Raw genomic sequence first — 55,346 nt, 5'->3', positions numbered from 1 at the left:
AGCAACTTCGGCACCGGAAAGGTTTTTCTTAGCGGATGCTTTTTGCGCTGCAAAGTACAACAGACCGCCAGTCATACGAGGAACGCCTGCGCCACCTTGTACGCGACGACCGTAGATCAACCAGTCATTGAACTCACGCGCCATTTCTTTCAGGCGAAGCTGTACTTGGTAGTCAAGCTCGTTACCTACATTGTAAGTACGGACTGCTTGTTGAGTACCGGAAACTTGCGCGTAACGCTCGATGATTTGCGTGTAGTTGTACTCAACTTGTCTGTCGTGACCTTCGTCAACACCTACGCCCGCGCCCTCGAGTTGTGGACGCGCTACGATACGGATTTCTGCGCCGTTAGCGATGGCTGCCGCAGTTGTGCCGTCAAATCCACGCGATACTGTGATAACGTCGCCGGCTACCGCTGTTACTTTCAGGTACTCTTCACCGATTACGATAAGGGCGTTAACGCGGAATTTAATTCCGTCGCCTGTCGCTACAGTAACGGAAGTATCACTAACCAATTTCGCGCCGTTGACGGTGGAACGGTTGGAGTTAAGGTTATCGCTCATCCATTCGTATTTCGTCTGCGTTAGCGCTTCGCCATTAATACCTACTAGGCCGAGAAGCGTTGGAGCATCGTTAATAATTAGGTCAATACCTGCGGATAGGTCGCGGATTTGATCTTGAAAGTCATAAGTTTTTAACATGAGAGAAATTCCTCCTTAGATTTTGGTGTAAATTAAAAAACCGCCCCTGCCAATTTAGGCGGAACGGTTAATTACGTAATAGGGCTTTGATTTTGTTGGATAATTCGATTACCTTACTGAAATCGCGTTTCTGCTTCGCTTCCTCCAACTGCTGCTCAAGCGTCTTAATCTCGTTAGGCTGCGGTGGATTCGAAGGATTGCCGATCGATTTCGCTTCTTTCTTCGCTTGCTCCGCTAGATACGGTTTATCCTTAACAAGCGCCTCAATTACGTCTTTTACGCCGACCACGTTTCCATCATCGTCTACACTTACCGCGGATAAGTCAGCGAGTTTGTGAGCGTCATCTAGCGCGTCAGGACGGATACCGAGCTCGCGCGCCAAAGCACGGAACTCCGATTTAATGAGGCGTTGATTAGCGGCTGTCGTCGCTTTCTCACGCGCTTCCTTTTCGGTTTGCGCAAGTTCCAGCGCTTCTTTTTTCTCCGCTTCCAGGCGTTCCTTTTCGGACATGGCCGCCAGTCTGCGTTCCTCTTCCGCTTTTTCATGATCGGAGAGCTTCGTTTTGATATCGTCGTAGTCTGCAAATTTCTTGCGTTCGCGTGCGAGACGATCCGCGATCTTTGCGTCGAATTCCTCCTGCGTCATCTCCAACTTTTTCGGAGGAGCTGGCGGATCCTGCGGTGGATCAGCGGGTGGTTCTTCTGCGAACCATTGTATATCGAGACTTAGCGGAAATTTGCGTTTGATATCGTTGTTCATTCGTATACCTCCGTTTAAAGCCCGTCGGCTATCGTTTAGTCGGACCGTTTCAGTTTAACGTCGTGAACGTTCGGACAACGGGAAAAAGCTCCGAGCCGATCGGAGCTTGCATTACTTTTTTACATACTGTTTAGGCAATCCTGCTGCTTGTGGTCTTTTCTGTTGCAAGTCTTTTAACATTTCTCGTTTGAGTTAGTGTTCTACCTAACTTAATCGACGGTTTCTCTATAAAATAATACATCAGACTTGCAACAATAAAAGATACAATCAACGAGCCAGTTAGGATAATGCCGATTGGAATGCCCTGACCCTGCAATAAGTGAACCATCATAAGAATAACCACAACATGAATAAGGTACAAACTATAAGAAATTTTTCCTAAGTAGTTCAAAAAACGAATTGTTAGCAGGCGCGACAATGAAACCGAATTTATTGCAAAAATGATAAGAATCGAAGCACCTGTTGCAACAAACCATGAGTCAATAACTGTCCTATAGAAAGGAGAAAACCCATGAAAAAGAATACTAAGCACATATGACGGGTGAACTAACAGATATGTGAATAGCCCAACTGCTAGTGTGAGGATTTTAATTCTTTTGCTTAGTGAACTAAACTTAAGGGAAATCTGACTTCTGTACTTGGCGAGTAATGCTCCTATAATGAACATAGCAGTATAATTCAGTGTAGCCACGTATTCTATACCTGTATTCGAAGTTTTGAAAACATGACTAATTACAATGGATAATACACTTGCCACTAGACCAAGACCTATACCTGTTTTCCAATTTGTTTTAACTACTAGGAACATTACTAATGGAAAAATAATCGATATCCTCATTTCATGCACAAGCGACCAAATGACAGGATTTAGATTACTCATAAATGTTCCTAGCATAAACAAATGATCCTTAATTGCCTGCCAGGTAATCGGAGATGTCCAAGCTAAGGTTACCCAACTAATATTTCCTTGCAATTTTCCGTTGTACAGCACTTCTTTGCATCCAACCGCAAAAACAAACGCGAATAAGTATGGTAAGTAAATGCGGCAAATTCGCTTGAGAATAAATGAGGAATAACTCGGCTGCTTATTGTTCAGATAAAGGAGGGCCAAAACAAACCCACTCAAAACAAAAAACAAGATTACAGATTCTCCACCCGAAATAAACAGCCGAAGAGGACTATACTCGAATATTATCTTGGATATTTTATTTGTTGGAATCACTTGATACACATGATAAAACACAACAAATAAAGCCGCTAGCCCCCGCAAAGAGTCTAGTTCTTCATATCGTTTATGCATAGAAGCCCTCCAATTATTCAATATTGAGAACATTTTTGTTCTTATTAAAGAATATATTAAATTAAGAGGGCTTACAAGAACGAATTAATACTATGTCCAAGTAGTGTCTTTCGGAATTCGTATCCAGCTATTAGCGGCGTAACATACGTAAACATAACTGGCATTTGCTGAAAAGTCTCCAGGTTCCCCTGCGGCTGTAGAGACGGCAGGTACTGCTCTAAATATGCCAAGTTTATCTGTTAGGCTAGTGGTTTTCCACGATTCATCCGTTTTATTTTCCCTGAAATAGACCCCACCCTTATTGTATGCCTTGAAAAGTTGGAATTGTTGTGCTGGGTTCTTCCCGAAGTTGAAATTATACAATGTTCCCTGCCCTGCTAAGTTCGTGTAATCGTCAATAGACCCATAAGGGATAATAGACAATCCTATATCAAAATCTTTAGCAAGCGTATTACCATTTAAATTCGCCGTGCCCTTTTTCGGCCTTTTATACCTTACCACGGAAGTATTAGAAATCACTTCGCCATCTTTCTGTACAACGAAGTGTGGTGAAGATGCTGCGTTAGAATTAGGCCCGTTACCATCAATGCGTACTGTAAGGTCATTACCAAGCTGTATACTGCTATCGTAGTATTCGATGACTGCCCCATAAGTCTCATATGCCTCGCTTGCAGTTACAACGGGGATGCCTTTTGTCTGAATATAAGCTAACAACTGATCCATGTACGGCCCCTGCGTTGACCAATGCATACTAAATTCCAGCATTCCCGTACCCCTAGAGACTAAAGCATCAATTTTAGCCTTTACCGTCGCAAGTGCTGCTTCGCTTGTTAAATCATCGATAAAGTTAGAGGGAATTAGTTTGAAATAGTCCACAGGATTACCCACATTAGCAACTCCAGTATTCCCCCCACCTCTAGCCCATTTAAATCTGTTGAAGTATTGGTGAAAAATAATCTGCTCATCATACAGTCCGTTAGGTCCGACGTATCCGTTAATCTTTAGACCTTCCGGTAAGACTAGGGCCAGATATTGCTCAATGTCATCTGCTAGTACCGCAGCCGTGAAATTGTGCTTATTACCATGATAAGCAAATTCGAATCCCTCTGCCTGCATTTCCCGCGCCATAGCATAAGTAAACTGGAAACCTGCGCCTACCCAATCTGATCTAAATGCAACCGTGTAATTATAACCTCGGCTCTTGAACATGCCACGATTGTCGTACAGCAGTTTATAATCATCAGGATCGTCGAAGATAAAAACGACCATAGGCTGTTTTTTACGGTCATTCGCGGAAATCGCCCCGCCATTACCTGCAGGTCCTTGGGGCCCTTGTGGGCCCTGTGGTCCAGTATCTCCCTTATCTCCTTTCTGTCCTTCTGGTCCTTGGGGTCCTATCGGGCCCTGACCACCAGATTTTATAATCATCTATTACACGCCTCCTTACTTTCTAGTTCCAAGTACCGCCAGTAATTGTGCAAGTATTCCCGTTGCCTGTTAAATCTGTAACCGTTGCTCCTGTTGATTGATTTGTGAAATCAAAGTGCGCTTTTAATACACCGTTTTTATATGCTTTGATCGAGTAAACCTTCCCTTCCAAAGCCTCCAGTCCATCGTTTTTACACAGTATGTTGGTATCATCGGCAAATGCAAATTTCGTCGTCACAGATACTTTTGATCTCGTATTTGTAAGTAACGATGTCGCCCAACTTGCTCCAGTAACAGTAGTTCCGTTTATTTTCATTTCGGATATACTTGTGCCTAATGCGACGGTAGTCGTAGCGAACGATTGTGCATTCCCTATTCTGCCGTCGTAAACATATCCACTGTTAGCCCCGCCAGCTGTTTTTGTCGCGGGCACAGCGATATCAAGTACAAACTGATCCGCTAAGAAACTGTTCAGCTGGATGCCACCCGTTACCGTCGAGTAATGGCTTCCCTGCGCAATGATGTCAATATAGCGCGTCTCTACAGCGCTGATTTCAAACGCAGATGTAACCGCGAAAAAACGCAAGGTGGACGTAGTGGTTATTGTGAAAGGCGCTGTATATTTCGGGCTGCTCCAATTCGGGAAAGTACCGTCTGTTGTGTAGTAAATGTCAGCCGCTACATCAGTAGAAAGCGTAACGCTTTTTGCAGTAGCATAAGTACCCTCAGCTACAGAACAAGTAACTACAGGCGGGTTAGTCGTAGCTGCTGACTTCCAAGTTCCACCTGAGCCGCCTACCGTTGCGTGTTTGGTTCCGCTTATGTCGGTAATTAATCCCCCAGTGTAAGAAGGATTAGTGAAGTCATATTGCGCAACTACTGTCCCCGCATTCAGCAGTTTAATGCTATACACATCAACCGATAATCCTGTCGTTCCATTTTGGTCGGAGAATATGTTAAGATCATCCGTTATAGCGGTGCTAAACATATACCGTAACGTGTTCTTCACACCCTTCGGAATATTAGCGAAGTGAGCAGTTTTGTCAGTATCTTGCACTCCGTTAATGTATGTTGTAGCAACTTGCGCGCCGACAGTTGCACCCGTCATATAGGCTGTGGGGCCGCCTACGCGTCCATCAAACATGTAACCTGTTGCGCCATTCTGTATTTTCGCGATAATAATTAGTTCGTTAAAAGTAATGCTAGGAATCCTGATGAAATCAAGTGCCGCACTATTTAAACTGAGATAACTGGGGCCATTCACGCCGGTTACATCGATTCCGGATGAGGCTGTTTTTGCCGTAATCGTCGGGTTACCTGTAGATCGGTTATTTGATGCATCTAATGCCGCTACTTTAATTGTGTATGTCGTGCTAACGTTTAGTCCGGTGATCGTGAAGGATGTCCCTTTAACGTTCGCATTTGCTACAGTGTAGCTCGTTCCGTCTGTGCTGTAAGAAACTTCGTAATGATCCGCGTTAGCAGTCCACGTTAATTGTACTGAGCTGCTCGTAATTGTGCCGACCGTTAGCCCCGTAACAGGATTCGGAAGAGCTACCGCCAAAGTTGTAACCGTAGCACTCGTTCCAGAGGACACGTTCCCCGCCGCATCCCGAGCTTTAACCGTGAATGTATATTGCGTGGATGCTGTAAGTCCCGTTACGTTATATGTCAGCGCATTGACCGTCGTGATAAATGTAGCCCCGTTGTAGATGTCATATCCGGTTACCGCTACGTTGTCTGTCGCCGCCCCCCAATTGAGTGTTACGCCCGTTTGCGTTAATCCACTTGTGGTTAAGTTAGTAACATTGGTCGGCGCAGTCGTATCCGCCGGTGCCGCCGTCGTTACGTTAATCTGCGTGCCGGACGCTTCGTTGTTCGCTGTGTCGCGCGCCTTAACCGTAAATGTGTACGATGTACTTGCGGTCAGCCCCGTTACGTTATACGTTACACCAGTTACCGTTGCGATTAGCGTCGAACCGTTATACACGTTGTAATCTTTAATATCGGACGAAACCGAAGCTGTCCACGATAAGGTTACGCCAGTCGACGTAAGATTACTCGAAGTGAGACCGGTTACATTCGCCGGTGGTGTTGTATCCGCAGGCTGTGCCGCTGTCGTTGCGGTTACCGACGCGCCAGATGCGATATTGTTTGCGGCATCCTTCGCTTTAACTGTAAACGTGTATTGCGTTGCTTGCGTCAATCCGGTTACGTTATAGACCGTTCCTGTTACGGTGCCGAGTAGCGTCAATCCGCGATAGATGTCGTAGCCCACGCAGTCGCTCGATGCGGACGCGGTCCAGGTTAACGTTAAGCTATTTTGCGTAATGTTTGAGCTCACGAGATTCGTTACGTTATCGGGCGCGGTCGTGTCCGGATCCGGCGTAGGTGGTGTGATTACTATTCCGCCGACCGTCATTTTACCGTAAGCCCTAAATGCGACTGTACTAGTAATTGTAACCGTCGTAAATGGCGCGAATTCCTCTTCGAATACTTCGCCAGCCTTCACCGTGTATGTATCGCCGCCGATCGTGAACGTAATGTCCGCGTTTCCGTCGTTGCTGATCACGAAGCCGCTCATCTTACTAGCGAATTCTTTCGCTAAGTTTGCGGAACCGCTGAACGGTTCTTTCGCCAATTTAACCGGTGCTGACGTATTATAGGATCCGCCGGAGCCCTGAACGACTTCCCAGTCTTCGATTTCATCGTTCCAATATTGTGGTACAGGTAAGTTTCCGGCTTTTTTTAATGGTTTAGTGCTGTCAAACGCCACTGTCTCGCCTCCTTTATGACAAATCTGCTTCGATAGTTATCGCGATATAGCCTGAGTTCGGGAATGTTTCGATGGCGCCGTCCGGATAAGTAACTTCGAATTCGGCTTTCATCGTTCCAGTTTCCGTAACCTCTTCCGGTAAAAATATGAACGCGACCGTGCCGTTGACTGCGTCCAGGACGTCTGCCTCACGGTTAGCTAGCGCTCTTCCATACTTTGTCATTGTGAATTTCACAGTCGCGCCAGTTAAGTCGACCGCGTTTCCGGACGGCATCTTTAACGTTGCTTTAATTGCGGTGCGCGTGTCATGCCGCTTTATATTGAGTGACGCCATTCAGCCCACCTCTTTTCGTTCTGCCACGACTTGGACCGGCGATATAAACGCAATTATGGATTCGACTTTGATTAGCGACGCAGAGACACTATTTTTCGTTGGCTCGATAACGATGCTCTTATCCACGGTTTATCACCCTTTCCGGATTCCTTATCGGACTTACTACATGCTTACAATTTGGATGAAATATTGCGCCTGACGCTTTCAAATCGCCAATGTACGGATAATCCCCGGGCGCATCCGGCGTTAGCTTTACGACCTTGCCTTCGTACTTAGCGCAGGCATCTTTAGCCCCATGTCGCGATATAACTCCGTATTGAACGTCACGCGCTAGCGCTTCGTTAATTGTTGCGTCAATTTGCGTATTCATCGTCTTAGTGCGCGTAACCATGTCGACGTAAACTTCCGGCTTCCATCGGCGTCCTGCAGCGTCAATAATCGCCGTGTCCGCCGATGATCCGAGCGATTTCCGTATCCTCGCAAGCGTGTCGCGATTAAGCGTTTTACGCCCGTTAATGCCGGCACTAATGTTTGCGCGCATAGAATCCGCGACTGCCCGCCGCACGGCCGCCTTCGTACGCCGATCGATATTCTGCGTTACGGCGAGAAGATCCGCCTGCATATCGGATGTTGCGGCCGCAACGAAAGCATCCTGTGTTTTCGATGGCTCCGGCTTACTTGGAACGCCGATACTTTCACGCGCCTTGCTAACGCCCTCTGCCGCTGCCCGCCCGAATAAGCGCGCAACCATTTCGGATACTTTCGCAAACAAGTCGCGCAGTATTTCGCCGATACGTTTAAGCACCGGTCGGGCACCGCTATTTGTCAGCGCGCTAACGTCGAGGCTCGCCATCTCCGCGTTAATTCCCTCCGCAGCCTTGCGAAACTCGCCAACGATTTCCGCGATGTCATCCTCGTACATTAGGCGCCACCACCGTTAAATATCGTAGAGTCGACCGTTCCGTTAACGCGCGTTGTGTCGTCTTCTATCCGCGTCATAATTTCGTCAGCCTGCGAGTCGTCAATTCCGTCCATGCGTTTAATCGCGGTCTTAACGTCGATCGTAGCGTGGCCGCCCGTTCTAATCTGCATCGTTTCGGCTTCCGCCTTCTCATCGCGTGGGATTCCGTCTTTCCACATGATCTTCGGATAGACCGATTCGTACTCGCTGAACCCGTCAACGCCGTCATTCGCGAAGTTTTCGAGTAGCTGTGCGTTGTAGATTGCGTCTCTAATCGCGCGATCTACATGCGAACGAATCCGTTTAACCTTCGTCAACACCGGCATAAATCGCGCCTTGATCGCGCCTCCGTCCGAGTGTGACGTGCCCGTTCCGCCGTCTGATCCTCCGGAAATCTGCGTTCCGAATAGCCATTGCGGCGTTTCACTCATCTGGAACACGAGTCCGATAAGGAGATCGAGCTCCTTAAAGATTCCGTCAAGTTGCTGCGATGATAGGAACGCCATATAGCCGGGCGTGACGTCTGTTTTTTCGACCGGAATATATTTGCCGCCAATCCTTACGTCAGTGCCGTCAAGAGCCGGACCGTACGCGGTAGGATCGGAGTGTTTGTGTAAAATGTAATCGAGCTGCACGAGCGCATCGTTAATCGCCGCTAAAATTGACTCGATTTTTTCGATTCCGCTGATTCCGGACCAATAATCATCAACCGACTTGTACGGAATGTGCTGGACTAGCAATCGCGGAACGCCAGTTTCTTCTACGTTATTATCGCGTCCTGTTGCGACCCTATCGCCGACCATAAACGTTAGAATGGGCGCACCAAAAGAATTGTCTACGCCTTGACCCGAAAGTTTATAGCGTTCGTAAATAATAAAGCCGGGAACGTGCCGCTCAACGTTTAGGAACGGAACCTCACCGTCGGATTGCGAAACCACCCATTCAACCGTCGCAATATTAATCGCTTTGAACTTCTTCGCGGAATGATGCGATAGTTCCGGAAACACATACGCCGGGTTGACCGCTTCGATAATCGGCTCTTTCGCGATTCCTTCCGGAACGCCTCCGGGAACTTCCGAAAAGTCCTGCCGGTAACCGTAATACTCCTTTATAAACGAATCGCCCCGAATGCCGGCGCCAACCGTTAGCTCGTGAATTAACTGGTTAAGATCGTTTTCCTCTACGATGCTATTTACGGCATCCTGCTCCGTGCTATCCGGACCCTTGCCGGAATCATAAGTTGGCGGTTCCCCTACGAGCATATCGGCCGGCTTCGTTAGCAGTACGTCCATAATATTTACGGCCATGTATAGCTTATCGAGTTGCTTCGCGTGTGGCGTATCCTTAAGGAGGTCGCTCATGCGCTGCACGATTTCGTATTGCTTACCGTCGAATATCTTGCGTCCGCGATAGTATTTTGATAACCGTTCAATCTCGTTCGGTGGCGGAAACATACCGCCTGTGTAAAAGAGCCCGCCGCTCTGGAAGACCTCTGTTACGCTGCCTGACGTTTCGACCGAGTAATCTTTACGCTGAAACCATTTGATTCTGACCGCCTCCTTTCGTCATAGCCACGCGGGCTTATTCGTTACTTGTTTGCGTCCATTTTTCGCGGCATCTATAGCCATGTGCGTCCCGTCCGGCCCGTCATCATGATTATGATTCGGGTACAGTTCGAACATTTCGAGGAGCAACCGGTGCTGCTTCCTAAACCGAATGCGACCCGCTTGAACGTCCGGCAGCATCGATTCGATCCGCAATGCCTTACGCATACGTTGCTTAATCTCCTTAACGCGAGTAGTCGCTGGATAACCATGCGCCTTCAACGCGTCTTTTAGCTTGTGCGCGAACCATTCTTGCGCCTGCTGCGCTTCGACCGCGATTCCTGTATATTGATAGCGCATCGTAAGTTCGATCGCCTTTTCGAGCAACACATCCGGATGCACACGTTCGAGAAACGCGTCCACAACGTAAAAAACACCGTTAGGCGATTTGCCTACGGTGATAATTGCGGAGTAATCCCCTTTTTCTTTACCCATAGCGAAGTCAATTCCGCAGTAATACTCGAGTTTCATATCGGCGATGTCGCTATCGGTAAAAAACGTAAATTCTTCCGGCTTAAATATCTGCGATTCTTCATCGACTGGATTACCGAGATACTCCTGATTGAACGCCCGCGCGCCCATCGATTCGCGCTTTTCCATGAAGTACTTATACGTATATATCGGCCACAAAACGCGAGTTCCGCGTAATAGCTCCGTTTCATTTTCCGCGTAGAAAGCATCCGCCTTCTCAACGGCATCCTCAACGTCAGCGTTGTATAGCTTACGCCACTCTTCCCATAAGTCCTCACGTTCGGACCACGAAAGGATGGCGGGGAACTTGCGCGATATGAAGTCTTTACGCTGTGTCAAAACGTGATTAAGAAGTGAGTCGTAATGTACAATCGTTCCCATGTAGATGCAGACACCGCCGAAACCGAGCGCTTCCAACATTTCGGACCGGAACCAGTGAAGGTTCTTCTTCCGCATTTCAGGTGTATTTGTATTATCACCGGACTCCAAATCATCGAGGATAAAGAGACCAGGACGGTCGGATAAATGGCGAAGCCCGCGCATTTGTGTCCCGATACCCTTCGCTTCTACCTTCGTACCAGTCGACGTGATGAATTCGTATTTATTGTCGACTTCATTCATCGATGGCTTATGATGCAAAAGAGGTCCGTAGTCCTCGCGTAGCTTTTCGTTAAACTTGAGCTGATTAACCGTCCACTTGATAAAGTCTCCGGCCACATCCGTAGTCTCCGAAACTTCGATAATATATTTTTGATGTCGGTTCGCGACCTGGTGGCATAAAAACGAGTTACTTAAGTACGCCGTCTTCGCGTGTCGTCGTCCTACCGACCACCCTACGTTACCTTCCTGAGCGCCCGTAATTACATCGTTAAGTAGCGAGCATAACGTTCTATGGAATTCTGCCGCGTTTTTTAACGTTTGTCCGGCAGGAATCAGGTTCGACTCATTCGCGGGATTGCGATCGTGCGAGAAGTATTCGTACGTGAAGTAGAGGAGATCGTGCTCGGCACGGTGAACCCGCTTGAGCTTCGCTAGTTCCGCGTCAACAACTTCCCATTGATCAATATCGTACGCGGTTAAGTCACCGGCCTTCGCTAAGCGATCATATTCCGCGATTAAAGCGATGCGGCTATCGATCTCCTGCTGCCGGTCGTCGCGCGGAAGCCATGTACCGTTAAGATACGCCATTACTCGTCGCCTTCCGTTTCCTCCGTAGCGTTAGCGCGCTTCTGCAAGAGAGCCAAACGCTCGTCGATCGATTGGCCAGCGTTAACATCCTCCGTCTTGACTTCCGTCTTATCAACGAGTAAGCCTCCGAATTTATAGAAGAGTTCGATACCCTTCATCGAGCCCTGCCCTTTTAGCGTCATATCGAGATGCTTCTCCATAATGTCCGGCAAATGCGAAAGGAACGCGTTAGACGCCAAATGGCCGACATATTTGACGAAGTTTTCGTCGTAATGACGCCAATTATAGAGCTGGCGGACCGTGATGCCGGATTTCTCCGCAATCTCATCGTACGTGTAGCGGCCTTGCTCGCCTTCTTGCGGATTTTTCGGTAAAAACTGATTGACCGCCATTAGTTGAGCGGCCGTAATTTGTTCGCGTGTTAAGCGTGCTTCGAGCTTTTTACTGTCGCGCATGATTTGCGCCTCCTTTCAGCGTGAAATTAGCGCGTTTCGAGCTGCGCTAGTGTATTCGTATGATTTACGTTATATCGCGCTAATTAGGCGCTAAAAACACGTAGGTCTGTCCGAGTAGCACCCGAATTTCTTCGCATGATAACGTGAAGTCGTGTAAAATGTAAGATGCGGGTTCCTCTCGCGGTATGAGCGGAGTCGCTCCGCATCATGACTAGCGCTTTTAGACAACGTAAGACCCCCGTTATTAAAAATTTGGCGGAAAGATTCGCGGACCTGACCGAAGCGATTTGAGCCATACGCCTTGGGGGTAACGTTCATATAATTATCCGCGTGTCAAGCGATTTATTTACGTTTACTTTCGTGAATCATACGTCAGTTCGTTTGTCAAGCGTTTATTTTTCGTGCATAGTATACCGGATCATAACTCGTCACATATGTCAACACTTATTTTTTATGCAACGTTTATGCAATTCCGACCGTTTTACATGTGTTTAAAACACGGCTTTTATGAAGATGTCTTAACCCGCGCCAGCCCTACGAAATGCCGTATTTACGGGCTTTTAACGCACATATGCCGCCCATTCTTTTATGCATTCGTTATGCATACGTATAAATATACGTGAATAACCGCATAAATGTTCGTAAGCACATTTCGATCCGCGTGTCAACGATTATTTTTATGCAGCGTTTATGCATACGTTCAGTCGATCGCTAGATCACGTAGACCATACGTTGTCAAGCATTATTTTTACGCCGTTAAAACGGGGTTGATGTTTTCGAAGGGCCTGCGTCGTGAGCGGCCTGCCCGTTATTACTTGCGTACGCCTAACGTAATGTCACCGCTCTAACGGAACCCTTCGGTACGCCACGTAACCCCTACGCAATAACTTTCGCTTCATTATATACGCGGTAAATTGACGCGTCTTACGTCAACATAACGGTTACTTCCGACTGTGTTATTACGTAGAGCTCACGCTGGCTTTGTAAAGCCGTCGGTGAGCATAAAAGAATGACGGGGAACTACACCCCGTCCACTTCGGCGCGAGCGCCTTGTGACTATTTAATTATCCGCGATAAAGGTTATGAAATAACCCAATTCCGCGTTCCATTCGTTATACTTTACCGCGCAATCTTTTCCCGTTAAAATACGTTCTAGGGATAAGAAGGAGAAAACCCCGCAAACCGCGCCACTATGCGGTTTTACCCGTTTTCAATGGTACGCTAGCATTCCATTAATGGTACGCTGGCATTCCATTAGAAAAGCGCTTTCTATTCGTCATCCTCCGCAGCCTGCTCGAATAAACGTACAGCCGCCGCCAGTGAAGCCGTATCGCCACGATAAATAAACGTAGGATTCAGCATATAATACTTCGCTCGACCGATCGTAGTCGTACCGACGAGACGTTTGCTGCGTAAACTTTCGAGTACACGGCCGCAGCGATGACGCGACCATCCCATGAGCTCGGCGGCACGGTTAACGTTGAAAAAGAACGCGTCTTCGTCCTTAACGTATTGATCGTAGTCTAAGTAGATGAGCAGCGAAAATAGGACCGCCTTCTCATCGTCAGCGAGCGCCTTTGATCGTACTAACTCGCGTGTACTTCCGTGGAACACCATCGTAAAGTCGTGCGTCTTACTAAACTTGCGCGCCTTAAACGGTTTAACCGTCTCGCCCGGCTTAATTTCGAGTGCTACCGTTATCGGCTGGTCCGTTCCATTGCGGAAGGAACCGGAGGTTACTTCGTCTATTATTTCGCCTGTTTGCGTATTAATTACGTTTGACATTGCGCGCTCCTTCGTGCGAAATGAGGGCGCTAAGTGATCGGAGTATGCCCGATTCGTGCGTTGAATAGCGCGGATGTTGCGATTCATAGTGCGTATAGTTACTAAGTCTACGTAAGTAAAGCGGTTTGCGTTAATTCGTCAATCCACCGCCGTCCTAATCCGACTCTTTGCGTAAATTCAGGCGCAAACTCACCGCCAGTATCGCGCAGATTGTACGAAACCAATTCACCAGGCGATGTATCACGCTTATATCGCGCACTCCTTTCGCGGTTCTTAGCCATCGCCATTTTATCGACGAATCGCGTCTCCTTTGCGATCCTGTGGCGCCGAGCTGGTACGTTATAGTTAGCGCCGTCTGTACCGTGATTTTCCGCTAAGTCAAGCGAGTACTCACGCTCATGGCGAATATCGAGCTGCCAAGTTGACATAAACGGATATTCATTGCGCGTAATCTTATCCGGATGACGGTCCGTTAATTCTTCGCGTAAAACGTAATCAGACAGTCGCTCTAATTGCGTAGGATCCATGTCCGTTCTATCGTAGCTGTCCGTTAGCTCATTAATTGCCGTGATGCGTTCGTTTCTGTCCGCGATGTTTCGCTCAATCAGCGCAGTTACGTCTGCTGCGAACGTTAGTTTATTCTTCGTCATCTTGCGCCTCCTGTTCGTTAACTTCTACCGTAACCTCGCCGTAATTCCACCGTTGGAACACGGTCGCAATCTTCTCCGATGCGATGCTGACCGCGTCCTTTACCGCTTGTTTCGTAACGCCCATTATTTCGCCGGCGGATTCAAGCGTAAGATCGCGCGCATAAACCCACGCAACCGATTCCGCCTGGCGCTCGGTCAGGCCGGCCGTTTCAATCGCGCTATGGAGATCGATGATAATATCGCTCGCTGCCGTATCGCCACGGAAACGGCGCTCAGAAATGCGGTGGCGATCGCGTAGTAAGGCGGCGACTCCCTTTGCGGTGTTGAGTGCGTATGATTGCGTGTATTTGCGCGACTTCGCTTCAATATCGATTGATCCCGTTCCCATTCAATCCGCTCCTTTTTACGTTGATTTTGCGTCAGATTACGCATATAATAGTCGTACAAGTACGTTTACGAAACTTTCCCTTAACGGTCAATATAAGGAGGTTTATCCCGCATGTCTACTAATAAAATCGTTATCGACGTATGGGCTAATTCGGGCGCACACGGTGGCTCCGCCTACTTAACGTCGGACAAATTCGGACGCGTCCGCATGTCGGCGGGCCTCGTCGAAATGCTATCGTGTAAGGGCGCGCCGATTAAGCTATACGTTGGCTATGACGCTGCCAATAAGCGGATCGCGCTCGGCAAGCCCGACGTTGTTAAGCCGAGCGACGCCAATCCGGTCAGCTTCGATCGCGGACGCCATTACGGGATGATCCGCACGTTTATGAAAAAGCACGTGCTGCCGTTTGAAGCGATAAAGTACGTTTATGACGGTAAGTACGACGGCTGGCTGCTGTTTAAGCGTGAGGACTACGCGGCGCCGGACGGCCGGGGGACGGAGTGAAACGATTGGAACTACCGTTGCCTATTCGGTAGTTCTTTTTCTTCATTATCCCACGGATCACCGTACGTTACCGCACCGTTCCCCTCACGTTCAACAGGCGTTCGCGCATCGTAATCCTCACCATTCATCTGCGCCAATCTTCCGCGGAAATAGCCTGCGTAATAGCCGGCGCGATAAGCGTCATATGCGGAAAGGGGTGCGTCACTCATCGGCCGCCTCCGGTGACACAAAACATCCGCAGCCTCCGATGTCCTCACGATCGATTTGCGTTCTCCTTGCGGTGTCCTCGTATAATCCACGTAGCTGGCGCAATGTCAGTCGGTACGTCTTCTTCCCGCGAACTCGCTTCAGAATTGATACGTTCTTTCCAAGAAAGGTACGAATGTCCTCCTCTTTATTTTCATGATACGCGTACTGCTCCGGGAACTCTGTTAGAAGATTGAGGAAATGACCTTGACCTGCCCGGACGCAAAATCCACCGCAATTGTTGTGAGCAAACCCCTTTCCATATAATCGAGGACGCGAGATCTGAGCAGCATCGAGTAACTCTAACATATCGTATTTATACAATAATGGCTCATCGCACATCGGGAACTCGATACGATATGGCGCCCAATTCTTAATCGGCGCTTCCCTTCGGTGAGCCTCCGTCCAGTCGATGCCGAGATATAACACGCACTCGTCTGGACCGTAGTTATCACGTATCCACTTATCCGCAGTTGCTTGCTTTAATACGTGAGAACATTGAGCTATTCGCGAATTTCCGAGATACCTAACCGCGAAGAAAACTTCCCACGGCGTGCGGCCTTCCGCAATCCAAATGAGATTCGGCATCAAGCGCATGGCTTCCGTTGAAATTTCCGCAAGAAGCTCCTTACGCCTAGTGACCGCTTCTTCCGAAGTAATGTCCGGAATATCAGCGCACTTTTCGAGTAACGCTACAGGACGTTCAATTCCGTAAAACTCCGCGTTAGTTTCGATGAGGAAACGATATAGATCGCGATCTTCGATCAGAGTATCGGTGAATAGATTGATAACGTTATCGGCGCCGTGCTCCGCAATAATCCGCTTTCCGGCCGAATACGATCCGATGCCGCCAGAGTTAAAGTTAATATGAATCAATCGCGACGCCCCTTCCACTTTGTTTTCGCGTTATAATAGCCCCATGCGTAACTTAGTCCGATGATTGTGAGTAAGGGAAATAATCGTCCTATCGGGTATAAAATTGATTCGATCCCCACTCACCCCACCTTCGTCATAATTGCGTCAATTTGCGCATACAACTCCGCCAATGTGCCGTCGTTATCTATCTCGTAGTCGACCGCAAATGTATCGACGTGCGCTTCCGTATCGTGGCGCAGGTCCGCCAGGTTAAACGTATCTGCCGATTCGATCGCGCGATTGATGCGGACGTCTTCCGGCGCCTTAACGCGGATAATGACGTAACCTTCGACGCGGCAGCGCTCGTATTCGTTCGGCTGGCGGAGGTCTGTGATGACGGCGTGGAACGGCACCGATAAATTCGGACGTTTACTATAACGCTTAAGGCTGCTGTTGAGTGCCGCGTTATCACTGCGCCTAAAATCAATCGACGCGAAACACTTCCGCACCCATACGTCAGGATCACGCTGCCGCATCGCTTGGCCGAACCATTGATAACCTTCGCGTGGCTTCGTGCCCATTTCGCCGAATAATTCGTGATAGTATCGCTTAAGCTCGTCACCGAACGCGAATCGCGTGTATCCGTACTTTTCGCAGAGGTACGCAGCGACCGAATCCTTTCCGCTGCGCAGGCGACCTGTTAGCGCGATATTCACGCGCCCACCTCCTCGCGTGAGTCGTCGGTGATAACGTACTTTGCGTTGAAGTCGTCGTACGTCCAATCACCGCTGTCATTTCCGAAAAGGAACGAGTACAGTCCGTACTTATTTCCGGATATCCTCGTGATGCGATAAATGCTGTCGCTATTGCGCCACCTAACGACATCCCCTACGCGCACACTTTCCGGCTGTGGCGCTTCGTAATACTCCGCTGGCACCGTCAGCCCTAACGCACGGCGCAACGCGATTGCGCGACCAATGTGGGCGTTGAAGCAATCGTCGGGAGCGCAACGGGATTTGCCTACGTAGATAACGTGCTTGTCGTCCAGGTAGCGAATAAGCGCTACGACAGTGCGTTTTTCTCGGTTAACTACGAACTCCACGTAATGCACTGGAAAAAGTCCGTCCTTTTCGCATTCTTTTGGCCAAAAACTGCGTCTGGACGGGGTTTCTGAGGAAGACTGGTATTTCGTGGACAGTTTCACCACGTCCTTCTTCGCCTGCTCAACGATCTCATCGCGCGTTTTCGGCTTCGGCTTAATCGGTTTGTACGTCGCGATAGGACGTAGGATTTCCGTTACCTGACGATCAAGCTCCGTCACCCTTAACGTAAGGTTGGCGAAGGACTGCGTGAGGCCGTCGATTAGGGCGCGGAGATCATCGGTGACTTCGATCGGTTCGAGGACGACGTATTCGTAATCTGCAATAAATTTACAGATGTTTACGCGGTCAACGTACGGATAAACACGGACTCCGTTAGGTTCGATATGTTCCACAGTCATAACCGTACCGTTAACGTAATCTCCAAAAGTCAAGGAAGCTTGCACGATCTTAATCCGTTCCCCAACGTTAGCCTTCCGACTTACCTCGCGATATTGCTTACCATCTACAACCGTTAACTTTTCGCTCATTCATACCGCTCCTTTTCCGCTCTCCGGCGGGATTATTTTTACGCGCATCGTCTGCCTTCCGAATTGCCTAGCGCGATTCTCTGACGCCATGTAAACGTCGATGTGGCCCGCCGTGATTGCGCCGCCTCTGTCCTGACACGTATAAGTCCGCCCAAGTTCCGGTATCTCAACGCGAGTGCCGAACGCCAAGTCCGGACCACACGCTGCCGTAACGCCTTCCTCCGTCTTCTTGCCGCTCGCTGTGATGCCGTAACCGCGATCGCCGGGTCGTTTTCCGGTGGATTCGTAACCCGCAGTATACGCTGTGATTTCATACGTTGCGTGAGATTGCGCATACTCTTCGCTGCCTGTCGTCATGAGTGCGAACATTAATGCGACGAGTAGCGCTATGCCTGCACTCCGAAGTAAGGCGTAATCCACGCGTCAACCTTTTCGATTTCGCCGCGGATGCTTTCGGCAAGTTCCGCGATCTCCCATTGAGCGTGCGTACTGGCGTTGCGCTTCGAGTAGAATTCGAGGATGGCGCGCAGGTTGGCGGTCATGACGATGTTACAGGCGGCGGCATTCGGTAGGACGAAACGGGCATCTTCGGCGGGAACTCCAACGCGGCGTAACTCGTTATAATACGCTTGGGCAATTCCCATAAAATCTTCGTATACCTCGTCCGCCGTCGCTCCACCGTTAGCCGTCGAATACTTTCCACCCAACGACTTAGGAGTAACGTAATCAAATCCGCCTGCTTTATCGCCGCTACCGAATTTAACGTAACGCTGCGATTGGACGCTAAACGAAAATTGACGGTGGCGCGTAAGTTGCGCGAGAAGGGCGCGAGACACGCCTTCGATCGCGAATGTGTACGTAAGGTGTTCGAGTGTACTCGCGTGTCCCGACCGTACGATGTGGCGGAATAGGCGGTCGGCCTCCGTGCCAGCTTCGCCATCTGACGCGGATTGACCGAAGTACTTGGCGCCTTCTAGCGTGAGGATCTCGGACGGTGCGTTCGGTGAGTAGCACGTTCGAATTGCGGTGAGGGCGACGGCTTGGCGATCGTTTGCGTCGCGGAATTCTCCGTAAAGATCGAATGGCAATCGTGAAAGGAAATCGATGGAAAGCGCTGTGTGTGCGATTAGCTTAACGTTCAATTGGCGGCCTCCTCCGTTATAATTACGATCACAGGAACAACGGACCAACGCTCCTTGTCGTTAACCCACCCTCGCGCCGACTTTGCGCCACCTTGCGTGTAACGAGCCGCGTCATAAATGTCTTTTACTGTGTTGGCGCGTCCACGAAATTGACCGGCCGTATAAACGCCATCATCACGTTTGAGTACGTACTTTCTAACACCTGACCACAGATCACTCATACTGCGTATCCCTCCTTCGCGCTCGTCCCGTCCTGCCTTGCGTGATTTTCCGCGTTCTTCTCGACGTAGATGCGGTGGATATCATCCGCGCTCAATCCGACTACTCGCGATAGACTCAGCAGGAAATGCCACATGTCTATAACTTCGCCCTGCAGCGCCGCCTTATCGATCGGCTTCGGATTCTTCCACCATTTCCAGTTAACTTCGCGCCGGATCTCGTCAATTTCCGATTCCATTGCGAGAGTGATTCCGATAACCCACTCGTCGAGCGACTTTTCGATGCCACGATCAGTAACGATGCGTTCGTCGAGCGATTGCTGCATTTCGTAAATTTGCGTTAATTTGTCGTTCATTTGCGTCACCCTCCTTGGTAAGCGCACCAACAGCGCAAACACATATCGTTATCTTCGGCATACGTTCCAACTTCTACCTCGACCTCTTGGTCGCACTCTACGCACTCAAAACGCCTACACTCTTCGTTTGCTTGCGTTGTCATTTAACGTTCCCCCTCGCTTCTAACGTTTCAAATTCCGGTGCCACTTCATTACTACGCAATATCCGCTCGACCAACGCGACAGCAGGATGACGCTCAACTTCCGTCAGATTAACGTGATCGAAGTATGGCGCAGCTTCCTCGCCGGCTTCGTAAAGCCCTTTAAGCAATCGGTAGAACCCGTTACTCTTTGGCGTCCGCAGTTTATCGTTATCAATCTGCGCGAAGTTGCCGCAGAATACGAATTTCGTACCGGTACCGAGCCGCGTTCCGACGCCTAGCTGCGTATGCGTATCGAGGTTTTGCGTTTCATCGACGATAACGAACGCGTTATGGAAAGTTCCGCCCCGCAACGTTTGGATCGGATCGAAGAAGACTTTGCGCCTATCCTCGTCACCTTTCGTGTATTGTTCAAGGAGCGAGCGTTTCTGCGTCGTCATGATATCGAGGTTATCGAGGAATGGGCGGACGAACGGGTACGTCTTCTCATCGATCGTGCCCGGCAACGCACCGACATCAGCGCCAAGCTGCGTTTGTAACCGCGTGTATACTAGCTTGCGGAAGTCATGGTCCTCTACGCGAGAAAGGCCGACGGCTTGCGTGATCAGCGTTTTACCAGTGCCGGCCGGACCCGTTAAGAAAAGGAACGGCTTGTCATTCGTCAGCGCTCTAATGGCCGCCGTCTGTCCTGCGTTACGCGCCGATATGCCCCAATGTGCCAACGCAACCACCTCCGTTAATTTGTCTTGCGCGCTTTCACTTACTACGACTCCGCACGGGAGATTTCCGTACACTATAGATCGTCGAATCCGTTCGAATCCGAAACCTTTACGTAAGAAGTCACGCGACTCTCGAAAAAGTCCGTCTTACCTGCGTCATTATCCTCGTACGCTTTAATCCATCGCATAGGGTTACGGCGGTGTCCGTCAAATGGGCGATCGATGCCGAGTTCGTGGACGCGCTTGTTCGCGATGAATTTAATGTACGCGGAGAGTTCCGCCATTGTAATTCCGTCGAATTTGTTTCCGATAATGTACTCGCCCCATGCGATCTCTAATTCGGCAGCCTGGCGGAATGTTTCGCGGACGAATTCACGGTTAGCTTCCGTATCGAGTTCGGGATACTCCGCCAATAGCTCGCGGAAGATTTGCGTGAACAGGCGGACGTGAATCTCCTCATCGCGGTTGATAAAGCGTATCATCGTATTGGTCGCGAGCATTTTCTGATTTCGCGCAAGGTTGTAGAAGAACGAAAATCCACAGTAGAAGAACAAACCTTCGAGGACGATATCGTAGACGATCGACTCGAAGAACGTTTGCGGAGACGGCTCGTCAATAAAGCGCTGATACCCTTTCGCGATAAAGTCATTACGCTCGCGGAGGACGGCGTCCATCTTCCAATATTCGAAGATGGCGTCTTGCTCCGCTTTAGGCACGAGCGAAGATAGCACGTAGGAATATGATTGGTTATGGACGACTTCCTGGAACGATAGGACGGACATTAACGCCGACAGCGACGAGTCCGTTAAGAACTGCGCTGCTTTGGCGGAATAGTCCGTCTGAATCGAATCTAAGAATGCGAGGAGTCCGATAGTCTTACGGAACGTCGCGCGTTCGTTTTCGGATAGCTGCGGCCACTGTTTGACGTCGCCGGTCATGTTAATCTCGTCTGGAATCCAGAAGTTACGCAGCATATTCTTGTACATCGGCGGTGCCCACGGGAATCGAACGTCGTCCCAGTTAAGGACGTTCGACGATTCTCCGTTGATAATGCCGGTTGATCTGTTCGGTGCTGTTACGTCATACAATTTACGCTGCTTCATTCCGTCACCCTTTCGATTATGATGCGCACGCGTCGCAAGTTTCCGTTTTGAGATCGATTGATCTCGTGTAGTACGTAGATTTCAAACCGCTTTCCCACGCGAGTATATGAAGATCGAGCAGATCCTTCGCTTTAATATCGCTGCGAACGTATAAATTGAACGAAATCGCCTGGTCTACGTGACGCTGGCGTGCCGCATTCTGGCGGATGGACCACGTTTGATCAATGTCGTACGCGGATTTATAGAACCAGAACGTTTCCGGCGATAGGTCCGGCGCGGTTACCGGGATTTTGTACGATTTCTTTTCTTCGGAGTATTCGCGTTTGAATATCGGATCGATTCCGTCCGTACTGCCGCCGATCTTAGCGGTAGACATATTCGGCGCGACCGCCATTAAGTAGCCGTTACGGATACCGGTCTCGGAAATCAATCCGGCAAGAACGGTCCACATCGGAGTCGTGTGCGTGTAGTGTCCGGTTTCACCGAAATAGCGCTGACGGAAATATTCCCCCGTTTGCCAATCGCTACCCTCGAACGCTGGATACGCGCCTTTCTCTAAAGCTAACGCAGCACTAGCTTTAATCGCCAGGAACGCGATTCGCTCGTAAAGCCCATCGCAGTACTTGACAGCATCCTCCGATTCCCACTTGATCTGTTTCTTCGCGAGTAAATGAGCCCATCCGAACGTACCGAGCCCGATCGCGCGATACTTTTTATTCGTAATCTGCGCCTGCAGAACGTCAATCGTATTCAAGTCGATTACATTATCAAGCATGCGGACCTGAATCGGAATCAAGCGCTCCAAGACGTCAGCTTCAACGGTACGCGGCAAGTTAACGGAAGATAGGTTGCAGACGACGAAATCGCCGGCCTTCTTGTACGTTATGATGACGTCACCATTCGCGATCTCATTCGTTACGACCGTCGCCGACTGGTTTTGCGTAATTTCGGTCTTTTATATTCCGCAACGGACGCTACTCCCTTACGCGTTCTCTTATGAACTGCTGTACGTCACCGTACAGAATAGACTATATCACGGTCCACTTGGGACCCTCCGCGTTTCCACCGCCCATCGCTTGCGGCGTACTCCCTTTCGGGATAGTCGTTAGGCATTCTTACGCTCCACGCGTTGGTAATTCGGGAACCTCTCGCTATTTATGCGATAAAGTACCGTTGTTGGCCCGACCCCAATTAATCTTGCGTATTCCGATGTACTGTCATAAACTATTCCGTCTACTACTATCGGCTTGGAGTTAGCTTCTTTGATCCGTGCGATAGTTTTTTCCGACTTCGGCTTTCCGTACATAGGGTTATTTATTCCGGCATTTCGTTCGTGCTTTAGGTGGCGTATCTCTTCCTTTCGTGGGTTACGTGTAAATGTGTCGCCGCCATCAATCGCATCGCCTACGTTATATTTCTCGATAGACTGGTCGTCAATATATTGCTGCTCACGTTCGGTTGCTTCCTGTAGGTTATTGAATGTATGTAGAACCTCAAATACGAAGTTATCTTCTCCGTACTGATTGAATGCTTCTTGCATACGGACATTTGCATGCTTATTTGTCCGCAACATGTTTAAGTGTGCGCGTCGTCTCTTCGGGTATTCCTGACTTCTTCCGAAATATTTGATGCCGTTGTGGAGCGTTGTAATTGAATAAACTACGTATTCCATATAGTCTCCTCCTTTCTAGGGGTCGTAGTGGAGCGTAAGCTTAGCACGGGATTGTCTCGTTCGAGAGTTCCCCCGTTTAGCGGAGTTTTCGACTGCCATTGCTGACAGAAGGTGCTATCAATTAACACAAGTTAGAGCAGTATACGATGCCGGCATGCTTATTCGCGTTCATCCGGTTAACCGTGTCGCGATAGAACATGTACGGCGTTCCCGTCTCAAGCTGCGCCTTTAAAATCCGCTTAAAGATATCGATTGCCGGTACGCGAACCTTCGTTAAATTCGGATTATCGACGCACTCCTGATAACGCGTGCGGAACGTTCCTTTACCGCGCTCCTCATCGTAAAAGTCCTCGATAGAATAACCGGTCACTTTGCGAATCTCATGCGGATCAAACAGGTACCAGTCGTCGCGGTCACGTACGGCCTCCATAAAGGCGTCCGGAATACATACGCCAGTAAATACGTCATGCGCCCGCATACGGTCATCCCCGTTGTTTAAGCGAAGGTCCAGGAACGCTTCGATGTCGCGATGCCATACGTCCAAATAAACAGCGATCGCACCGGATCTTACGCCGAGTTGATCTACACTGACCGCCGTATTATTGAACTGCTTAATCCACGGAACGATTCCGCTTGATACGCCCTTAAACCCTTTTATATCGGAGCCCCTGGCGCGAATCTTACCGATGTAAACGCCTATGCCACCGCCTGACTTCGACAGCGTAGCGACGTCCGTATTCGAGTCGTAGATGGCGCGCAGATCGTCCGCAACCGTATCTATAAAGCATGACGATAGTTGTCCGTAAGACTTTCCGGCATTGGCGAGCGTCGGCGTTGCGACCGTCATGTATAGGTTGCTCATCGCCCAATACGCTTCCTTAACGAGGTCAATCCGTATATCGCGCGGCTCCTGCGACATTAACGTCATCGCGATTACGAGGAATCGCTCCTGCGGAAGTTCGTACGTATCGCCAGCGTGTGATTTCGCTAGATAGCGCTCAGCCAGCGTAACGAGTCCGATGTAATTGAACAATTTATCGCGTTCGGGATCGATGATTTCCGCGAGTTCGGCGATTTCTTCCTTCGTGTAATCACGTAGAATAAGCGGCGAATAAATCCCCTGCGTCGTCAATTCCTTAAGCAACGCGTAAAACGATCCGTATTTCTCCGATGAGTCGTATACGCGATTCTTTGACGCAGATTTATAAAGCGATCGAAGGTAAACGTAAGCTGCCACGTAAGACCAGTCCGGATGCTTGCCGGCTTCCTCGTCCGGAATGCCGACGCGTTCTAGCGCTTTGAGTACGAGTAGGTTCGTTAGGGCGTCCGCAGTGTATTCGTCCTTGGCTAGAATTGCGCGAATAATGTCCTCGGTAAATTCCGCCGTATCGAGATGCTTATAGTTACGTGTTGCGGAATAGATGAACGCGATTAGCCGCGGTTCATCGTACGGCAACTTGCGCTGACCTTCATTTTTAGTAATGTACGTTGTAATTTCGCATCTCTCCTTAGATATCGATTAAATTTTCCGCGATAAGGTACGCCAGGCACACGGCTGCAGCGTCCGATTCATCATCCGTCGCGAACGCATAGTCCGCAGGCAGTCCGCACGATCTCCGCACGGCGGCCGCTAGCTCCGTCTTCTCCGCCTTACCGCTGCCGGCTACCGCCTTCTTTACGGATGTCGGAGCAATGTTCGCGACCACCGAGAGGCCGACGCGACTTAATGCGCGATCGACGGCGGACCAGGCTCCGTGAATCTTATCGTTCTGCTCGAAATTGCGGGATGGCGGCCATATCTCACGAATGACGGCGGCGACGGGCGGAACGGAACGTCCGCTAGGCTTGCGCGAGTTATCACGCAGCCAAACGAGCGCGAACGATTCGATTAACTCGTAGCGGAGCGTCTGGGCGTCGGCGGATTCCGTTTTATAGTGCGTATGGGCGATCAGCGTTGGTTTGCGTGATTTTACGTCAATGATTGCGAATCCTGGTGACGTAATACTAAGGTCGAGACCGATGTAGCGGAGTGTTTCCATTTTATTCGGTGGCAGACGCGGTCACCTCCGCTAAGTACTTAATAACGTTCCTGTGCTCCGCTTTGCCCGCCATCTGAGACGTAGCCATCGCGGAATCAATACGTTGCAACTTCGCCAAGTTATCCGCGGTTAAAGTCTTGCGGCAGTGGTCCGTAAAGGCGCAGAAGCCGCACTTACCGGTACTTTCCGCGGTAACTTCCGGCAAATCTCCGCCAGCGCGCTGTTCGTAAACTAACGCTGCCTGACGCGCTAAATCAGATAGGAGCGCCGCCTTCATTTCGTCCGTGATCTTAACGTAACAAGCGCGCAGATCCGGCCGTGGCTGACCGTCCTCCCACGTTTTCTGCCCTTTCGTGACCGACGTTGACTGCGCGTCATCAAACCATGCGGGCTTCTGCGTCGACTCGTATACAATGAGCGCTTCGTCAATTCCGAACACGAGCGCCTCTGCAGTTACTTGGCGGATGTGATCGTCTTGCGCGCCCTTAAAGTCGATCTTACCGTTCATAGCGCGAAGACCGCTTGCCTTCGTTTTATATTCGAAGATAACGCGCGATCCATCCGGAGCATAGTGGAACTTTCCGTCGGGCTTAGCGGTAATTGCGAAACTAACGAACTCGCCCGTTTCTGGGTTCGGGTATTCGAATATAACACGTTGTTGCGCCGCGTCCTCGAAATCCCATTCACTGTTATCGCGTACAGCCATCGTAAACTTAGCGTCCGCGCCGAGTCTCTTCCGCATATGAACGAGATCGAGCTGAACGTAATCAACGATCGCCGTACCCTGGCGCCGTTGCCGTCCGCGGAACGGTAAGTCATCGGATTTCTCCGGTTTAACGCCTTGTGCGTTCTTTAACACGAGCTGCCGATCGCACATCGCTGTGCCGGACGCGCCAAATGTGACGAGACCATCGTTTGGATACGGTTCAAAACGTAGATAGCGTAGTTTCTGCTCGTAGAATCTTCGGCTGATTGCGTTATCGTAAAAGGATGACGATGGAGACGCGTAGTATGCGTCCATTTGCGCGAGAAATTCGCGTTCAAGCGTTGCTCCGCGTGCATATTTCGCGTCCTCTATCTGGAGTTCTGCGCCTACCCTGCTGAATAAACTAATTTAAACCGCCTCCTCGTCGTCAATCACGTTCAACTTAGCGAAATCTCCGAACAACTCCACCGCTTTTAAGTTATAGACACGAGCGGCTTCTTTCGAATTGTCAAAGAGTCCGAGGTAAATAGGGTTATTATTAAATCTGATCGTTACTTGATATTTCCCGCGATCAGCCTTCCAGTACACGCCTTTATACCCGCTTTTATTACTCTTCCGTCGAGCTACGTTGCGGTTATTCTCCGCTCGTGTGCAAACTCTGAGGTTATTTCTGCAATTGTTTAACTTGTTCCCGTCAATGTGGTCAGTGATTAGGTTCGGCGGGGTACTTAGAATTAATCTGTGCATCAATAGTGTTTTAGATTTACCAGATTCTACTATTTTGTTCACCGCATATCCCGTTGAATAACACCACTTGCGCCGAGATATCCACTCGTAATCCTCGTCATCAACTATCGCTACTTTACCTTGCGTTAACGGTATCTCTTTAGCGATCGTCCTCCGCCTCCTCTTCGTTAGCTTCTTCCGCGAAGCATCCGTTTGGACAATCAAAATCGCCGACCTCATCCGCAAGCACACGGAATTGGCGCCGGCACTTACTGCAGCGCAACGTGGCACTTTCGTGTTCGCGCATTCTTACCGCCTCCTTTACGTCACACTTATTACGACGCCGTGCGGTGGGATTCCGTACAGTTATGCGTACTTATTCGCAAACTCCGCTTTCGGACGGCAATTTGCGAAATCCCACTGAGACGGCGCGTACTCCTGCATCCATCGCGGTTCGATTACGATATCCGTAACTAGCGGAACACTTAACGTCGCCGTCTGCGTCATAATGTCGTTGATAAGCGCGATCGTATCCTCCGTCAATTGCTCGTTCGGAATCGAGTCTTTAATTTCGTCATGGATGGACGCGTTAAATTCCCAGCCGCGCGCCTTACATTCGCGGGCGTTGCGGTTACCGATCATCTTAAGAATGTCAGCGCCGGTCCCTTGGATCACCGCGTTAAAGGCTGCGCGTTCCCAGTATCCGATAAGTCCGCGTTTCTCGGCGAGAACGTCGATTTCATCCTGGACCGCAGCTAAACGCTGCATATCACGCTGGTTTGGCGTCTCCTTATTGCGTAGCTGCTTCCGTTCGGTATATAGCCGAATCAGACGCTGCTCATTCTTTGCGGAGGCAGCCGCAACCGAAGCGTAATCTGGAAAGCGCCGCTTACGTCCGTACAGCGTCTCGACGTATCCGTTGATCCGCATGCCTTCGCGGATATCCTCCACCATCGTTTTAAACGACGGGAATGTACGGTCAAAGTTTTCGAAGAACATTTCCGCAATTTCCTCGGCCACGTTCATCTTCTTCGCGAACGATTTCTTTGATTGATCGTAGGAAACCGCAAGTTGGCCCGTCTTCATCATGGCGCGTGGCTTAAACTTGCCGGTCGGATCGTACGCCTTATCCACGCAATACTCTTGCGGCAGGTTAAACGTCATCATCGCCATTGTCGTATAGAGATCGACGCCATCAAGGAAAATCTGCCGCATCGAGTTGTCACCGTAACGTTCCCACATGATGTGCGCCATGATGCGCGGCTCAATCTGGCCCAAGTCGGCGCCGACAAACGTATGGCCGCGCTTGGGAACGAAGCAGTTACGGACGCGAGTGCCTGCGCCTTTTGACGGCATATTTTGGAGATTCGTACCCTTCGGAATCTTACGCTCATCAGCGACGAGTTTGCGTACAATCGCGTAATAGTTGTCGTCTGTAGCTATGAGGCTCATCGAACTACTCCTCGCTAATATAATAGCGCGGATCGAAACCGCTCCACGTTCGGCCTAGAACCGCTGCTACCTTAAGGACTGTTTCCACGTCGAGGTCTACTTTACTAAAATATTCTTCTTTCAACGTACCGTAAACCTCACTATGCTTACCTAAAACCTCGCCGAACCACGCGGATTTTCCGGCTAGTTCACTTACCTCAGCCTCAGTCGCAACGAACAATCCTTCTAGGTCACCGCTACGACCACAATCCCAATGGAAAGACCATAAAAATTTATCCATACGATCACTCTCCCGTTTCAAATTCGCTTAATATATCGATCGGCCGTCCGCTGTATCCCGCCGAACTATAACGCCCCGTCGCGGTCCCGCCCGCCCTCATATCGCTGTGTAAACGCCCATCACCTTCGAGAGCTTGTGGAATCTTCATCACATACGTATTCAGCAACTTCTCGTAAGCCGCCACGATCGCCAGCGGTTTCAGCGCGTCCTCTTCTTCGTAATAAACGTCAAGCACGTCCGCAGCCGTCGATCGCGTCTTCCCACGCTTAAACCGCCCTGTCACGTCCTCAATTGCGAGCACATCGTAGATGAGATACGCGAGGTGATTGCCGTTCGTAATCGTAAATTCCGTTATCGTAAGTGGTGCGTTCGCCTCCGTCGGTTCCGCCAATACTTCCGCCTCTAATTGCGTAAGCTTAGCGACTGCCTCCGTATAACGCTTCAGCTTCGTTTTACCAGTCGCCTCACATTCCGCAATAATCCCACGTTGTTTGGCGATAGCTTCCGTATGCTTAGCGAGCTTCCTATGCTGCTTATCGATCCATTCCGCGACTGCTTTCGCGTTAATGTGGCGGTCCATCTTCCGGACAAATTCGTCATTAATTCCGTAAGACTCAACAACGTCAGCGCGCGCTTTCTCCAATAACGGAGTAAACTCGTCTTCTAACGCTTTGAGCCCGTCAATATCAATTTCGAACCCGCAACGCGCCATGAATACGTCAGTTTCCGGCAGCTTCGAGTCAATCTGCGCGTAGCAATCAAGAAGGCGGCCTGGCGCGTTTTTCATCGCTTCGAACTGCCACTCGAATAACTTCCATCCGTAGAGTACGTCCTTAATCGCGTAGATGCCGACGAGTTCAACGTTATATGGCGCCGGCGAACCGTTACCGAATAGGTCTTCGAATGTGTAAATCGGACCAGGCACACCGAACATCGGACCGTACTTAGCTACTAGCGGTTTCAAACCGTATGCGGCCTCGTGTTCGTTGAGGTGACGCATGGCATCGAGCGTATCCCAGACGCAGCCAGCGATCTCGTATCCGTCTTTAATCGCGACGTGAAGGTCGTAGCGCGCCGAGCCCATATGAAACGTCTTACCGTGATTCGGACGCGTCAGGTACGGCGATATGGCCGCGATTACCTCAGAGCGCGTTAACTGCGGATCGCCCTCTTTAAACGCGTTCGGAACGTCGAATCCGCTAACGTGTCCGTACGGTAAGTAGTAACCTTCGTTAAGTAACGGCAGCCATACGCTAAATCCGATCGATAAGTCGATATACGTATCTACACCGGTTCCCTCAAAGTCGCCCGCCGTCATCGTGTCAACGCCGAGAATGCGGAAGCGATCGCGCCATTCCGCCATTTGGCGGCGGCACTCTTCGCGTAAACGTTCGACGAACGCTGGAAGTTCGGAATCGTCCGTCAGAATAAAGTAATTCGTAGGCTTACTCGCTAAGACTTCGCGAATACGTTCCTCGCGGAGCCCATCCGCCTGTTGGCGCAAGAGGAGGGAACCCGCTGAGATAACGTCGCCTTTCGTCCATTTTCCGCTCTCGATCCGGACATTGCCTAGTTGCCCGGAGAAATAAGCGGTCTTTGCTGCGTTAAACTGTGCGCGTTCTTTATCCGTTAGAGACATCGCACCTATGCGATCGAACGCTTCGGCGGCCGTTTCAGGTTCTGCGGCAGCCTTCCGCTTAACCGCGTCCTTAACCGCGTCCGGCTGCTTCGCTGCTAACGTCAGCTTCGGCGTCTGCATTGTCTACGCCTCTTGGCGGCTGAATAGCGATTCGACTGGCGCTAGAAGTACGCAGTCCTTTTTCCATGGCCCGCGGTATTTTCCGTTAAACTCGCGGATGCCAAGTAGATCATCGCCGATATCTTCGACTCTTCCTGTTACACCGTTATACCTATCGTTGGAATTAACGGTCACGATATCGCCCGCCTTAAACTCGTTCACCTTACGGCCGATCTTCGCCCATTTCGCTTCCTCTGCGGCCTTTGCGGCTGCTTCCGCTTGTTCCTTGCGTGCTTGTTCCGCTTCGGCTGGCGTTAGCTTGATGATCTTATCTGGAGTAGCGTAGCCAGAACCGCGACCCTCAGTCTTCTTAATCTCTATCTCGTTCGCGTTACGACCTCTAGGACTCACGTTAACGATTTCGTACAGTTTCCCGTCTTCAAATCCTAACAACGGCCATTTTCCGCCACCGCTTACGAGTTTAACAGTGTCGCCTACGCTAAATTGCGCTTTGGCGGCTTTACGCTTTGCCTCCGCAACCTCGGCGTCAGTGGCGCGGACCAACTCGTGAATAGCGATCCAGTTCGAAGTTTTCCCGTCGCTCACGCGTTTTGCCTTATAAGGAAAATGCTTACCTCCGTCATCGTACGTAATTTCTACGATGTCATTCGGTGCCATCGCGTTACCGACGTTGTTTCTGATAACCTTCGCATACTCGCCGACTTTAAGGCGCGGTTCCGGCTCCGCCGACTTTGTTTCCGCCTTCTTCGCGTCAGGCGCTACCGGCTCGAGGACGACGTACTCACCGCAACTGTAGTAGAACAAAGACTCGATTTTGCGCTCCTTCACGTACCAAACGTCGCCGTCACGGTCAACGGATTCAACCGTAAACTCATCGCCTACATTAACGTATTTATCTGGGAACGCGTGGTTACCGCAGTTATACGATACAATCCGAATGCGCTCGCCTACGTTGGCCTTACGTTTAACCTCGCGATATTTAGGTTGCGCGGCTGCGGCCACTTTCGGAGCGAGTACGATATAGCGTGACGGTAGCATACGCTCGTTTAGCGGTGTTTTCACGTCCCCATCGCCGTATACCATTTCTACATCCGCGATTTGTCCCGATTTACCGTAAGTGAAATGTGTTACTACAAGAACACGATCACCCTTCGCCGCCTTACGCTTCTCCAACGTATACTCCACGCCGTCGATCGTTACGGTGTCGGTCGGGACGAGTACGTTATATTCGCTGTTTGACGCACTAGGTCCGATGAATTTCTCGTTACCACTCGTAAACTTAACGTGAATATCTGCGTCTACCCATCCGCGTCTTCCAGTTACCGTTCCGATATCGCCAAGCGAGAAGCTTCGGAGGCTATCACGTTCGACTTTTGTTACAATTACCGTATCCCCTTTCGTAGCCTTCCGCGCTTCCTTCACGTAAACCTTACCGTCGTGGATGACGTATTGGTCCGTCAACGTTGGCGCGGGTGATTCCGGTGGGGTCGGCGCCACTGCGGCTTCTACGCGTTTGAATACGGTGAAATCATTGCCGCAAAGATCGAATTCATCCCCGTCATCGTCGGTAACTTGCGGGTCATCGAATGAATCAATCCGCGTCACCTCGTAGAAGCCGCCTGTAGTTACGCAACTGGACGAGTCGTCGAATCGGATGATATCGCCAACAACCGCAGCCTCATCAGACTTCACGTACTCCGCACCGTTATATTGGATACGCTCGGATACTGCCGTAACACCGTTTAATTTCGCCATTTATATAGTCTCCTTCGTGGCTCGCGGCCTGTTTTATTTTAGACTGAGTTACTCTACGTCTAACTGCGCTGAAATGTACCCGTATCGATCGTACACGCGCTCTGCCGCGTAATCTTTTGCGCAGTCAGTTTCGCCATGAACGAAGCCGCCACCGTCATCTATGCGGAACACCTCGTCGCCGGCGTAAATCTCGCGCCCACACCATTCGCAGTGTGCGACGGTTAGCGGCTCGGCTGGCGGTTGGAAGCGGTCTAAGTTAAGCATTTCGCACCTCCGTCTGCGGATATGTCGACGTGATTCCATGTCCTCCCGCTCTTAATCTGATAGACGTGGTTGTAACGTACTCCAAATTCTTTAGCTAGACTAGTTACGGTCTCCCCGGCGCAGAGTCGAGTTTTTATCTCTAATACCTGAGATTCGGTGAATTTTGCTTGCCCGTTTTTACTGCCCTTTGTGCACGGGCAATTTCGTCCCTTACCAGCTAGCGATAGATTTCTACGGTGCTCATCAGTCATAGCGTAAGACTTCATCGCAATGGACTGCTTCCTGCGGTGTTCTGCCGATAGCTTCTTGCCGCTGTGCGATACAGACATCTTCCTTCGAGCTTCGTCTGTATGGCGTCTACCTACTGTAAATTCAGCGGTAGGAGAAACGTTATATCCCTTTCGTTCGTCGTAGGTGGTGTAGATGTCCATGAAGTGCTGCTCACGAAAGAATCTATCGTCTTTCAGTACGGTATCTTCAAGAACTTCGAAAACAAAATCTTCCTCTCCATACAACTCCCAGTCTGCTTGTAGCCATCGGCTGCTATGCCTTTTACGGTTAAGGGTAGATTTATGATCTCGCCATCTTGATCGAGGATTTTTTGTAGATCCTACGTAGGATTTTCCGGTTGTCTTGTTAAATATTTTATAAATGGTATACATCAAGATACCGCGCCGATTGGCGGTTCATATATGCCACGGTTTAATGTAATTGGCAACTCAACCCACCGATCGGCGGCGCGCTCCAATCCGCACCAGTACTCGCCGATTTCGCGATTTTCAAACAGCCATACGCGCGGCGTTTCTCCCTCGTTTACCAAGACGCCAGCGAAATAGTCAGCGTCGGTCTTACGGTAGATATCGCCATTTCCCTTCCTAGCGTATACGACCATTTCGTGAGCTCGGTCCCCACGCAGGCGAATCGTTTTGACCTGGATCCGTTTGAAATCGCCTGTTAGAGGATCTTCCGCGAGAATATCATAAGCCTCGTCGGTATCTGATTTATGTGGCGTCCATCCGTTTCCAAGAAGCGCAAGTCGCGCTGCCATCTCGGAGTACTTTCCTACGATCTCGCTAATATGTGCGATGACTAACGCCTCCTTTCGTTATTACTTGCCGCGAATATGACGCGGATAGGCGGCTTCCTTCCGCTACCGCCCGCGGCCACTTCTAATACTGCTGCGCTCAATCTTCGTCCTCCTCCCGTTCGCCACCGACTAAGTAGACGACTTCAAATTCTTGCGGCGGTTTGTCGTCCGCGGCCGGCAGCTCAACCGGACCGATTGCGGCAGCCTCCGTCGGCTCTACGCTCGCCGCGATATTCACGTCGAACGGACCGTGATCGTGGTCAACGCTCTTGAGAAACGCGGAGATGTGGCGCCCGACTTTCGGAAGATTGCGGACGTCCTTAACGTTGATGCCGAGCGATAGGCTACGTTTATTTACGCTCATTTGCGTCGTCCTCCTTCGCGAGTGTTATTACGGAGATAACGATGAGGACGAACGCGATCAAGGCGGCGGCACCGAAAGGAATGGTAAAGCCCGCGATGTTTACGACGCCGACGATGCCGAGCGCGATAAGCGATACGACTCCGCAGAACGCTAGTATTACTAAGATGCATGCCGCTACAGCACCGATTTTCTCGCCCATGCTAACGCCTCCCTCCGCTATTACCCGCTGATTAACTTGCTGATACGCTCTGCAATTCCCGTATTTTGGGTGCGCTGCTTAATCGCTGCCTGGCGCAACTCTTCGATGACTAGGAGCTCGTCGGTTAACGTGGAGATTTCCGCGGATAGCTTCTCGTTATGCTTTTCTAACTTACGCTGTGTTGCGGTGAATTTCGAAAGCACACGCGCACTTGCACGCTGCAGACGATTGATACGACCGGTAAATTTGGACATTTTATTCGCTCCCTTATCGTTAAATTTAACGCGATCGCCGCGGTCTTACTTGCGGAAATCCACTGGCGCATCAATCTCGCCAATTCCGCCTTTCATAATTACGAAGAATGCGAATGCTACGGAAAAAGATGCTACGGACATAAATTTTGCGATTGTTGTTTTCATTTGATTGATATCCCCTTTTAATTGGATTGTGTTTTTATGCGCGGTCGGTGATTAGAAGTTCATCGTTACTGGTGGCGCATCTGAATCGATCGGCTTGGCATCGGCTTCCGGCTGCTTCGGCGCGCTACTTTCGCCGCCATACGTCAGGACCAAGCGTCCGATGTCGAAGCCGGCGATGACTAGATTCTTAACTTGTTCCGCTTCATCCGCGACGTATAAGCACGTTTCAAATGACGCTAGATCAAACGGAGCTGCGGAAAGTTTGGCGAAGTTCTCACGTTGCTTATCCGTCAAATCTTCGTCCATATCGATAATCGGTGAGAGGGATACGACGGCTGCCGTTGAATCACCGGTCTTCGAAAGTTCAAACGCGAGATTATCGAGTTTCTTCCCGTACTTGACGATGACGGCTTTAATCGTTTTCTCTTGATTCGGTGTAAAGTCGATTACGATGTCCTTACCGGTATCTAGATCGAAGAATGCGCGCAAGAATCTCGGCTTCCCGCGATAGATGTACGCAGCGTCCGTCAGCTTTTTAACGTCAGCCTCACTTGCGCCCGCCTCTTTGGCCGCGTTAGCTTCTGTGTAAAGGAGCTCAGCCGCGCGATCCCATGTCGTAGGATTACCAGTAACATATCCTTTCGCATTACGTTCCGCGGGGTTCTTAGGAACGAAAGTTTGGACGCCGCCTCCGCCTTTTTTGTAGAACCCGTAACCGTAATACTCCGCCACGTCAGCGATACTCTTGACGCCAACTTTGAACGTTGTGCCGGACTTAAGCGATACGATCGGGCTATCTTTCGCGCCCTTATCCGCCAATACCGCGGAATTAACCGCGTCCGCTCCAACCTTCGTAAACATGCTCATTCGATCACGTTCCTTTTTCGTTTATTTGCGTCAATCAACGTTGACGCTCGTCGGACATCTTTCCTGCGTCCGTCACATGACACTAACGTTGTGCACTCGATGCTTTCTCGCGTTCGCTAGGTACGAGAGTCCGCATTCGTAACGTTAATGACGTGTGGCCGACGCAAGAACCGTTTGGCTCTCGCGGCCTTACATTTACTACGACTCCACTCGGCCGAATTCCGTACACTTTTTCATACGTAAGCTGCGATTCCTTTTGCCAGCGTTGTTTTCTCGCGGCGGACTTCGAATATCTCCGCATTAATTGCAGCGATCTCACCGTCAATCTCCGCGATGCGTCCGTCCATTTGTCTCGCTACCTTAATACTCGCGGTCTTTAGCTTCCGCAACGCACACTCGGCGCGCTCAACGGTTAACTCGGCTCTGCGCAATTCTAAACGTTTAATTTCGCGCGTTTCTTTACGTTGAGCTGCGCGCAATACCGTCGTTAATGCCTTCGCGACACTTTCGCGGACGGTAATCGGCGAATCCTCACGTGGGTACATCGTGATCACCGTGTCTTCGTGCAGCGCAACAACAAAGGCCGTCCGCTTGTAAGCATAGAGCCGCGCGCTGTTGCCGTCCTCGCCGAGCACATTCGCATCAATTAGCGAAGCCTTGCGCAATAAATCCATTACGTGCATGGGCGCTTTGCCGCGGTCGATACCGAAGTATTCAACGGCGCGGTCCAATGCGTGCGGCGTTACGAATATCTTGCCGGTAAAATGCGTGCCGGCTCGCGGATCCAGCGTTGTCATGCAATCACCACGCCTCTCAGCGACAATCGCGGCAAGTAGTCGGCGGGATCTTCGTAGTCGCGGCAGCCTCCGTTATATTGTAGCCAGGCGTTGAGATCGGCGGCTTGGCGGCTGATTCTGCGGGCCTTCGCTGGTTTTGCGTCACCTTTGCGTGTAACAACGTCGTTCATGATAATTACCTCCGTAAGTTTGCGTAATCTTTATCGTAATTTAACGTAGACATGACTAAATAAGCGTTGACATCTACGATTTTTTCGGTAGAATAAGTAATAGTAAACATATTAACTACACGTATAGCCAGCGTCATTTATGCCCATACTTTAGGTAATGACACCACGGTGCTATGTGCTATAATTAATGAAGGTATACGGTAACTGACGCAATGCCTAAGTGCCAGTCACCATTAGCCTAATCGTTAACTCGCTATGTATTCGCGTTTAATTCGTAAATACGGTGAAATGTAATCGGCAACATCGCCGTGAACATTCCGGTCGTATGCGCGTGCTAAACGTTCAAACTTGCGGGCTAGCGTATTGCGTTGGACGCCGAGTGCTCTTGCGAGTGCTTCGATGCTAAAACGCGGTAACTCTTTGATGGCTGGAACCATCTCTGAGTCGAAAGGAATCCGCCCGGATTCATGTAAGGAGACTAACAGTTGGCGCTGTTGGTCTTCTTTCTTTTTGTCTAACCGTTCTACAACTTCGTATTCCATATCTAGCTCGTCCGCGATCAAGTGGGAAGTTGGCGCTTCATCACTGTCACAATCGGAGTTGCTTTTCGGTGCTAATATGTAGCGTGCTCGCCGGCGCTTTTCATCTCGGAAGAATGTTAGCCTGGCGCGCTTGAGTGTGGTGGAGAACGTCTTGCCGAAGTCGACGATGTCTTCGCGGCCGATTAGCTTAAAGAGCTTTTCGTTGAAGATGCTGTCCGCGTCGTTTTCATCGCCGAAGCCCGATCGCACTACCATCCGCTTGTTGGTCCGTCGCTCCTCGCTCACCTCTTCGTAAATTTCGGAGAATACCGCCTGATCCATTGTCGCGCGGTATGTATCGACCAGCTTATTCAATTTTTCGAAGTTCTTAATGTGCTCCATCTCCCCTCGTTATCGCCTTACACCTATTACGACGCCACTCAAAAACTTTCCGTACACTTTCGCGAAAATATTTTAGAACTTTTTTCCAACGCCCAACTCTGCTATTATTACGTAGTACCACAGTACTATACGCCCAAAATACGGAGGCCAGCGCCCAGTGAGCCGCAAAGTCACTATCGGACGCTGCCGTATTCCGGAATTCCTTAACGCGCGCGGTTGGTCTCAGCAGGATCTCGTCGATCGTACGGGAATAAGCAAGGGTACGATATCCGCCTACTGCACTGAGTACCGCACAAGAATGCACTTACTTAACGCTGTCTTAATCGCGGATGCGCTCGGTGTAGAGCCGCGAGATCTTTACGAATGGGTCTACGTTAAGGCGGAATAGGGTGGCGAGTGAGAGTTCGGTTACCGAGCCTCACCGCCCGAAAGTCCACGTTCGCAGACTATTTATTAATGTCGCCCCGTACCCATCCCATTTCTTATCCTCTCGCAACCTTAATCTTCTACTAAAGTTTACCATGTTTTCCACACTCTCGGATACCCAAGTGTTTGGGGGTAAACACTTCTATTGACAAGCCATGCGTTTTGTGCATTTACTTCTTAACTATCAAAATTTCCGGAAATAGCTTACGCAAAGCCCGCACTTTAATAGCTGCTATTTGCCCGCGAATATCCGTATTAACGAATAATACCTCCGGTTTAAAAAGTGCGTCTACAACCTTATCTACGTGGGCCATGTTGATTAAATTGCTGTTGTCTGCACGCCAGAACCCAAAGTCGCTCAGCATATCGTCCATCACGTTTAGGGCGCCGTTCATATTAAAAACATAGTCACCGTCAATCGCACGCACCCGAAGTCTGCGATCGTTCCTCGATAGTTCAATCGAGTCAATCAGAATGACTTTACTAAGCTGAACCTTTTCGTGCGCCTTCACTACTTTTCCGTCCACAAGAACGCTACAAGACAATTTAATTTTATCCATCATAGCATTGGTCTCACTTTTTAATGAAGTTTTTTGGAGTTTCGATTTCGCCGATACCGCCCTTAAGGATAGTGATGAATACAAAAGCAACGCCGAATGAAACGACAGACATAAACTTAGCAATATTTTTCATTAATTAGCCACCCCCTTTCGTGGAATCAACAGTAATGCTTGCGCCAGCAACGCCAGTGCAACGGTCTCCGAGCCAAGCGCCCAGCCGATTAACACTACGCAAATCGCCGCAGCCTTAAACACCATCTTCGCGCCCGCCTTGCTCGTCCACATTGTATTGCGCAAATTAGTCGGAGCGAGCAACGCGACTAATACGAGGCTGACCGCGTTAATCCAAATTATGTAATCCGCGCTTACATGAACTGACGGAATCACTCCGTAAATAGTTGCCGTAACGACTGCGCATAGGTCGAGCGATTTAAAGTGGAATCCGCCGGACACTACGCGTAACGCCATAAACGAAGCACCTGCCGTTAAAGTAGCGCTTAATTGTCCGTTTATTAGGCCAATGATTAGCGTTAGAGCCGCGATAGCGAGGAAATTCACCATTACCGCGTATTGATAAACGAGCGAGTCGTAGCTGCGTTTCTCGTCCGGATTCCATCTGAGCGTGAAATCCGCGAATTTTCGTGAGAGTGTAATCGTCATCTTTTGTAGTCCTTTCTGCGCAATAAGAATAGAAGGAACGATAATGAGGCCGCGAGTAATGGAATCATTAAGGTGATGCTACTCACATGATTTAAAAGCCAGTACGTGAAGGACATTACCGCGATTGCGCCGAATACATTCGCGATCCAGTCGAGTGTTGAGCAGTTCTCGATCGTGTAACTATCGTGCGGAGGTAAGTCAACGGAACTGAATCCGAGTCGAAACACGTAAAGCAGTGCCGCGATAATGAAGCATGATGTTTCGGTCGATGCCTGGATAATGAACGTCCCAAGTCCGCTAACAGCTTCGGCATCATCCATGCTTACGATTCCAGACGACAGCAACGGCTTGTATATGAGGACCTGTATTAGCAAAAAGCTGACGTAGCCAATCGCAGATAACAGTGATGCGTCACAGAGTCCGACTTTTATTATGTAACGTAAGAACAAGACGTATAAAACGAATTGGATCGCGGTATCGAACTCCGCCAATCCAAGCACGGTCCTGTCCGCAAATGAAACAATCGCAATGATTACGGCAAGCACGAGCAGCTTATTGAAGTCGCGCCAGAACGGCCAACGGAAAATTTTATATATAAGTACCCACGTTGCGATTGAGTCTAGGGTGCCAAAGAAGACGTTTAACAACGATTCAGCCATACGTGCACCGCCTACAGTAATTTAAACTTGCTTTTCACTTCCCGCGCACCCTCCACGCGTTCCCGCAACGCTCCTAATCCGGCACTCACCGCCATCTCATTCGGATCTTTCCACCGTTTCGGATAGCCGGCAACCTTTATCGCTATCTTGCCGCGCATCAAGTCGATAATTTGACGCTTAAGCTTCTGACCTGCTGCGTCATGGTCCGCCATGATAACGAGCTCCTCGATTGGCGACCGCAATATAATATCCGCCTTCGTCGTATTAAACGCACATCCACCCGTTGCGATACCGAAGACGCCAGCTGCCGCACAAGTTTGCGCATCAACTTCCGCCTCGCAAATCACAACTTTCCGAATTTTCAAACGATATACGACATCCATTGCGTATATACATTCGCGGATAGGTGTTGCATTCGGTGCGTACCAGAAGACCTTCGTGTCTATACGCCTATATTTGACGTTAGCGAGGTCGCCATTTGTCGAAAACCACGGAAATGTCACGGCTTTTCTGCGCCTATCGTACCCCACGCCGTACAACCGCTGAATCTCTTCCGGTATGCCGCGCGATTCCAAATACGGATGGCGCCAGGCATACTCGGACAAAATCCGCTTGTCCAGCGGACGGCGCCGCTCGGTAATCGTGAGCTCCGGCACCTCTAACGTGTAGTTTTCGTCCACGATCGTAGATTCGGATTGATACTCGGATAGCAGATATTCGCGCGTACTATACTCGTCCTCGTTTCGGAGGAACGCGAGCAGCTTAACGAAGCCGCCGCGAGCATATTCGCCTGATCCGCCACTATCGCCCCAATCGCCGGCGCGTGCCGTCAAGGTATCCGCGAGATAACAGTAGAAACTCGGACTTTTATCGTATCGGAACGGGCTTACGGCGAGTAACTTATCCGCCTGCCATACCGCTCGGCTCCAATCATATTCGCGGAGTTCCCGTTCGATGTCGACGGTGACGCGGCGTCCGTTAAGCGTTAGTCTGGCGGTCAATCGCGGTCACCTCTTTCTTATAGAAGGTAATCACTTAAATTCCGATACTTTTCAATTAGCTCTTGAAGGGGAGTATCAGAGCGCATATCATTTTCGAACTGAATGTTGTCTGCGCGGAAACCTAGTTCTATTTCTAAATCCTTTAATGCCGCTAGAAAGAGGTCTTCAATTAGTGATTGCTTAGGTTTGTTGATCAACTTTGAAACAAGCTCTAATCTTCTATTTTCATGCTTTAACATAGAAACATTAATTCTAATTGAAGTGTCCTTCTCGTCTTTGTTCTGAATAAGTGCTTTAATTGTCTTCTTGAGTTCACTCATCTTAATTCCTCCGTGTGAATTATTTTCCACAATATGAGAATAACACAGACAAGTCATAAAATAAAGTGTTAATTTTCACACGGATTTAACCACTTAATGCTAATATTCAAAACCCATTCGAAAACTGCGCAGCCGCCTCCGCACCCTTCGGTAACTCCCGCAACACGCCGTAATCCATTAGCGCAAGCAAGTCGATCGTAAACCCCTCGCCGCCATTACGTCCCTTCTCAACGCCGATCCTGCCGTTACCATCGACGGCATCGAACGCGAATAAGTTCGTCGCGATTTCGAGAACGGCCTTCGTCGTTTTCACTTGGTCGCGCCTCGGTAGCTTTAATTCACGCCGGCCCTCGTCATCCGCTTCGGACTTTTCCGTAGATGACGCCTGTATCGCGAAAATGCCGACAACGTCGTTAGCGCCGATGATCTGTTCGAATTTACGCGCAGCTTGTTCGGCCGCTCCGCCCGCCGTCTTATTCGCGTTGGATCCGTATATATCTGAGAGCCCGTAGAACGGATCTACTACGCATACGTCAATCTCCGGATTCTGCTGCAGCTCACGATCGAGGTCCGCCAGTGTTCGCGTTAGGTCACGGTCGCCCTTCGCCTGTAAATAGAGTTTGCCCGGATAGTATTCGTTAAGCGCGTCCACCGTACGCAGGAAATATTCTTCTAGTTCGCCGTCGAGCTGGCCGCTAAGTATTGCCTTATTCGGCAGTCCGACTCTCTGCGCGAACCCTTCGAGATCAAGCGCTCCGTCTCGCGCAGTCATAATCGATATGAGGCGCGCAAGCCACAGATACGCTTTGAGCTCGTAGGATTTAACGAGAACCTTCGCGCCCTGGCGGAGTAGCTCGTCGACTAAGCACGCGATCAGATACGACTTGCCACGTCCGGACTCCGCCATGACGCCGTAGATGTCGCCGGAATAGAGGCCGCCGATTTCTGCGTTTAGCGATTCAAACGGCGTCCGCCACAACTTGAACGAGCGGCCCTCCTTGCGTTTCTCGTATTCTTCGCGGAATTCGTGGCGGAGCGTTTCTAATGTTTTGAAGTTCAACACAGACCGAACGCTTGTTCTTAGCATAATACGATCTGACTCTTCGCGCAAGTACTTTCCGAAGTTCTCAGCGGTCATTTTAGAGAAGTTGGCCGTAATTTGACCAGACTCGAACCACTCCGCGAATTGGCGCCTCCCTGCTGCGTCCTTAAGGCTTTTCGTGAGGAATTCGTAAGAGTCGGTTACAGCCGGGATGTACGTAAAACCATCGATTTCACCGACCAAAGTTGCGTAGGAGGGCGCACTCCCTTTGTTAGCATCGCTGTGTTGAAGTACGAAACAAAACGCCTTTCTCTCCGTTTCAGTCGCGAAGTCTGACTCGTTGATGGAGTACCTAACGATCGCCCCAACATCGTTGTCATCACAGATTTTCGAAAGAAGCTGCTCACCGTAACTAGGCACCGACGGCACCTCCGTCCTTTTTGTCCGCGTTGTATTTCGGAACAAATCTTCGGATAGCGTAGGATTCGTATATTTCTTGCTTATACTGTTCCTCTTCGTAAATTACTGCTATTCGCGTAATGCGGCATCGGTGCTTCTTAATGGTGACTGATTGTCCGCGTAAATGCTCGCTTATTCGATGTCTTATGTTATTGGATCGGCCAATGTACAGAAGACCGGAATCATCTAGTAAGAAGTATACTCCACCTTTTCTCGCCAGCAAATCAAGTGTGAAATCGTGCCTTTTTCTATATGCGTTAGTGTTTTCGTAGTCACATCTATCGTTGCTCACTGGTTTAACAAAAAGGATAATATTGAATTTTGGGAGCTGTACATCAATCGCCATAATACCGCAGCCTCCTTTTTAATTTTACATCAACTTATCGACTTTATCTCATCCCGCGATTACTTCCGCCCTGGAACGATATTTCCACGCACATATCCCGCACACGGTCGGCGAGTCGCGCGTCATAAAGCCGCATCAACTCCGCCATCGGTAAATTCGACGTATACACAGTCGGAAGTCCGTCTGTTGTCCTTGCGTTAATAATTGCGTGTAAGTCTGCGCGAAATGCTTCGCTAGCCTCACGTACACCTACGTCATCCATTACGAGGAACGGAACACTCTGCGCGATTCGCTGCGCTTTATAATAACGCTCGGCGGCCGGAGCTGCTACGTCTTCTGGAACACGCGGTCTATTGAACGCATTGAAATCCGTCTGCCACTCGTTCACATCTAAGAAATACGCCGGCCGATCAAGCGCTTGCCTATTCCGCTTGAGGGAACCGATATAGTGAACGGTGAGGTATTCGTTAAGCAGAGCGGCCGCCGTCGTCGTCTTGCCGGTGCCGGGCGATTCGGAGTACAGATATAACGATTTAACTCGTCGCTGCGGACCGTCTTCCCCGTCGTCAAATTGTCTCGTAAAAGTGGCCGCATATTGACCGATGAAGGATCCGAGCGCCATCGTATCGCTGCCTATACGAACGATGGTTGCTGCGGAGGGTGCGGTCTTAAGCGTGAGCATACGGTAATCGGCCGGAAGGTTAGCGGCTGCAATCCGTCCGCCTGCGCCCGAGTGCCCGTGCATGGCGACGTAGGGTCCGCACATTGCGTTACATGCTTCCGTATTGGCGTACGTGCATGGTTCGCGTAGAATGCATTTTGATGCGTGATTAGACAACGTTTGATCACCTGCCTTAATTAATATAATAGCACGTATTTTAAACGTGTTGGGACCGGCGCGTTCCTGTCATATTCAACAATGTATCAGCAACTTGCGCAATCATCAACTGAGAATATTTGCGATTAGGCTCAGCGCCGGACCATTCGCCGAATGACGTGATACCCAACGAACACCACCGCGACTAAAAAGTACGGCTGATTCGTTACTTCGATAATTGTATGGAGCACGGGATGCTCCGTTGCCCACCGCCACATGAACGCTTCGGATACGCGATCAGGTGCGGTTAATCCGAGTAGCTTATCGAACATTTGCGGTCACCTCCAAAATTTAACATGAGGATTACGTTTTCATCAAACGAGAGATATCGCGTAAATCGGCGAAAACGAAAGTTCGCCCCCTACGAGTAGGGAATTTTTTGAAAACGGGCGAATTCGGACTAATTTGCGGTTATTTGGCGTTTCGCGATGTAACTTAATATTCACTTTGATACTTTCTCGAAAAATTCCAACTTCTCTTTATGTATATCACACGCAAGTACAAGTTTTGGAACAAGTGCTTCTCCATCAACTTCCTTCGCAAAAACGTGACCTTCTGTAGTGGCGTCTTCATTGCAATTCCTATAACTGCATTTCCATTTTGTTGATTCCATTTAACGGACACCTCTATTCATTTTGTTACGTCACAACCACGCAGCCACCTCGCCAGCACTCGGACCGCCCTCCTCCGTAGCCGCACGCCGTTCTCGCGCCTCTTTCTCAGCTTCGCGTTTGGCCAGCACCCTCGGCAATATTCGGCTCGCCACGTACGACAATACGAAGCCTGCCGTCAACTGCGGATAGTCCCTCGTCGGCCTGTACTCGCGGAATGCCTGGTCGAATACCTCGCGTAGAACTTCCGCGCCGTATTGCGTTAGATTACGTTTAATCAGCGCCTGCTCAGCGGCCCAGTTGCGGTAGGGCACATACTGCTCAACGCCGTATAATTCGCGATTACGATCAATACACATCGTCTGTACCGTCCGCACATTCCATTTATCGGCGGGGATGTTGCGCCAGTCGGACGTGTTAACCTTTTCGCGTGGCATAATCTAACGCCTCCTTCGCGATTCGCGCCATTTGCGAACGTGGCATCATCGGATTCTTACGATCATCCATTTGTTCAAGGACCGCACGTAGCCGTTCGACTTCCGCCTCCGCCGCCATCGCCCGTCTAATCGCGTGCGGCCATCCGGTGCGTGCTTCGGCGATAAAGGTAGCGTCGCGTGCAACTTCGCATTCTGCGATAACATCCATGCAAGCGTTTGTTGATACGTATAGAGCATGAATACCGTCCGTTTTAAACCACGGTCCCGCCGTCGCCGCCTCGCATAGCGTCAAATCAGCATTTAAGTCGCGCTTGTTTTCGCTCATCTAATTTCTCCTTTGCCTCCGCGATTTTAATGTCCGTTGCTACATTGAACGCCAGATGTTGGCTGCATCCGGTCCCCTTGCGAATGATTTCCGCCATTTCAATGAGTTTCATCAGCGGGCGCCTCCCGCAGCCCACTCGTTAATTCCGTCAGCCGCCGCTGCTCTTGCGCAATCCTATCGATATAGTCCGCCATGTCTTCCGATTGTGCCCACGCCGACCGCACCGCCACCGTCGATAAGGCTGCGCTAAGGCCCGCCGCCGTAAATCCGTAGTAACCGTCCTCGCGCCAATCATCGCGTTTTTCCGTCGGCAGGGCGGCGCCAGTAGCTTCGATTGCTTCCGCGTTCCTACGTTCAAAGCCGGGCGCCTTCGTTGGGTCGACCGTATGGCGGCGCTCCAGGATAAAGTTGCGGTCGCCGTCCGTGGTCAGGCGGAAATCGGGCGTTAGTGTGATCGATTTAATTACGTTATTTTGCGTCATATTGCGCCTCCTCATATTCGGATAAATCTGCGTACCACTCGCTGGGTTGGCCGGATGGAAACATTCGCTTGCCGTACATGAGTCCGCCATCGACCGCAACACTGCCGCAGGAACACCAGTTAAAATCATGCTGGCTCCGCGATTCAATTACGTCGTTACACGCCAGGCAGCGGATTGCGTTGCGCGTCATTCCCACCAGTATTCACCGTCGCCTTCTACGATCCATTTTCCGCGGATGTCTTCCGCTCTAAAATCGTGATTACCTTCGTTAGCCTTCATATAGGGCGGATTGTGTTCGAGCCAACTTGCGGGCTTAATACTCGCGCCCTTTTCGTACGCAGCGAATGCTTTGGTGAAGTCTACGGTGATGGCTGGCGTGCGTTTGCGCCATTCGTACCCTTCGCAAATTCCACGGGCAGCTACAAATAACTCCACGTCCTTAAAGTACTGTGGCGCGTCCCATACCAAGACCTTCGAAGCGTAGTTAGAGTAATTAGCGTAGGTAACTCCGCATCCTTCGAATTGACCTGCCGCAACTTCGTACGTTTCCCCTTCGCGAATATCGCGAATCATTTCCCACGTTTTCAGCGTTTTCATTTCGCCACAACCTTTCGATTAGTTTACGAAAATACTACATTTGTCCATATTGTAGATTCGTAATAAATACCGATGTCACATTTGTCCATATGCGGGCGGTCCCCGGAAAGGTTGGCGGAAGACCATCGGTAGCTTAACGTTGAGTCTACGTAAGGATTAACGTAGTAATAACGTATATAAAGAATCTTTAAAAGATATATAAAGACTTTAAGATCTTAAGATCTAACGATATTCACTACGTTCATATCGTTTCGTTACGGTTAAAACCATTCCGTAACGAGATATTCAAAACATATACCTTTGCCGCGAAAGGGTTTTATCTCTAAAACCCAAACATACGGACAGCACGGGCCGCCGATTTCCGCATGTACACCCTCGCCGCCGAAACCTCCGCGTTGTTTTACCGTGTTTTTAGCGTGAAATTAGCCGTTTTAATATCGAGGTGGAACATTTTATCCTCCGGAGGTTTAGGCGCGTTAATTTGACGGTAAATTCATGGGCAAACGGAAAGGCGGTATTTTTGCGAATTGATTCCGTTAGACTGGCGATCGCAGCGAACGTTGAAGTCACATTTGTCCATGCGAAACTACAAACGTCCATATCCGCGATTAGACGGTGAAACTCAGATACCTGCGCAGCCAAACGCGACGCACTCGTTCATTTCCGCGAGATAACTCGGCGAGTTCGAGATAGATGCGTGGCGGGCACGATGCGAAATCGATTACTTTAGCGCTCATTGTGGCGGCCTCCTTACCGTTCGTTTTCGTCTTACACTGACTACGACGCCGGTCGGAAGAATTCCGTACAGTTTGCGCAAAAAATAATTTAAGCTGCGCGATCAAGCGCCAGCAATGTCGAGATTCATCTGCTCATTGCGGATGGCTGACGCGATCCATTTCGGAGGGTTATAGAGGCCGCTGCCCAGGCGCATACGGTTCGTTGCTTTCTTAAGTGCGCGTCGAATAGCCTCTGCGCTATAATGCCAGATGTCGGCGCCGGCTTCGGTCATATGTGCGAGGATGGCCGTGCGGGTTTCGGATGTTATTTTATGACGTTTGATTTCGTTTTCAAATGGGAGATACGGAATATCATCGATTTCGTGCGTGGACTTATTAATATATTCTTCTTCTTGTTTTGGTTTAAAAGAATTTGAATTATAGGGTGAATTTGACGGCGCCAGCTCGTCCGTTTCTACGGGTGAATTTGACGACGGCGCAGAAACTTCGTAAGTGTTGGACGTTTGCTTGCGATCGGCAGCTACGATCCGGTAACGGTGTTCTTTTGTAATAAGGCCGGCGTCGACCAGGCGCTTGATAACGTTTATAGCAGTTCGGCGGACCATGCCGCATTTTTGCGCGATAGTTTCGTAGGAAGGGAAAACGGATGCGTGTTCGAGGGAAAGCGTGCGTAAATAGATGAGGGTGACGCGCTCGTATGGCGTGAGGTCAGCGAGTTCGAATACGGATGTGATTGCGGATAGATTAGTGGACATAACGAAAAAACTCCTTCTATTGCGCCCGCCATTACTTAAAATGGCAACACTTAAAGAGGAGTTTAGCACTTGCGTTTTTCGCGAAGGTTAAGTAAAATATAACTATAAACCTAAACGAAAAAGAAGTTGCTCTCTCCTGGGGCTCATAAATACCGTGGTTTGGTCGCCGGTTGGTATTAATGAGTATAGTGTGGGGCGCTTCTTTTTTATTTTATTTTGTGGATAAGTTTCGGCAAATCTTATGTAATAATAGTCCGCGATTGTGGATAAGTAAATTTTTTCATGCCGTTTATACACAAATAATATTGCCATGCTTCGATAGATTTTGCAAGGGGTTATTTCCATAATTACGTAAACGTATACGTAACCGTTGATGTAACTGATTACGTCTACGTAAACGTAAACGTATTGCGTTTTATTCGTAATGCTTGTATTATTAAGGTATTGGACGATGTATACGTAAACGTAAACTGAATCGGAGGTTTTCATTCGTGGCAAAAATCATAACGTTCGGTATTCAAAAAGGCGGAAGCTCTAAGACGACAACTTCCGGAATCGTGGCGCACCTGCTTAGCGAAAATCACCGCGTATTAGCGGTCGATATGGATTCGCAAGGAAATCTCACGGAGTTATTAACACAACGCGACATCTACGATTTTCATAAACAAACCGTTTTCGAAGCGCTCCAGGTACAGGACGCGCGCCCATACATACACGCAATAAACGATCGCCTTCACATTTTGCCGGCCGAGGACCACATCGCACGATTCGCTTCGTGGTTGTATTCGCCATCTACCGCATACAAAGGTAACAAATCGCTCGTGTTAATGGAAACGCTCGAACCGGTCCTTGATAACTACGATTACATTATTATAGATACGCCGCCCGCACTCGGTGAACAAACGCTAAATGCGTTGGCCGCTGCCGATATTGTTGTCGCGATGTTCGAAGCGAGCAAGTTCTGCTACTCCGCGCTCAGCCGTTTCCTCGAGACGTGCGTGCACATACAGGAACTCGTCAATCGCGAGATGCAGGTTGCGGGGATCCTGCGCTGCATGATCGATGTGCGCCGGACGGATAATAAAGCGCTAATTGAACTCGTTGAGGAAGAATACGCGGAGTTGTGCTTTAAAACCGTCATCACACGGACAGCTGCGACCGGCCGCCTCTCGATTAATGGTTTCAACGATAATCCGGAGCTTAAGCAAGCGGTTGCCCAATACCGAGAATTTGTAGAGGAGTTGATCGCGCGTGTCTAAACCGAAACTTAACGCGATGGATGCGATAAAGGCGAGGGTAAAACAAGGCGGCGCTAGTAGCGTTCATGCACAGTTGATTGAATCGGATATTATCGCAGAAGATCGCAAAGAAAACGCTAAGCCCGCGCCAGAAACGGAGAAATCAACCGTATACGTAAACGTAAACGAGCCTCCGAAAGAGCGACGCGCTAAGTTCGAGGATAATCATACGCGCCATACCGTTTGGATACGAAATGATCTCGATAAGCTAATCGAGGATGCTTCCGGCGGTCGCGGTGATAAGACGCGGATTTTCAACGAAGCACTCGAACAATATCTACGTAAACGTAAACGTTGATGTAAACGTCGACGTACACACGCATAAAAGAAGCGTCAGTCCTACGGAAATCAATCCGCGACCAACGCTTCTTTTTATTTAACAACGGATGCATTCGTTACTCCCCACGATTTTAATGATCCGCCTGGCTCCGCTAAAACGCCTTTCAACGTAATCTTTGTGCCTTTATTTAAACTTGCGATGTCCTCCGTTATTGGTAACGAAAACTTCACGAAGTCGGCTCCGATTCGTACAACGATTATTCCTGTAGACTTATCGGATGCGTCTGCGAAAGCATCGTAAACTTCTCCGCTCCATTGAATTTCCTTACCTTTAATCGTTTTCCAGAGTTCGTCTTGTTGCGCCTCCGTTTTCGATCCGTAGTTCTTTTTAAATGTAGTGAAATCATTACTATAAATTCCGCTATCAGAAACTGTTGAATTCGCCTGCTTAGTTTCACCACACCCTGTTAATCCGAGCATGGCGGCAAGTAAGGCCACTATTATTACAAACCGCATATTCATCCGCCTTTTCCACGTTTTACCACTATTGTATAACGTTCTGTACGCGCCTGCCTAGTCCGAAGTTTCACCCACGATCGCCCTCCGTTCAACTTTGCCCGGCAACTTCGTAATAAATCGCGCGTAGCCTTGCGCACACTTGACGTAATTGATGCTATGGTACCGCGGCAAATCGCGCATATCCTCCGCAGTAAACGGGTATAGCTCGCTTTTCAACTCATCATAATTCTTCTTATCGCAGCCGCTAATTAGCATATAAGATGTATTCGCGCTGCGTAATTCATCGCGCATATAGCGGAGCTGATTAATGTAATGGCAGCTTACGATTGGCTTGCAGATAAACTTCGCCATTTGCGATAGATTGGCGGTCAGGAAGCGCTCCGTATTCTCCACTTGATACAGCTCGTCGATTACGAGATTCACTTTCGTACGCTGTGATTTATCGCGAATCTTATCCGCGCGTACCTGCAACGCAAGCCATATCTTCGTAATCCAATACGTTGTGCAGACGTCTTTTTCACCTGGCGTCGTAAACATAACCTGCGGCATTTTAATCGTAATTAGTTGCGCCTTCTGCATTTCCTCCGTCAAATTAATGTTGCGCGACGTATCCTTCTTAAGCATGAGCTCCATGTACGGATTACGTTTGAGCGCATTGAGACGGTCGATAATGCCCGCGATTAACGTATGCTTCGTACCGATGACCGCGCCCGCCTTATCCAGCTCGTCTAGTTCACGCAGACTATCCATATACTCTTCGAGATTCTCGTATTGTCTACGCGGAACTTTCGAAAGGAAATCGGCGCGCGCTTTATGATTTTGTAAAACGTTGAATACGTCCTTGATGCTGCCGTGACTTATAAATACGATGAGGCCAGCGCTCTCAAGATAACGCTCCATTTTCGGACTCAGACGGCTCTCTTCCGCGTTAATCGAATTGACGAGCGCAAGCACATTCGAAGTCTGATCCTTCGCGTTAACGTACGCTTTAAACACGTCATCCGTATGGCCGACCTCGTTATAGCCGAGCCCCTGCATTTTCGCGTAATCATCGCAGCGAATTTCGAGCACCTTATCGCGTGGAAACAATCGCGCCACCTCGTCGCTGAGTTCGCAGTTTTCGATGAAATCGAAAATGATAACGCACTCGCCCGCCTGGATCGCATCAACCGTTAGATTCGCGATAAGGTTCGATTTGCCGGCGCGTGTTGGTCCGATAAGAAGCGTAAGTAAATTACGGAACTCGCGGTCGTTGCTTAAGTAGGCCGGCGTATCTTTTCCGCGAAAACGGTTGGTGCCGATGCACATGATGCCCGCCTGCAGATCGTCCGGCACCTCCGTCTCCTGCGTTTCTACGCGGTCAATAAAATTGAAGCGTTCGAGCATATCGCGTCCGGCCAGCGCAAGGAAACTCTGGCACTCTTCGTCGCCCGTCTTATTAACGGCTGCTCCGCGGATCTTATAGTCCGTATAGCGGAAGTTGCCGCCATAATTTCGGTATTTCAGCGCATTGTCCTCCGTAACAGTATCAAAGCTCTGCGCCAGACTACGCGCGTTATTTCGCTGTCTTAGCGCGTCAGAACTACGGCTCATAACGAGTATCTGCGTGTCTATAAGGGAGGCGGTCGCCTTGCGGTGCGTGCTTTCGCTAACACGTTTACCACCGTTCATTCGTTCGAGTGCCTCTTCGAAAAGGTTGGCGCCATCCTTTCGCTTATCACCACTTCCTAGCGCTTCTGCCACGGAATTCGCCGCGTTGACGAGTAGCATCACCGCCATTTTAACGAGATAGCCGGCTCCTGTTTTATCGCGATCGACCGGCTTATTGGCGCGGACTTTATCGAGTGTCGCACGGTAAGATGCGCGCCAACTAAATTGCGATGATGGTACGAAGTTGTAAAAGACTCCGACGCGGTCGCCCTCCTCTAACACGTCGATTACGTTAAGTGTCGAGTATAAAAGATCGCTATCACGGCGGTCGACGGCGAGGCTCAACGCATCCTCCTTCGTATACGTAAGCTGATATTTCGTCGCTTCGCGTTCGAATACGGGCAGTTCTGCGACCTCCTCTACGGTTAATGACGTCCAGACATCGGACATTTTCTCTTTGACGACGGATAAGTACGTGCGCGGTACGATAAAGTAAAATTCTACGCGTTTCTTTTCGATATAGATGAAATACGCGACTTTGGACGGGGCCTCATACGTTAATTTAGTCGGCACGAATAAACGCTTGCCTAATACGTTCATTACGCGGATTTCGTCCTTTTTAACGGACTCGAATACGTTCTTGTAAAGCGATGCGATCGTCCGCGCCAGTTTGTGCGTGTTATTATTGCGGATGGAGTTATTCGGCTTCAAACGTAGGAAGGCGTAGTCTGGACGGACGATGCGGATGGCTTCGCGAAGGGAAATTGCGTTCATTTTTTCTCACCATCTTTGCGAAAAGAAATTACGTTACTCTTTCCGCCGGCCTCATTTTCATCTAATAACGCCGAGTAGAATGTTAGCATGTTTACTATGTTATGGAGTCCGGAACGTGTACGCGAATCAATACTACGGCTTTTTAACACGCGTTCAACCTCTTTAGCGGCGTCCAATAACGACACACAAATCACCCTTTCGTAATCCGATGTTTAACATACGTTGTCGCGACGTCAATCGCGGATGTGCACACCTTGAGGCCGACGATATACGGCGCATATTTAAGAAATAACGCAGCCGCTGCGGTCAATGCGGTAATCATGGTGATCACGCTCCTGCTGCTATGAATTTAATAAGTACGTAAGCCACCGCTAGTATCCCCGCCCACCTAGCGCCTTTTTCCCATCCGGCTACGTGAAGGATGATACAGAGCCCTCCGCCAATTAACGCGATAGTATACGATAGGTCGAGTAGCAAGTCGCCGACGCCTTTTAGGAATCCTATCGCAGTTTCGTACACAACGGATCGCGCGTGCTCCTGCATGTTATCCGTCGCCTGATTATACGATTTTTCGAGAATCTTACCGAGTATGCCGAGGTGACCGCGATCCGTGCCCTGTGCAGGATCCACGAAGGCGCCCGCTTTGTTAATGAGTCCGAGGTGAAGATGCGGCCCCGTGCTGAATCCGGTCGATCCTGATAGCGCAATAAGGTCGCCGGCATGGACGCGATCACCCTCGCGAACAATCGTATTATCCGATAGGTGGCCGAATATATACTGGTAGCCCGCGCGTGTCTTAACGAATACCGCCTTGCCGAGGCTCTCATTACCGTAGTCAACTACGCGCGATACGATACCGCCTTCCGGTGCGTAAACTTTGCTGCCGATTGGCATGGCGTAATCAATACCGGTGTGTGGCGTTTTATGGACGGAATCAATGGATCCGAAGGGCGCCGTTACGCGTGGAGCTAGCGTAAAACTTAGCGTTGTCATTGTGCCGACGCCTCCATCTCCGTAAACAGTTTCTCGACCTCATCGAATGCCCACGGCAGCGCCCACAGTATCGCGTAAGTAAGGACGTAGCCGAGGAAGTTCTTTTTACCCGCTTGGAAATCGCCTTCCGCAACGGCCTTGATCGTATCAATACCGCCTTTTACGATGATGACCCATTTGCCGACGCCGATTAAGCGTACATATAGTCTCTTCGCGCCGACATCGATGCCGGTTGACGCGAAGGCAGCGTCTGCAAATCCGAGAAACAAGATGATCGCGGTCCCTATTACGCGATACTTAATTTTATTGCGGTCAAGATGCGCGAGGAATGCGTTTATCGGCGTCTCTTCACGCCAACCATTGCGGACGAAATCGGGTATGGACATCGTATGTGCCACGTTAAGCCCTCCCCGTTAATACGATTCTTACCGTTGTTACTGCGCCAACTACGACCGCATAGGCCGCCGACCGCGTACGACTCCGCGTTGAATAAAATCCTACGAATGACATCGTTACCCCTCCTAAAAAATATCGCCTACATTTGCGTACTTCACTCGGACAGGCGACGCCTCGACCGCTGCTTCTGCCGTGACCTGCGCTGCACCAACTCCGGATTTGAACGCGAATAATACGTCTTTGACAAATCCGCTAAAATTGTTCGAACGCGACGCGACCCATTCGAGGAGCTCGCGTTGATGTGCGTCATCTACGTTAAATGCGATTGGTTTGCGTACAATCACTGCGTATTCCTCCCCGCTTGGTAGAATCCGATCGCGTTCGCGTATAGCGGATTGTTCATCGGCATGGCTCGCGGAAAGAACTCCGGCACCGCTAATAATTCCGCCAGTTCCCGCGCCCGCCCTCCGCATACGAGAACGAGGTCCTCCGCCTTCCAATTACGGCCGCCGAGTGATCCCGCGATGCGACTCGCCATTTGGCGCGGATTATCGCTACTTACCGTTGAGAAACCGAAGTCGAGCGTGCCGGATTCGCGGTTGTTGTAACGTGTGTCGCGCATCGTTACGTAATTAATCGTCTTGCTGCCAGCGTCAATGATGCGGACGAGTCCGTCTTGTGGTGCCGACCAGAACGCGCCCCCGCCTTCGACCGCGACCTTAACGTCAACAATGCGGGTTAACTTGCGATCGCCGTTAACGGTGAACTCCCATATGCCGCCACGTTTGCCGTGGAAGAGATCGCGCATTCTCTGTTTGTTTCCTTCGTTATGCTGCGCGACGGGAAGGCCGGTCACGATCGTTACGTCCGTTTGTTTTGCGCGAGCAATCGCAGTTAGTGCGAGAATTAGCGCATCGCGATTCGCCTTGTCATCCGTTAACATTGCGCGCCAGAAGTCCGATTCATGCTGCGCCAGGTCGCCGACAAAGTACGATTCGCCGTCGAGTAAAACTTCGAAGCTGCCGTCACCATAATCCGTCCGCAAGTTGCGCGTTTTACCTTCGCCTACAATCGAGGGGAACGTAAACATCGATGTTCCCGTGTACGCCTTTACTCCGCTCCGTCCGATATCAAGACCGATGATATTCGCCATAAGCTACGCCTCCTTAATACCTTGTGAACAACTGGACGCGCCGTTGTGGGCTGTTTGTTGTTCATTTGTTAATAACATATGAGGACTTCTTGTACCGGTTTCCTAATTTCTGACACAATATACGAATAAATTTTGATAGGATTGTCCAACATGATGGTAGAGGTGATAGATGTGCTGCCATGGGTAAAGACAAGAACTCGGTTGGGGAAGTGGATTGATGATAATAGAAAAACGGAGAAATGGCTCGCGGATAAGTCTGGCGTTAATAAGAATACAGTTACCGCGCTTTGTAATGACGTGGATTATCGACCGCATAATGGAACGCGGACTAAAATAATAAAAGCGCTAATGTCGGTTGATCCCAACGTTAGCGCTGCGGAATTCTGGTAAAATGGACGTGCTTATTGCGGAGGGTAAACGTCGGTTAGGACGCCGTGAGCGTTATACTCACAGCTTATGCGCGACCCTACCGGAATAATGCGTGTAACAACTCGATTTTAGCGAAAATTTTCCGTTATAATAAGGGAACGAATATTCGCATAGAAAGAGAGATCGGAATAACACACAGCGGGAAACGACCATAAACGAAGAAAAGGCGCCACCGATAAGATGGCGCCTCACTCAGCGCGTTCTATGCGCTGTTTTTAATTACTTACGGAAGTCGGCCGGTACGACAATATCACCGATTCCGCCTTTCAAGATTGCGAAGAATGCGAATGCTACGGAAAAAGATGCTACGGACATAAACTTTGCGATTGTTTTCATTGGTTGATTTCCCCCTTTTAGGTTTAGTTTTTTT

Annotated in this window: 71 protein-coding genes and 2 pseudogenes (1 of these 73 running past the window's edge); 5 read left to right on the top strand and 68 right to left on the bottom strand. The window is 49.8% G+C overall.

Annotated features, from left to right (window positions below):
* From GC097_RS00370 to GC097_RS00310, 13 genes are all read right to left on the bottom strand, one after another.
* Positions 1–699 carry the 5' portion of an SU10 major capsid protein gene (locus GC097_RS00370; RefSeq protein WP_171681368.1) on the bottom strand. The gene continues 420 nt to the left of window position 1, outside the view, so the window shows 699 of its 1,119 coding nt (coding positions 1–699); its start codon is at positions 697–699; its stop codon lies off the left edge, out of view.
* Between the two features lie 67 nt (positions 700–766).
* A complete protein-coding gene (locus GC097_RS00365; protein ID WP_171681367.1) occupies positions 767–1,459 on the bottom strand; it encodes a phage scaffolding protein in 693 nt (230 codons plus the stop codon).
* Positions 1,460–1,589: 130 nt separating this feature from the next.
* Entirely contained in the window at positions 1,590–2,759 is a 1,170-nt protein-coding gene (locus GC097_RS00360) for an acyltransferase family protein (RefSeq protein ID WP_171681366.1), read from the bottom strand.
* Between the two features lie 90 nt (positions 2,760–2,849).
* Positions 2,850–4,187 carry a polysaccharide deacetylase family protein gene (locus tag GC097_RS35140; RefSeq protein WP_281364220.1) on the bottom strand — a complete coding sequence of 446 codons (1,338 nt, stop codon included), beginning with the start codon at positions 4,185–4,187 and terminating at the stop codon, positions 2,850–2,852.
* Positions 4,188–4,209: 22 nt separating this feature from the next.
* Positions 4,210–6,963 carry a fibronectin type III domain-containing protein gene (locus GC097_RS00350; RefSeq protein ID WP_171681365.1) on the bottom strand — a complete coding sequence of 918 codons (2,754 nt, stop codon included), beginning with the start codon at positions 6,961–6,963 and terminating at the stop codon, positions 4,210–4,212.
* A 13-nt stretch (positions 6,964–6,976) separates the two neighbouring features.
* Positions 6,977–7,297, bottom strand: coding sequence for a BppU family phage baseplate upper protein (locus GC097_RS00345; RefSeq protein ID WP_171681364.1), 321 nt, complete (start codon positions 7,295–7,297; stop codon positions 6,977–6,979).
* Positions 7,298–7,415: 118 nt separating this feature from the next.
* Positions 7,416–8,219, bottom strand: coding sequence for a phage minor capsid protein (locus GC097_RS00340; protein ID WP_171681363.1), 804 nt, complete (start codon positions 8,217–8,219; stop codon positions 7,416–7,418).
* On the bottom strand, positions 8,219–9,712 hold the full coding sequence (locus GC097_RS00335; RefSeq protein WP_171681362.1) for a phage portal protein: 1,494 nt from the start codon (positions 9,710–9,712) through the stop codon (positions 8,219–8,221). Before GC097_RS00335 ends, GC097_RS00340 begins: the two co-directional genes overlap by 1 nt.
* A gap of 111 nt (positions 9,713–9,823) precedes the next feature.
* Positions 9,824–11,521, bottom strand: coding sequence for a phage terminase large subunit (gene terL / locus GC097_RS00330; protein WP_171681361.1), 1,698 nt, complete (start codon positions 11,519–11,521; stop codon positions 9,824–9,826).
* A complete protein-coding gene (locus tag GC097_RS00325) occupies positions 11,521–11,976 on the bottom strand; it encodes a phBC6A51 family helix-turn-helix protein (protein ID WP_216625602.1) in 456 nt (151 codons plus the stop codon). The genes terL and GC097_RS00325 overlap by 1 nt, the downstream gene beginning before the upstream one ends.
* Before the next feature lie 1,269 nt (positions 11,977–13,245).
* Positions 13,246–13,761 carry a hypothetical protein gene (locus GC097_RS00320; RefSeq protein WP_171681360.1) on the bottom strand — a complete coding sequence of 172 codons (516 nt, stop codon included), beginning with the start codon at positions 13,759–13,761 and terminating at the stop codon, positions 13,246–13,248.
* Positions 13,762–13,868: 107 nt separating this feature from the next.
* Positions 13,869–14,411 carry a hypothetical protein gene (locus GC097_RS00315; RefSeq protein ID WP_171681359.1) on the bottom strand — a complete coding sequence of 181 codons (543 nt, stop codon included), beginning with the start codon at positions 14,409–14,411 and terminating at the stop codon, positions 13,869–13,871.
* Positions 14,398–14,799 carry a sigma factor-like helix-turn-helix DNA-binding protein gene (locus GC097_RS00310; protein ID WP_171681358.1) on the bottom strand — a complete coding sequence of 134 codons (402 nt, stop codon included), beginning with the start codon at positions 14,797–14,799 and terminating at the stop codon, positions 14,398–14,400. The genes GC097_RS00315 and GC097_RS00310 overlap by 14 nt, the downstream gene beginning before the upstream one ends.
* Positions 14,800–14,910: 111 nt before the next feature.
* Between GC097_RS00310 and GC097_RS00305 the strand changes: the two genes are divergently transcribed.
* The gene (locus tag GC097_RS00305) at positions 14,911–15,303 is read left to right on the top strand and encodes a hypothetical protein (RefSeq protein ID WP_171681357.1); all 393 of its coding nucleotides are present in this window, start codon (positions 14,911–14,913) and stop codon (positions 15,301–15,303) included.
* Between the two features lie 11 nt (positions 15,304–15,314).
* Here GC097_RS00305 and GC097_RS00300 read toward each other — a convergent pair whose 3' ends face one another.
* From GC097_RS00300 to GC097_RS00150, 31 genes and pseudogenes are all read right to left on the bottom strand, one after another.
* Entirely contained in the window at positions 15,315–15,512 is a 198-nt protein-coding gene (locus GC097_RS00300) for a hypothetical protein (RefSeq protein ID WP_171681356.1), read from the bottom strand.
* Positions 15,505–16,425, bottom strand: coding sequence for a hypothetical protein (locus tag GC097_RS00295; protein WP_171681355.1), 921 nt, complete (start codon positions 16,423–16,425; stop codon positions 15,505–15,507). The genes GC097_RS00300 and GC097_RS00295 overlap by 8 nt, the downstream gene beginning before the upstream one ends.
* 119 nt (positions 16,426–16,544) lie before the next feature.
* A complete protein-coding gene (locus GC097_RS00290; RefSeq protein ID WP_312875582.1) occupies positions 16,545–17,120 on the bottom strand; it encodes a nucleoside/nucleotide kinase family protein in 576 nt (191 codons plus the stop codon).
* Positions 17,117–18,034 (bottom strand): hypothetical protein, encoded by a 918-nt coding sequence (locus GC097_RS00285; protein ID WP_171681354.1) that lies wholly within the window; start codon positions 18,032–18,034, stop codon positions 17,117–17,119. Before GC097_RS00285 ends, GC097_RS00290 begins: the two co-directional genes overlap by 4 nt.
* On the bottom strand, positions 18,035–18,403 hold the full coding sequence (locus tag GC097_RS00280; protein ID WP_171681353.1) for a 3D domain-containing protein: 369 nt from the start codon (positions 18,401–18,403) through the stop codon (positions 18,035–18,037).
* Positions 18,404–18,420: 17 nt separating this feature from the next.
* The gene (thyX, locus tag GC097_RS00275; protein WP_171681352.1) at positions 18,421–19,176 is read right to left on the bottom strand and encodes an FAD-dependent thymidylate synthase; all 756 of its coding nucleotides are present in this window, start codon (positions 19,174–19,176) and stop codon (positions 18,421–18,423) included.
* Complete coding sequence (locus tag GC097_RS00270) at positions 19,173–19,397, bottom strand: hypothetical protein (protein ID WP_171681351.1); 225 nt, start codon at positions 19,395–19,397, stop codon at positions 19,173–19,175. Before GC097_RS00270 ends, thyX begins: the two co-directional genes overlap by 4 nt.
* Entirely contained in the window at positions 19,394–19,750 is a 357-nt protein-coding gene (locus tag GC097_RS00265; protein WP_171681350.1) for a dUTPase, read from the bottom strand. The genes GC097_RS00270 and GC097_RS00265 overlap by 4 nt, the downstream gene beginning before the upstream one ends.
* A 139-nt stretch (positions 19,751–19,889) precedes the next feature.
* Positions 19,890–20,612, bottom strand: coding sequence for a PhoH family protein (locus tag GC097_RS00260; protein WP_171681349.1), 723 nt, complete (start codon positions 20,610–20,612; stop codon positions 19,890–19,892).
* Between the two features lie 71 nt (positions 20,613–20,683).
* A complete protein-coding gene (locus GC097_RS00255) occupies positions 20,684–21,712 on the bottom strand; it encodes a ribonucleotide-diphosphate reductase subunit beta (protein WP_171681348.1) in 1,029 nt (342 codons plus the stop codon).
* A gap of 16 nt (positions 21,713–21,728) precedes the next feature.
* Positions 21,729–22,664, bottom strand: a pseudogene (locus GC097_RS00250) (ribonucleotide reductase barrel domain-containing protein); the annotation flags it as partial.
* A 153-nt stretch (positions 22,665–22,817) separates the two neighbouring features.
* On the bottom strand, positions 22,818–23,384 hold the full coding sequence (locus tag GC097_RS00245; protein WP_171681347.1) for a GIY-YIG nuclease family protein: 567 nt from the start codon (positions 23,382–23,384) through the stop codon (positions 22,818–22,820).
* A 124-nt stretch (positions 23,385–23,508) separates the two neighbouring features.
* Positions 23,509–24,867 (bottom strand): annotated as a pseudogene (locus tag GC097_RS00240) (ribonucleotide reductase barrel domain-containing protein); the annotation flags it as partial.
* 25 nt (positions 24,868–24,892) lie between these two features.
* Positions 24,893–25,423: a crossover junction endodeoxyribonuclease RuvC gene (locus GC097_RS00235; protein ID WP_171681346.1), complete on the bottom strand. Its 531-nt coding sequence runs from the start codon at positions 25,421–25,423 to the stop codon at positions 24,893–24,895.
* Between the two features lies 1 nt (position 25,424).
* The gene (locus GC097_RS00230) at positions 25,425–26,444 is read right to left on the bottom strand and encodes a hypothetical protein (protein WP_171681345.1); all 1,020 of its coding nucleotides are present in this window, start codon (positions 26,442–26,444) and stop codon (positions 25,425–25,427) included.
* A 93-nt stretch (positions 26,445–26,537) separates the two neighbouring features.
* Positions 26,538–26,876, bottom strand: coding sequence for an HNH endonuclease (locus GC097_RS35460; protein WP_171681344.1), 339 nt, complete (start codon positions 26,874–26,876; stop codon positions 26,538–26,540).
* A 139-nt stretch (positions 26,877–27,015) separates the two neighbouring features.
* Positions 27,016–27,162 carry a hypothetical protein gene (locus GC097_RS00220; RefSeq protein ID WP_171681343.1) on the bottom strand — a complete coding sequence of 49 codons (147 nt, stop codon included), beginning with the start codon at positions 27,160–27,162 and terminating at the stop codon, positions 27,016–27,018.
* 59 nt (positions 27,163–27,221) lie between these two features.
* Positions 27,222–28,307 (bottom strand): DNA polymerase, encoded by a 1,086-nt coding sequence (locus GC097_RS00215; RefSeq protein ID WP_171681342.1) that lies wholly within the window; start codon positions 28,305–28,307, stop codon positions 27,222–27,224.
* A 4-nt stretch (positions 28,308–28,311) separates the two neighbouring features.
* On the bottom strand, positions 28,312–28,587 hold the full coding sequence (locus GC097_RS00210; RefSeq protein ID WP_171681305.1) for a hypothetical protein: 276 nt from the start codon (positions 28,585–28,587) through the stop codon (positions 28,312–28,314).
* A gap of 4 nt (positions 28,588–28,591) precedes the next feature.
* Positions 28,592–30,346, bottom strand: coding sequence for a DNA polymerase I (locus GC097_RS00205; protein WP_246293845.1), 1,755 nt, complete (start codon positions 30,344–30,346; stop codon positions 28,592–28,594).
* A gap of 3 nt (positions 30,347–30,349) precedes the next feature.
* Positions 30,350–32,101 (bottom strand): hypothetical protein, encoded by a 1,752-nt coding sequence (locus GC097_RS00200; protein ID WP_171681341.1) that lies wholly within the window; start codon positions 32,099–32,101, stop codon positions 30,350–30,352.
* Positions 32,102–32,149: 48 nt separating this feature from the next.
* Entirely contained in the window at positions 32,150–32,404 is a 255-nt protein-coding gene (locus GC097_RS00195) for a hypothetical protein (protein WP_246293844.1), read from the bottom strand.
* Entirely contained in the window at positions 32,353–33,027 is a 675-nt protein-coding gene (locus GC097_RS35130) for a GIY-YIG nuclease family protein (protein WP_171681340.1), read from the bottom strand. Before GC097_RS35130 ends, GC097_RS00195 begins: the two co-directional genes overlap by 52 nt.
* The gene (locus tag GC097_RS00185; RefSeq protein WP_171681339.1) at positions 33,027–33,413 is read right to left on the bottom strand and encodes a PDDEXK-like family protein; all 387 of its coding nucleotides are present in this window, start codon (positions 33,411–33,413) and stop codon (positions 33,027–33,029) included. The genes GC097_RS35130 and GC097_RS00185 overlap by 1 nt, the downstream gene beginning before the upstream one ends.
* 136 nt (positions 33,414–33,549) lie before the next feature.
* Positions 33,550–33,816, bottom strand: a complete 267-nt coding sequence (locus GC097_RS00180) for a hypothetical protein (RefSeq protein ID WP_171681338.1) — start codon at positions 33,814–33,816, stop codon at positions 33,550–33,552.
* Positions 33,803–34,015, bottom strand: coding sequence for a hypothetical protein (locus GC097_RS00175; RefSeq protein ID WP_171681337.1), 213 nt, complete (start codon positions 34,013–34,015; stop codon positions 33,803–33,805). The genes GC097_RS00180 and GC097_RS00175 overlap by 14 nt, the downstream gene beginning before the upstream one ends.
* Before the next feature lie 20 nt (positions 34,016–34,035).
* A complete protein-coding gene (locus GC097_RS00170; protein ID WP_171681336.1) occupies positions 34,036–34,269 on the bottom strand; it encodes a hypothetical protein in 234 nt (77 codons plus the stop codon).
* 216 nt (positions 34,270–34,485) lie between these two features.
* A complete protein-coding gene (locus GC097_RS00165; protein ID WP_171681335.1) occupies positions 34,486–35,301 on the bottom strand; it encodes a hypothetical protein in 816 nt (271 codons plus the stop codon).
* A gap of 233 nt (positions 35,302–35,534) precedes the next feature.
* The gene (locus GC097_RS00160) at positions 35,535–35,984 is read right to left on the bottom strand and encodes a hypothetical protein (protein WP_171681334.1); all 450 of its coding nucleotides are present in this window, start codon (positions 35,982–35,984) and stop codon (positions 35,535–35,537) included.
* 110 nt (positions 35,985–36,094) lie between these two features.
* Complete coding sequence (locus GC097_RS00155; protein WP_171681333.1) at positions 36,095–36,268, bottom strand: hypothetical protein; 174 nt, start codon at positions 36,266–36,268, stop codon at positions 36,095–36,097.
* A 245-nt stretch (positions 36,269–36,513) separates the two neighbouring features.
* Positions 36,514–37,191 carry a hypothetical protein gene (locus GC097_RS00150; protein ID WP_171681332.1) on the bottom strand — a complete coding sequence of 226 codons (678 nt, stop codon included), beginning with the start codon at positions 37,189–37,191 and terminating at the stop codon, positions 36,514–36,516.
* A 157-nt stretch (positions 37,192–37,348) separates the two neighbouring features.
* Between GC097_RS00150 and GC097_RS34010 the strand changes: the two genes are divergently transcribed.
* On the top strand, positions 37,349–37,579 hold the full coding sequence (locus GC097_RS34010) for a helix-turn-helix domain-containing protein (RefSeq protein ID WP_171681331.1): 231 nt from the start codon (positions 37,349–37,351) through the stop codon (positions 37,577–37,579).
* Between the two features lie 208 nt (positions 37,580–37,787).
* Here GC097_RS34010 and GC097_RS00140 read toward each other — a convergent pair whose 3' ends face one another.
* From GC097_RS00140 to GC097_RS00065, 17 genes are all read right to left on the bottom strand, one after another.
* Positions 37,788–38,144 (bottom strand): LytTR family transcriptional regulator DNA-binding domain-containing protein, encoded by a 357-nt coding sequence (locus GC097_RS00140; protein ID WP_171681330.1) that lies wholly within the window; start codon positions 38,142–38,144, stop codon positions 37,788–37,790.
* 165 nt (positions 38,145–38,309) lie between these two features.
* Positions 38,310–38,837 (bottom strand): accessory gene regulator B family protein, encoded by a 528-nt coding sequence (locus GC097_RS00135; protein WP_171681329.1) that lies wholly within the window; start codon positions 38,835–38,837, stop codon positions 38,310–38,312.
* Positions 38,834–39,496, bottom strand: a complete 663-nt coding sequence (locus GC097_RS00130) for a hypothetical protein (RefSeq protein ID WP_171681328.1) — start codon at positions 39,494–39,496, stop codon at positions 38,834–38,836. Before GC097_RS00130 ends, GC097_RS00135 begins: the two co-directional genes overlap by 4 nt.
* An 11-nt stretch (positions 39,497–39,507) precedes the next feature.
* The gene (locus GC097_RS00125; RefSeq protein ID WP_171681327.1) at positions 39,508–40,497 is read right to left on the bottom strand and encodes a toprim domain-containing protein; all 990 of its coding nucleotides are present in this window, start codon (positions 40,495–40,497) and stop codon (positions 39,508–39,510) included.
* Between the two features lie 17 nt (positions 40,498–40,514).
* Positions 40,515–40,817, bottom strand: coding sequence for a hypothetical protein (locus GC097_RS00120; protein ID WP_171681326.1), 303 nt, complete (start codon positions 40,815–40,817; stop codon positions 40,515–40,517).
* Between the two features lie 106 nt (positions 40,818–40,923).
* A complete protein-coding gene (locus GC097_RS00115) occupies positions 40,924–42,279 on the bottom strand; it encodes an AAA family ATPase (RefSeq protein WP_171681325.1) in 1,356 nt (451 codons plus the stop codon).
* Positions 42,272–42,664 (bottom strand): GIY-YIG nuclease family protein, encoded by a 393-nt coding sequence (locus tag GC097_RS00110; RefSeq protein ID WP_171681324.1) that lies wholly within the window; start codon positions 42,662–42,664, stop codon positions 42,272–42,274. Before GC097_RS00110 ends, GC097_RS00115 begins: the two co-directional genes overlap by 8 nt.
* Positions 42,665–42,707: 43 nt before the next feature.
* Positions 42,708–43,409, bottom strand: a complete 702-nt coding sequence (locus GC097_RS00105) for a P-loop NTPase family protein (RefSeq protein WP_246293842.1) — start codon at positions 43,407–43,409, stop codon at positions 42,708–42,710.
* 224 nt (positions 43,410–43,633) lie between these two features.
* Positions 43,634–43,813 (bottom strand): hypothetical protein, encoded by a 180-nt coding sequence (locus GC097_RS00100; protein ID WP_171681322.1) that lies wholly within the window; start codon positions 43,811–43,813, stop codon positions 43,634–43,636.
* Between the two features lie 371 nt (positions 43,814–44,184).
* Positions 44,185–44,529, bottom strand: coding sequence for a hypothetical protein (locus tag GC097_RS00095; protein ID WP_171681321.1), 345 nt, complete (start codon positions 44,527–44,529; stop codon positions 44,185–44,187).
* A 40-nt stretch (positions 44,530–44,569) separates the two neighbouring features.
* Positions 44,570–44,881, bottom strand: coding sequence for a hypothetical protein (locus GC097_RS00090; protein ID WP_171681320.1), 312 nt, complete (start codon positions 44,879–44,881; stop codon positions 44,570–44,572).
* 1 nt (position 44,882) lies between these two features.
* The gene (locus tag GC097_RS00085) at positions 44,883–45,026 is read right to left on the bottom strand and encodes a hypothetical protein (RefSeq protein WP_171681319.1); all 144 of its coding nucleotides are present in this window, start codon (positions 45,024–45,026) and stop codon (positions 44,883–44,885) included.
* Positions 45,013–45,396 (bottom strand): hypothetical protein, encoded by a 384-nt coding sequence (locus tag GC097_RS00080; RefSeq protein WP_171681318.1) that lies wholly within the window; start codon positions 45,394–45,396, stop codon positions 45,013–45,015. Before GC097_RS00080 ends, GC097_RS00085 begins: the two co-directional genes overlap by 14 nt.
* A complete protein-coding gene (locus GC097_RS00075; protein WP_171681317.1) occupies positions 45,383–45,586 on the bottom strand; it encodes a DUF7695 domain-containing protein in 204 nt (67 codons plus the stop codon). The genes GC097_RS00080 and GC097_RS00075 overlap by 14 nt, the downstream gene beginning before the upstream one ends.
* The gene (locus tag GC097_RS00070) at positions 45,583–45,993 is read right to left on the bottom strand and encodes a hypothetical protein (protein WP_171681316.1); all 411 of its coding nucleotides are present in this window, start codon (positions 45,991–45,993) and stop codon (positions 45,583–45,585) included. Before GC097_RS00070 ends, GC097_RS00075 begins: the two co-directional genes overlap by 4 nt.
* 608 nt (positions 45,994–46,601) lie before the next feature.
* Entirely contained in the window at positions 46,602–46,730 is a 129-nt protein-coding gene (locus tag GC097_RS34585) for a hypothetical protein (RefSeq protein WP_281364217.1), read from the bottom strand.
* Between the two features lie 101 nt (positions 46,731–46,831).
* Positions 46,832–47,485 carry a helix-turn-helix domain-containing protein gene (locus tag GC097_RS00065; protein WP_171681315.1) on the bottom strand — a complete coding sequence of 218 codons (654 nt, stop codon included), beginning with the start codon at positions 47,483–47,485 and terminating at the stop codon, positions 46,832–46,834.
* A gap of 491 nt (positions 47,486–47,976) precedes the next feature.
* On the opposite strand from GC097_RS00065, the gene GC097_RS00060 reads away from it, so the two are divergent.
* Together GC097_RS00060 and GC097_RS00055 are read left to right on the top strand one after the other, a co-directional pair.
* On the top strand, positions 47,977–48,744 hold the full coding sequence (locus GC097_RS00060) for a ParA family protein (protein ID WP_171681314.1): 768 nt from the start codon (positions 47,977–47,979) through the stop codon (positions 48,742–48,744).
* Positions 48,737–49,081, top strand: a complete 345-nt coding sequence (locus GC097_RS00055) for a hypothetical protein (RefSeq protein WP_171681313.1) — start codon at positions 48,737–48,739, stop codon at positions 49,079–49,081. The genes GC097_RS00060 and GC097_RS00055 overlap by 8 nt, the downstream gene beginning before the upstream one ends.
* Positions 49,082–49,155: 74 nt before the next feature.
* Here the strand turns inward: GC097_RS00055 and GC097_RS00050 are convergent, their stop codons facing one another.
* From GC097_RS00050 to GC097_RS00025, 7 genes are all read right to left on the bottom strand, one after another.
* Complete coding sequence (locus GC097_RS00050; RefSeq protein ID WP_171681312.1) at positions 49,156–49,578, bottom strand: hypothetical protein; 423 nt, start codon at positions 49,576–49,578, stop codon at positions 49,156–49,158.
* Between the two features lie 57 nt (positions 49,579–49,635).
* Positions 49,636–52,005 carry a type IV secretory system conjugative DNA transfer family protein gene (locus GC097_RS00045; RefSeq protein WP_171681311.1) on the bottom strand — a complete coding sequence of 790 codons (2,370 nt, stop codon included), beginning with the start codon at positions 52,003–52,005 and terminating at the stop codon, positions 49,636–49,638.
* A gap of 190 nt (positions 52,006–52,195) precedes the next feature.
* The gene (locus GC097_RS34580; RefSeq protein ID WP_281364216.1) at positions 52,196–52,327 is read right to left on the bottom strand and encodes a hypothetical protein; all 132 of its coding nucleotides are present in this window, start codon (positions 52,325–52,327) and stop codon (positions 52,196–52,198) included.
* Positions 52,328–52,332: 5 nt separating this feature from the next.
* Entirely contained in the window at positions 52,333–52,998 is a 666-nt protein-coding gene (locus tag GC097_RS00040; protein ID WP_171681310.1) for a M23 family metallopeptidase, read from the bottom strand.
* Positions 52,995–53,396: a hypothetical protein gene (locus GC097_RS00035; protein WP_171681309.1), complete on the bottom strand. Its 402-nt coding sequence runs from the start codon at positions 53,394–53,396 to the stop codon at positions 52,995–52,997. The genes GC097_RS00040 and GC097_RS00035 overlap by 4 nt, the downstream gene beginning before the upstream one ends.
* 123 nt (positions 53,397–53,519) lie before the next feature.
* Entirely contained in the window at positions 53,520–53,738 is a 219-nt protein-coding gene (locus GC097_RS00030) for a hypothetical protein (protein ID WP_171681308.1), read from the bottom strand.
* Positions 53,735–54,547 (bottom strand): ParM/StbA family protein, encoded by an 813-nt coding sequence (locus GC097_RS00025; protein ID WP_171681307.1) that lies wholly within the window; start codon positions 54,545–54,547, stop codon positions 53,735–53,737. The genes GC097_RS00030 and GC097_RS00025 overlap by 4 nt, the downstream gene beginning before the upstream one ends.
* Before the next feature lie 150 nt (positions 54,548–54,697).
* Here GC097_RS00025 and GC097_RS00020 point away from each other — a divergent pair, with 150 nt between their 5' ends.
* Entirely contained in the window at positions 54,698–54,937 is a 240-nt protein-coding gene (locus GC097_RS00020; RefSeq protein ID WP_171681306.1) for an XRE family transcriptional regulator, read from the top strand.
* Positions 54,938–55,346 lie beyond the last annotated feature (409 nt).

The organism is Paenibacillus planticolens (assembly GCF_013141725.1).
GTDB classification, from domain to species: Bacteria; Bacillota; Bacilli; order Paenibacillales; family NBRC-103111; genus Paenibacillus_E; species Paenibacillus_E planticolens.
The sequence above is the reverse complement of the archived record's forward strand: the minus strand, read 5'-3'. Positions and strand labels throughout refer to the sequence as shown.

Bases quoted from the DNA above. Each gene is read 5' to 3' on its own strand.
- GC097_RS00365 (WP_171681367.1), bottom strand. From the start codon at position 1,459: ATGAACAACGATATCAAACGCAAATTTCCGCTAAGTCTCGATATACAA.
- GC097_RS00360 (WP_171681366.1), bottom strand. From the start codon at position 2,759: ATGCATAAACGATATGAAGAACTAGACTCTTTGCGGGGGCTAGCGGCT.
- GC097_RS35140 (WP_281364220.1), bottom strand. From the start codon at position 4,187: ATGATTATAAAATCTGGTGGTCAGGGCCCGATAGGACCCCAAGGACCA.
- GC097_RS00345 (WP_171681364.1), bottom strand. From the start codon at position 7,297: ATGGCGTCACTCAATATAAAGCGGCATGACACGCGCACCGCAATTAAA.
- GC097_RS00340 (WP_171681363.1), bottom strand. From the start codon at position 8,219: ATGTACGAGGATGACATCGCGGAAATCGTTGGCGAGTTTCGCAAGGCT.
- GC097_RS00335 (WP_171681362.1), bottom strand. From the start codon at position 9,712: ATGTTTCCGCCACCGAACGAGATTGAACGGTTATCAAAATACTATCGC.
- terL (WP_171681361.1), bottom strand. From the start codon at position 11,521: ATGGCGTATCTTAACGGTACATGGCTTCCGCGCGACGACCGGCAGCAG.
- GC097_RS00325 (WP_216625602.1), bottom strand. From the start codon at position 11,976: ATGCGCGACAGTAAAAAGCTCGAAGCACGCTTAACACGCGAACAAATT.
- GC097_RS00320 (WP_171681360.1), bottom strand. From the start codon at position 13,761: ATGTCAAACGTAATTAATACGCAAACAGGCGAAATAATAGACGAAGTA.
- GC097_RS00315 (WP_171681359.1), bottom strand. From the start codon at position 14,411: ATGACGAAGAATAAACTAACGTTCGCAGCAGACGTAACTGCGCTGATT.
- GC097_RS00310 (WP_171681358.1), bottom strand. From the start codon at position 14,799: ATGGGAACGGGATCAATCGATATTGAAGCGAAGTCGCGCAAATACACG.
- GC097_RS00305 (WP_171681357.1), top strand. From the start codon at position 14,911: ATGTCTACTAATAAAATCGTTATCGACGTATGGGCTAATTCGGGCGCA.
- GC097_RS00300 (WP_171681356.1), bottom strand. From the start codon at position 15,512: ATGAGTGACGCACCCCTTTCCGCATATGACGCTTATCGCGCCGGCTAT.
- GC097_RS00285 (WP_171681354.1), bottom strand. From the start codon at position 18,034: ATGAGCGAAAAGTTAACGGTTGTAGATGGTAAGCAATATCGCGAGGTA.
- GC097_RS00280 (WP_171681353.1), bottom strand. From the start codon at position 18,403: ATGTTCGCACTCATGACGACAGGCAGCGAAGAGTATGCGCAATCTCAC.
- GC097_RS00270 (WP_171681351.1), bottom strand. From the start codon at position 19,397: ATGAGTGATCTGTGGTCAGGTGTTAGAAAGTACGTACTCAAACGTGAT.
- GC097_RS00265 (WP_171681350.1), bottom strand. From the start codon at position 19,750: ATGAACGACAAATTAACGCAAATTTACGAAATGCAGCAATCGCTCGAC.
- GC097_RS00255 (WP_171681348.1), bottom strand. From the start codon at position 21,712: ATGAAGCAGCGTAAATTGTATGACGTAACAGCACCGAACAGATCAACC.
- GC097_RS00245 (WP_171681347.1), bottom strand. From the start codon at position 23,384: ATGGAATACGTAGTTTATTCAATTACAACGCTCCACAACGGCATCAAA.
- GC097_RS00235 (WP_171681346.1), bottom strand. From the start codon at position 25,423: ATGGAAACACTCCGCTACATCGGTCTCGACCTTAGTATTACGTCACCA.
- GC097_RS00230 (WP_171681345.1), bottom strand. From the start codon at position 26,444: ATGGACGCATACTACGCGTCTCCATCGTCATCCTTTTACGATAACGCA.
- GC097_RS35460 (WP_171681344.1), bottom strand. From the start codon at position 26,876: ATGCACAGATTAATTCTAAGTACCCCGCCGAACCTAATCACTGACCAC.
- GC097_RS00220 (WP_171681343.1), bottom strand. From the start codon at position 27,162: ATGCGCGAACACGAAAGTGCCACGTTGCGCTGCAGTAAGTGCCGGCGC.
- GC097_RS00215 (WP_171681342.1), bottom strand. From the start codon at position 28,307: ATGAGCCTCATAGCTACAGACGACAACTATTACGCGATTGTACGCAAA.
- GC097_RS00210 (WP_171681305.1), bottom strand. From the start codon at position 28,587: ATGGATAAATTTTTATGGTCTTTCCATTGGGATTGTGGTCGTAGCGGT.
- GC097_RS00205 (WP_246293845.1), bottom strand. From the start codon at position 30,346: ATGCAGACGCCGAAGCTGACGTTAGCAGCGAAGCAGCCGGACGCGGTT.
- GC097_RS00200 (WP_171681341.1), bottom strand. From the start codon at position 32,101: ATGGCGAAATTAAACGGTGTTACGGCAGTATCCGAGCGTATCCAATAT.
- GC097_RS00195 (WP_246293844.1), bottom strand. From the start codon at position 32,404: ATGGAATCACGTCGACATATCCGCAGACGGAGGTGCGAAATGCTTAAC.
- GC097_RS35130 (WP_171681340.1), bottom strand. From the start codon at position 33,027: ATGTATACCATTTATAAAATATTTAACAAGACAACCGGAAAATCCTAC.
- GC097_RS00185 (WP_171681339.1), bottom strand. From the start codon at position 33,413: ATGGCAGCGCGACTTGCGCTTCTTGGAAACGGATGGACGCCACATAAA.
- GC097_RS00180 (WP_171681338.1), bottom strand. From the start codon at position 33,816: ATGAGCGTAAATAAACGTAGCCTATCGCTCGGCATCAACGTTAAGGAC.
- GC097_RS00175 (WP_171681337.1), bottom strand. From the start codon at position 34,015: ATGGGCGAGAAAATCGGTGCTGTAGCGGCATGCATCTTAGTAATACTA.
- GC097_RS00170 (WP_171681336.1), bottom strand. From the start codon at position 34,269: ATGTCCAAATTTACCGGTCGTATCAATCGTCTGCAGCGTGCAAGTGCG.
- GC097_RS00165 (WP_171681335.1), bottom strand. From the start codon at position 35,301: ATGAGCATGTTTACGAAGGTTGGAGCGGACGCGGTTAATTCCGCGGTA.
- GC097_RS00160 (WP_171681334.1), bottom strand. From the start codon at position 35,984: ATGCACGTAATGGATTTATTGCGCAAGGCTTCGCTAATTGATGCGAAT.
- GC097_RS00155 (WP_171681333.1), bottom strand. From the start codon at position 36,268: ATGAACGACGTTGTTACACGCAAAGGTGACGCAAAACCAGCGAAGGCC.
- GC097_RS00150 (WP_171681332.1), bottom strand. From the start codon at position 37,191: ATGGAGCACATTAAGAACTTCGAAAAATTGAATAAGCTGGTCGATACA.
- GC097_RS00135 (WP_171681329.1), bottom strand. From the start codon at position 38,837: ATGACGATTACACTCTCACGAAAATTCGCGGATTTCACGCTCAGATGG.
- GC097_RS00130 (WP_171681328.1), bottom strand. From the start codon at position 39,496: ATGGCTGAATCGTTGTTAAACGTCTTCTTTGGCACCCTAGACTCAATC.
- GC097_RS00120 (WP_171681326.1), bottom strand. From the start codon at position 40,817: ATGAGTGAACTCAAGAAGACAATTAAAGCACTTATTCAGAACAAAGAC.
- GC097_RS00110 (WP_171681324.1), bottom strand. From the start codon at position 42,664: ATGGCGATTGATGTACAGCTCCCAAAATTCAATATTATCCTTTTTGTT.
- GC097_RS00105 (WP_246293842.1), bottom strand. From the start codon at position 43,409: ATGCACGGGCACTCGGGCGCAGGCGGACGGATTGCAGCCGCTAACCTT.
- GC097_RS00100 (WP_171681322.1), bottom strand. From the start codon at position 43,813: ATGTTCGATAAGCTACTCGGATTAACCGCACCTGATCGCGTATCCGAA.
- GC097_RS00085 (WP_171681319.1), bottom strand. From the start codon at position 45,026: ATGAAACTCATTGAAATGGCGGAAATCATTCGCAAGGGGACCGGATGC.
- GC097_RS00080 (WP_171681318.1), bottom strand. From the start codon at position 45,396: ATGACGCAAAATAACGTAATTAAATCGATCACACTAACGCCCGATTTC.
- GC097_RS00075 (WP_171681317.1), bottom strand. From the start codon at position 45,586: ATGACGCGCAACGCAATCCGCTGCCTGGCGTGTAACGACGTAATTGAA.
- GC097_RS00070 (WP_171681316.1), bottom strand. From the start codon at position 45,993: ATGAAAACGCTGAAAACGTGGGAAATGATTCGCGATATTCGCGAAGGG.
- GC097_RS34585 (WP_281364217.1), bottom strand. From the start codon at position 46,730: ATGAGCGCTAAAGTAATCGATTTCGCATCGTGCCCGCCACGCATCTAT.
- GC097_RS00065 (WP_171681315.1), bottom strand. From the start codon at position 47,485: ATGTCCACTAATCTATCCGCAATCACATCCGTATTCGAACTCGCTGAC.
- GC097_RS00050 (WP_171681312.1), bottom strand. From the start codon at position 49,578: ATGCGGTTTGTAATAATAGTGGCCTTACTTGCCGCCATGCTCGGATTA.
- GC097_RS00045 (WP_171681311.1), bottom strand. From the start codon at position 52,005: ATGAACGCAATTTCCCTTCGCGAAGCCATCCGCATCGTCCGTCCAGAC.
- GC097_RS34580 (WP_281364216.1), bottom strand. From the start codon at position 52,327: ATGATTACCGCATTGACCGCAGCGGCTGCGTTATTTCTTAAATATGCG.
- GC097_RS00040 (WP_171681310.1), bottom strand. From the start codon at position 52,998: ATGACAACGCTAAGTTTTACGCTAGCTCCACGCGTAACGGCGCCCTTC.
- GC097_RS00025 (WP_171681307.1), bottom strand. From the start codon at position 54,547: ATGGCGAATATCATCGGTCTTGATATCGGACGGAGCGGAGTAAAGGCG.
- GC097_RS00020 (WP_171681306.1), top strand. From the start codon at position 54,698: ATGATGGTAGAGGTGATAGATGTGCTGCCATGGGTAAAGACAAGAACT.